The sequence below is a fragment of the Atopococcus tabaci DSM 17538 genome (assembly GCF_000429585.1).
Classification (GTDB): domain Bacteria; phylum Bacillota; class Bacilli; order Lactobacillales; family Carnobacteriaceae_A; genus Atopococcus; species Atopococcus tabaci.
In genome coordinates, this window is record NZ_AUCD01000013.1 from 1 (window position 1) to 41,481 (window position 41,481).

Annotated in this window: 41 protein-coding genes, 2 riboswitches and 3 other annotated features; of the genes, 24 read left to right on the top strand and 17 right to left on the bottom strand. The window is 49.3% G+C overall.

Annotated features, from left to right (window positions below; genetic code table 11):
* Positions 1-300 (top strand): IS30 family transposase (locus G470_RS14015; RefSeq protein ID WP_156907927.1); only part of this gene is annotated, 300 nt, incomplete at its 5' end.
* Here G470_RS14015 and G470_RS12565 read toward each other — a convergent pair.
* Positions 264-1,016 (bottom strand): ABC transporter ATP-binding protein, encoded by a 753-nt coding sequence (locus G470_RS12565; RefSeq protein WP_051258397.1) that lies wholly within the window; start codon positions 1,014-1,016, stop codon positions 264-266. The genes G470_RS14015 and G470_RS12565 overlap by 37 nt on opposite strands.
* 236 nt (positions 1,017-1,252) lie before the next feature.
* Positions 1,253-1,356, top strand: a riboswitch (TPP riboswitch).
* Positions 1,357-1,400: 44 nt separating this feature from the next.
* On the opposite strand from G470_RS12565, the gene G470_RS0103380 reads away from it, so the two are divergent.
* Genes G470_RS0103380 through G470_RS0103395 form a run of 4 tightly spaced genes read left to right on the top strand, consistent with a single transcriptional unit; the run spans position 1,401 to position 4,776 of the window.
* Positions 1,401-2,033: a YkoF family thiamine/hydroxymethylpyrimidine-binding protein gene (locus tag G470_RS0103380; RefSeq protein WP_028273600.1), complete on the top strand. Its 633-nt coding sequence runs from the start codon at positions 1,401-1,403 to the stop codon at positions 2,031-2,033.
* A complete protein-coding gene (locus tag G470_RS0103385) occupies positions 2,026-2,610 on the top strand; it encodes an ECF transporter S component (RefSeq protein ID WP_028273601.1) in 585 nt (194 codons plus the stop codon). Before G470_RS0103380 ends, G470_RS0103385 begins: the two co-directional genes overlap by 8 nt.
* Positions 2,603-4,069 carry an ABC transporter ATP-binding protein gene (locus G470_RS0103390; RefSeq protein ID WP_028273602.1) on the top strand — a complete coding sequence of 489 codons (1,467 nt, stop codon included), beginning with the start codon at positions 2,603-2,605 and terminating at the stop codon, positions 4,067-4,069. Before G470_RS0103385 ends, G470_RS0103390 begins: the two co-directional genes overlap by 8 nt.
* Positions 4,066-4,776: an energy-coupling factor transporter transmembrane component T family protein gene (locus tag G470_RS0103395; protein ID WP_028273603.1), complete on the top strand. Its 711-nt coding sequence runs from the start codon at positions 4,066-4,068 to the stop codon at positions 4,774-4,776. Before G470_RS0103390 ends, G470_RS0103395 begins: the two co-directional genes overlap by 4 nt.
* A gap of 42 nt (positions 4,777-4,818) precedes the next feature.
* Here G470_RS0103395 and G470_RS0103400 read toward each other — a convergent pair whose 3' ends face one another.
* Together G470_RS0103400 and G470_RS0103405 are read right to left on the bottom strand one after the other, a co-directional pair.
* Positions 4,819-5,346: an Rgg family transcriptional regulator gene (locus G470_RS0103400; RefSeq protein ID WP_028273604.1), complete on the bottom strand. Its 528-nt coding sequence runs from the start codon at positions 5,344-5,346 to the stop codon at positions 4,819-4,821.
* 3 nt (positions 5,347-5,349) lie between these two features.
* The gene (locus tag G470_RS0103405) at positions 5,350-5,664 is read right to left on the bottom strand and encodes a helix-turn-helix domain-containing protein (protein ID WP_028273605.1); all 315 of its coding nucleotides are present in this window, start codon (positions 5,662-5,664) and stop codon (positions 5,350-5,352) included.
* A 96-nt stretch (positions 5,665-5,760) separates the two neighbouring features.
* On the opposite strand from G470_RS0103405, the gene G470_RS0103410 reads away from it, so the two are divergent.
* From G470_RS0103410 to G470_RS0103420, 3 genes are all read left to right on the top strand, one after another.
* A complete protein-coding gene (locus tag G470_RS0103410) occupies positions 5,761-5,952 on the top strand; it encodes a hypothetical protein (protein ID WP_028273606.1) in 192 nt (63 codons plus the stop codon).
* Positions 5,953-5,976: 24 nt separating this feature from the next.
* The gene (locus tag G470_RS0103415; RefSeq protein ID WP_028273607.1) at positions 5,977-6,357 is read left to right on the top strand and encodes a hypothetical protein; all 381 of its coding nucleotides are present in this window, start codon (positions 5,977-5,979) and stop codon (positions 6,355-6,357) included.
* 102 nt (positions 6,358-6,459) lie between these two features.
* On the top strand, positions 6,460-7,458 hold the full coding sequence (locus G470_RS0103420; protein ID WP_028273608.1) for an aldo/keto reductase: 999 nt from the start codon (positions 6,460-6,462) through the stop codon (positions 7,456-7,458).
* Between the two features lie 64 nt (positions 7,459-7,522).
* On the opposite strand, the gene G470_RS0103425 is transcribed toward G470_RS0103420, so the two are convergent.
* Positions 7,523-7,918 carry a hypothetical protein gene (locus tag G470_RS0103425; RefSeq protein ID WP_028273609.1) on the bottom strand — a complete coding sequence of 132 codons (396 nt, stop codon included), beginning with the start codon at positions 7,916-7,918 and terminating at the stop codon, positions 7,523-7,525.
* Between the two features lie 138 nt (positions 7,919-8,056).
* Here G470_RS0103425 and G470_RS12570 point away from each other — a divergent pair, with 138 nt between their 5' ends.
* The 5 genes from G470_RS12570 (at position 8,057) to G470_RS12580 (ending at position 13,378) form a co-directional block, all read left to right on the top strand.
* Positions 8,057-8,761, top strand: coding sequence for a B3/B4 domain-containing protein (locus G470_RS12570; RefSeq protein ID WP_051258401.1), 705 nt, complete (start codon positions 8,057-8,059; stop codon positions 8,759-8,761).
* Positions 8,762-8,792: 31 nt separating this feature from the next.
* Positions 8,793-9,632 (top strand): aldo/keto reductase, encoded by an 840-nt coding sequence (locus tag G470_RS0103435; RefSeq protein ID WP_028273610.1) that lies wholly within the window; start codon positions 8,793-8,795, stop codon positions 9,630-9,632.
* Between the two features lie 154 nt (positions 9,633-9,786).
* Positions 9,787-10,227, top strand: coding sequence for a fibronectin type III domain-containing protein (locus G470_RS14650; protein WP_051258398.1), 441 nt, complete (start codon positions 9,787-9,789; stop codon positions 10,225-10,227).
* A 102-nt stretch (positions 10,228-10,329) separates the two neighbouring features.
* The gene (locus G470_RS14020) at positions 10,330-11,409 is read left to right on the top strand and encodes a metallophosphoesterase family protein (RefSeq protein ID WP_205617877.1); all 1,080 of its coding nucleotides are present in this window, start codon (positions 10,330-10,332) and stop codon (positions 11,407-11,409) included.
* Between the two features lie 223 nt (positions 11,410-11,632).
* Positions 11,633-13,378: a purple acid phosphatase family protein gene (locus tag G470_RS12580; protein ID WP_084172063.1), complete on the top strand. Its 1,746-nt coding sequence runs from the start codon at positions 11,633-11,635 to the stop codon at positions 13,376-13,378.
* A 201-nt stretch (positions 13,379-13,579) separates the two neighbouring features.
* Here the strand turns inward: G470_RS12580 and G470_RS0103450 are convergent, their stop codons facing one another.
* Entirely contained in the window at positions 13,580-14,521 is a 942-nt protein-coding gene (locus G470_RS0103450; RefSeq protein ID WP_028273611.1) for an ATP-grasp domain-containing protein, read from the bottom strand.
* Positions 14,522-14,547: 26 nt separating this feature from the next.
* The gene (locus G470_RS0103455; RefSeq protein WP_028273612.1) at positions 14,548-15,786 is read right to left on the bottom strand and encodes a dicarboxylate/amino acid:cation symporter; all 1,239 of its coding nucleotides are present in this window, start codon (positions 15,784-15,786) and stop codon (positions 14,548-14,550) included.
* Positions 15,787-16,200: 414 nt separating this feature from the next.
* Positions 16,201-16,273, top strand: a riboswitch (Fluoride riboswitch).
* 64 nt (positions 16,274-16,337) lie between these two features.
* On the opposite strand from G470_RS0103455, the gene G470_RS0103465 reads away from it, so the two are divergent.
* The 3 genes from G470_RS0103465 to G470_RS0103475 all read left to right on the top strand — a co-directional run bounded on the left by G470_RS0103465 (position 16,338) and on the right by G470_RS0103475 (position 21,307).
* A complete protein-coding gene (locus tag G470_RS0103465; RefSeq protein WP_028273613.1) occupies positions 16,338-17,531 on the top strand; it encodes a cation:proton antiporter domain-containing protein in 1,194 nt (397 codons plus the stop codon).
* Positions 17,532-17,600: 69 nt separating this feature from the next.
* Entirely contained in the window at positions 17,601-21,032 is a 3,432-nt protein-coding gene (locus G470_RS0103470; RefSeq protein WP_028273614.1) for a pyruvate carboxylase, read from the top strand.
* A gap of 89 nt (positions 21,033-21,121) precedes the next feature.
* Positions 21,122-21,307 (top strand): hypothetical protein, encoded by a 186-nt coding sequence (locus tag G470_RS0103475; RefSeq protein ID WP_028273615.1) that lies wholly within the window; start codon positions 21,122-21,124, stop codon positions 21,305-21,307.
* Between the two features lie 6 nt (positions 21,308-21,313).
* Here the strand turns inward: G470_RS0103475 and G470_RS0103480 are convergent, their stop codons facing one another.
* Together G470_RS0103480 and G470_RS0103485 are read right to left on the bottom strand one after the other, a co-directional pair.
* Complete coding sequence (locus G470_RS0103480; protein ID WP_028273616.1) at positions 21,314-22,408, bottom strand: iron-containing alcohol dehydrogenase family protein; 1,095 nt, start codon at positions 22,406-22,408, stop codon at positions 21,314-21,316.
* A gap of 18 nt (positions 22,409-22,426) precedes the next feature.
* Entirely contained in the window at positions 22,427-23,407 is a 981-nt protein-coding gene (locus G470_RS0103485; protein ID WP_028273617.1) for a bile acid:sodium symporter family protein, read from the bottom strand.
* Between the two features lie 463 nt (positions 23,408-23,870).
* Here G470_RS0103485 and G470_RS0103490 point away from each other — a divergent pair, with 463 nt between their 5' ends.
* The 3 genes from G470_RS0103490 to G470_RS0103500 all read left to right on the top strand — a co-directional run bounded on the left by G470_RS0103490 (position 23,871) and on the right by G470_RS0103500 (position 25,483).
* Positions 23,871-24,146 (top strand): toxin-antitoxin system YwqK family antitoxin, encoded by a 276-nt coding sequence (locus tag G470_RS0103490; protein ID WP_028273618.1) that lies wholly within the window; start codon positions 23,871-23,873, stop codon positions 24,144-24,146.
* 16 nt (positions 24,147-24,162) lie between these two features.
* Positions 24,163-25,017, top strand: coding sequence for an aldo/keto reductase (locus tag G470_RS0103495; RefSeq protein ID WP_028273619.1), 855 nt, complete (start codon positions 24,163-24,165; stop codon positions 25,015-25,017).
* A gap of 100 nt (positions 25,018-25,117) precedes the next feature.
* On the top strand, positions 25,118-25,483 hold the full coding sequence (locus G470_RS0103500; RefSeq protein WP_028273620.1) for a YccF domain-containing protein: 366 nt from the start codon (positions 25,118-25,120) through the stop codon (positions 25,481-25,483).
* Positions 25,484-25,647: 164 nt separating this feature from the next.
* On the opposite strand, the gene G470_RS0103505 is transcribed toward G470_RS0103500, so the two are convergent.
* From G470_RS0103505 to G470_RS0103515, 3 genes are read right to left on the bottom strand one after another with little or no spacing between them, the layout of a single operon-like run.
* Positions 25,648-26,493: a MetQ/NlpA family ABC transporter substrate-binding protein gene (locus tag G470_RS0103505; RefSeq protein ID WP_028273621.1), complete on the bottom strand. Its 846-nt coding sequence runs from the start codon at positions 26,491-26,493 to the stop codon at positions 25,648-25,650.
* Positions 26,494-26,515: 22 nt separating this feature from the next.
* Complete coding sequence (locus G470_RS0103510; protein WP_028273622.1) at positions 26,516-27,202, bottom strand: methionine ABC transporter permease; 687 nt, start codon at positions 27,200-27,202, stop codon at positions 26,516-26,518.
* Positions 27,195-27,932: a methionine ABC transporter ATP-binding protein gene (locus tag G470_RS0103515; protein ID WP_028273623.1), complete on the bottom strand. Its 738-nt coding sequence runs from the start codon at positions 27,930-27,932 to the stop codon at positions 27,195-27,197. Before G470_RS0103515 ends, G470_RS0103510 begins: the two co-directional genes overlap by 8 nt.
* 602 nt (positions 27,933-28,534) lie before the next feature.
* Between G470_RS0103515 and G470_RS0103530 the strand changes: the two genes are divergently transcribed.
* The 4 genes from G470_RS0103530 to argH all read left to right on the top strand — a co-directional run bounded on the left by G470_RS0103530 (position 28,535) and on the right by argH (position 33,721).
* Positions 28,535-29,560 carry a PTS sugar transporter subunit IIC gene (locus G470_RS0103530; RefSeq protein ID WP_028273624.1) on the top strand — a complete coding sequence of 342 codons (1,026 nt, stop codon included), beginning with the start codon at positions 28,535-28,537 and terminating at the stop codon, positions 29,558-29,560.
* A 43-nt stretch (positions 29,561-29,603) separates the two neighbouring features.
* The gene (locus G470_RS0103535; RefSeq protein WP_028273625.1) at positions 29,604-30,641 is read left to right on the top strand and encodes a branched-chain amino acid aminotransferase; all 1,038 of its coding nucleotides are present in this window, start codon (positions 29,604-29,606) and stop codon (positions 30,639-30,641) included.
* A 248-nt stretch (positions 30,642-30,889) separates the two neighbouring features.
* Positions 30,890-31,116 (top strand) — a binding site (T-box leader).
* Positions 31,117-31,170: 54 nt separating this feature from the next.
* Positions 31,171-32,418 (top strand): argininosuccinate synthase, encoded by a 1,248-nt coding sequence (locus tag G470_RS12585; RefSeq protein WP_035444989.1) that lies wholly within the window; start codon positions 31,171-31,173, stop codon positions 32,416-32,418.
* Positions 32,375-33,721, top strand: a complete 1,347-nt coding sequence (gene argH / locus G470_RS0103545) for an argininosuccinate lyase (protein WP_028273626.1) — start codon at positions 32,375-32,377, stop codon at positions 33,719-33,721. Before G470_RS12585 ends, argH begins: the two co-directional genes overlap by 44 nt.
* 126 nt (positions 33,722-33,847) lie before the next feature.
* On the opposite strand, the gene G470_RS0103550 is transcribed toward argH, so the two are convergent.
* From G470_RS0103550 to G470_RS0103575, 6 genes are all read right to left on the bottom strand, one after another.
* Positions 33,848-35,503 carry a peptide ABC transporter substrate-binding protein gene (locus tag G470_RS0103550; protein WP_028273627.1) on the bottom strand — a complete coding sequence of 552 codons (1,656 nt, stop codon included), beginning with the start codon at positions 35,501-35,503 and terminating at the stop codon, positions 33,848-33,850.
* 129 nt (positions 35,504-35,632) lie between these two features.
* Entirely contained in the window at positions 35,633-36,826 is a 1,194-nt protein-coding gene (locus tag G470_RS0103555) for an amidohydrolase (protein WP_028273628.1), read from the bottom strand.
* A 54-nt stretch (positions 36,827-36,880) separates the two neighbouring features.
* Complete coding sequence (locus G470_RS0103560) at positions 36,881-37,687, bottom strand: MetQ/NlpA family ABC transporter substrate-binding protein (protein WP_028273629.1); 807 nt, start codon at positions 37,685-37,687, stop codon at positions 36,881-36,883.
* Positions 37,688-37,711: 24 nt separating this feature from the next.
* Positions 37,712-38,536: a MetQ/NlpA family ABC transporter substrate-binding protein gene (locus G470_RS0103565; protein ID WP_028273630.1), complete on the bottom strand. Its 825-nt coding sequence runs from the start codon at positions 38,534-38,536 to the stop codon at positions 37,712-37,714.
* 18 nt (positions 38,537-38,554) lie between these two features.
* Entirely contained in the window at positions 38,555-39,235 is a 681-nt protein-coding gene (locus tag G470_RS0103570; protein WP_028273631.1) for a methionine ABC transporter permease, read from the bottom strand.
* 12 nt (positions 39,236-39,247) lie between these two features.
* On the bottom strand, positions 39,248-40,318 hold the full coding sequence (locus tag G470_RS0103575) for a methionine ABC transporter ATP-binding protein (RefSeq protein WP_028273632.1): 1,071 nt from the start codon (positions 40,316-40,318) through the stop codon (positions 39,248-39,250).
* Positions 40,319-40,383: 65 nt separating this feature from the next.
* Positions 40,384-40,641: a binding site (T-box leader), on the bottom strand.
* Positions 40,642-40,709: 68 nt separating this feature from the next.
* Positions 40,710-40,974, bottom strand: a binding site (T-box leader).
* Between the two features lie 269 nt (positions 40,975-41,243).
* Between G470_RS0103575 and G470_RS0103585 the strand changes: the two genes are divergently transcribed.
* The coding region (locus G470_RS0103585; RefSeq protein ID WP_028273634.1) for a transposase at positions 41,244-41,481 on the top strand (238 nt) is incomplete at its 3' end.

Below are 41,481 nucleotides of genomic sequence, written 5' to 3' on the forward strand. Positions count from 1 at the left end.
ATTTTTGATTGCGGGAAAGAATTTTCAAACTGGAAAAACATCAGCAATCAACAGGATATCGACATTTATTTTGCAGACCCAGGCACGCCCTCTCAAAGAGCTCTAAATGAAAATTCAAATGGGTTACTACGAAAAACCGGTCTACCAAAAGAAATGGATTTCAATTCAGTTACACAAGAGTACATTTCAAGCGTTTCTTCTAGAAGAAACAACATTCCAAGAAAGTCATTAAATTATCGAACACCACTTGAGTGTTTCTTAGATCATGTAGACAATGATATTTTGTCTCGCTTAATTTGACAAATCAAAATTCCATAAAATTTTTGGTTGCCGGATTCGAATTTATCGATTTCTTCTTTTTCGTTGGCAAAACTTTTGACCACGCGGATTCCAGAGATGCTGTCTTCAACGCCGGCATTCAGACGCCCGATTTGACGGCGTTGGTTCAGCTGTGCCTCTGCCATGCGCTTGCGGAAGTGGGTAGAGACGAACAACATAATCGGTAACATAATGAAAATCGTAATGGTCAATGGAAGGTTGATGAAACTCAGTACCAAGAATGAAACAACCAACTGAATCGTAAAAATAAAGTACTCTTCAGGGGCATGGTGGGTAAACTCTGTGATGTCAAACAAATCATTGGTCACCCGGGTCATGACTTCACCGACTTTGTTCTCGTTATAATAAGTGTCATCGAGTGTCATCAGATGCCCAAAAATGTCCCGCCGCATATCCGTTTCTATCATTGCCCCCATGCGGTGGCCGATATTCGTCATGTAATACCTGGCGATGACTTCGATGGATTTCAAGATGATGAATACTCCTGCAAGATACGCAATCACACGAGCAGTCAGATCTCCAGACGCTCCGTAATCGGTCAATTGCTGCAAAATGATCGGCAGGAAGAACATAGCTACAGTCGTTAAGGCTGAAGCGATAAGATCAATGGTCAGAATTTTCCAATATTTCTTAAAATAGGGTGCAATTACCTTAAGTAACGCAGTTGTCGATAACACCAAATCAGCTCCAAAAAATAATGATAACGTAACTCATAATGGTTATTATAGCGAACTAGAGGGACTGTCACAAATGGAATAGGAAACAGGCGGGGATTCTGCTCAACGCTTCCCAGTAGCGGAGGTGTTTTTTGTTTATGCACAAACGATTAAAGAGAAGATGTCACCATAAATTCCAATCGGGGTTGTAACAGTTTCCAAAAGCTGTTATAGTCAAGATGTACAAAAAATTAAATACGGAAGATCCTGGGAGTCTCGAATTGGAGGCTGAGAGTGATGTATATCAGACCAGTAACCTGATCAGCGTAATGGCTGCGTAGGGAGATCGACTTTATATACTGAGGCTCTTTCCTATGGATTTTTTTCGTAAGGAGGGGTTTTTTTATGGAAAAAAACTATGTCAGCTACGGAAATTGTTCAGTTGGAAAGCCTGGTTCCACGATGGGAATCACAGGCGCACGTTTCAATCTTTCACCGATGAGTGATGATTTCGAAAATATCATCCTCGGGGCAATCAAACAAGTCGACCTGTCCAAAGTATGGGCAGAAACCGACCATATTTCCACGGTTTACCGCGGGAAAGAGGAAGCGGTGTTCGATGCGTTGAAAGCAGCGTATGTCTACGCGTACACAGAAGGCGTACATATGTCTTTGGAAGCCACGATTTCAAAAGGCTGCCCTGGAGACAGCGACAGCGACTACACGTTGGCATTCGACAATCCGCGAGTTAACCGAGCAGAGACAAGCCAGATTGACTTCCCGGTCATCGGAAAATACGCGTTGTATCCGATGGGGTCAGACGATTACATGGCGACCATCGCAGAAGTGGTCAATGAAGGAATCGACCGCGAAGTGGTGACCGGTTCGGGGCATTACGGCACCAATTTGGGCGGTTCGGTGCAGGACGTGTTTGACTACTTGGAATATGTCTCGAACACCGTCGGAAAAACCGTCAGCCATTACGTCATTCAGTTCACGCTTCACTGCAACGTTCCGGAGACCGATATCCATGAATAGAGAAAAATTGACCTTACGCGATTATTTGTTGATGGCGCTGATTTCTGTGGTGTTTGGTGTGTTTTATCTCTTGGCGGTGTATGCCGGAACGGCGTTGTCGACGCTGTTGACGCCTTTTGGTTTGGGTGTGTTGGGGTACGAACCGTTTTATGGCGTATGGTTTATGGCGGCCATCATCACCACCTACTTGATCCGCAAACCGGTCGTCGGCATCATTACCGAAGTGATCGCCGCGTTGATTGAAGTGATGCTCGGGAACATGTTCGGCGTTATTGTGATGCTGAGTGCGTTCATTCAAGGGTTGGGGGTCGAGTTGCCGTTTGCGTTCACGAAGTACGAAAAATACTCCTACAAAGTAACGATGACGGCGGCTGTATCGGCAACGGTGGTCACCTTCTTGTGGACCGGATTCCGGAGCAACTACCTGGCCATGGACTGGCGCATTGTGGCGGCCATTTTCGTCATCCGTCTGTTGAGTTCGCTGTTCTTCACGGGTTACTTGTCCAAACGCATTTGCGACAAACTGGACGAAGCGGGTATTTTAACCTATTTGAACCCGGGTGGAGCAAATGAGTGACCGTGGCTTGTCGGTTTCCGGTTTGACGTTTCAAATTGGGGGCCGGACACTGTTTGAAGAAATTGATTTTGACATCGCACCCGGTGAGATGGTGCTGCTGTGCGGCCAGAGTGGAAATGGAAAGAGTTCGCTGGCTAACGTGCTGAACGGGTATTTCCCAGAAAACGGCGGGAACGTGCAGGTCCGACACATCAAGTTGGGCGGGAAAGAGCTGCAACACCTTTCTGTGCAGGAACGCTCCTGGTATGTGCGGACGATTTTTCAACATGCGCGGTTGTCTTTCAGCATGAAAACGCTGCGGGAAGAGATGGTGTTCTGTTTGGAAAACGCGCAGGTTGCACCCGATGAGATGGACGCACAGATTGAAGAAAAAGCGCGCCATTTTCAGCTCACCTATCTACTGGACCGTCCGTTCGATGAATTGTCCGGCGGGGAACTCCAACGCGCAGCATTTGTGTGTGCGGATTTGGTAGATGCGCCGCTGTACATTTTAGACGAACCGTTTGCCAATCTCGATGAAGAAACCAGTCGTATCTATATGGATTATATAAAGAAACTGCTGCAGAGAGGGAAAGCGATGGTGGTGATCGATCACCGGTTGGACCGCTGGGAATGGGCGGAGCGTTGGCTGCTGTTGGACAAACAGGGGTGTCTGCACGACTTGTCGTTGTTCTCTCCAGAGAAAAAGAAAGAGCTGCTGCAGGCAGAAGGCGTACTCGTGGAGACACCTTCCGTGGAGAGACGCCGGAACAACGAATCGCAAGAAACCGTGTTGGAGCTGGAAGGGGTTCACATTGCCCACACAGACGTGAAGAAGCGGTCATTTTTCAGAAAAAAGCGGGAAACGATGCCGCTGCTGGACGACGTGTCGTTTTCTTTGAAGAAAGGAACGCTTGCGGCGTTGATCGGTCCGAGCGGGAAAGGAAAGACGACGCTGTTCAAATCCATTTTGAACGCCATGCCGTATCAGGGGACCATCCGCATCGGCGGGGAGGACATCCGGAATTTGAAGCCGGCCGACCTCTATTCCAAAGTAGGCATTGTCTTTCAAGACCCGTCCCTCCAGTTTGTGCAAACAAAGGTGTTGGATGAGATGGTCTTGAGTGTGAGGGCGTGGAAAAGCGCAGAAGAGGGACGGGAAGAAGCGGCGGCACGCGAGTTGCTGCTGGAACATCAATTTGAAGAGCAGTTGACCAAATCTCCTTGGTTGCTGAGCCAGGGACAGCAAAGACGGCTGGCGGTGTTGTGCATGACCGTTGGAAAGCAGCGACTCTTACTGGTGGATGAGCCGACATACGGGCAAGATGCGCAGAACGCCAAAAACATTATGGCCAAACTAAAGGAGCTGTGCCAAGCAGGCATCACGTGTTTGTTTACGAGTCATGACGAAGGATTGGTGGAGGCGTATGCGGATGAGATATACCAACTTAAAGACAGAAAGGTCAGGAAACAGCGATGATTGATGCCATTAACCCTACCGCTAAAACCATCGGCCTGTTGGTTGGATCTATTTTATTGGGAGTGACCTTTCAGTGGCAGACCAACGTGTTGCTTGCTCTAATTGGCTTCTTGTTTCTGCTCACATCCAATAGAACCAGTCTGAATCAGTTGGCCCGGTTTTTACTGCCGATTCTTCTGATTTCAGCCAGCTATTTCTTTACCGGCTGGCTGTTCCATTCCGAAGAAAATCTGTTGAGTATGGCGGTGGACACCATGACCGCTGCGGAAAATCCGGCACTGCTGAACGGCGTGACGTTAAGCACGAGGCTGTTGGCGTTTGCGATGTTGGGATTGAGTTTCAGTTTGACGACCGACTCGAACGAACTCGTCTACAGTTTCATCCAACAAGCGAAGATGCCGATGAAGATGGGGTACGCCATCTTGACGGCGTTGAATTTGACGTCACTGATTTCTCAAGAATACAAAAAATCTAAGCTGGCGCTCCAAGTCCGGAATTTGCCGGTCAGACCGTTCGATACCAAACCGTTGTTCACGATGATGGTCCGAATGGTCCGGTGGTCCGATCGGTTGTCGTTGGCGATGGAATCCAAAGGGTTCAGCGAACAACGGACGATGAAACAACAGATGAAAGTGCGTCCTCAAGATATCGTCTTCATGATTGGTTTTCCGTTAGCGATTGTAGGGTTGAACCTATTGTTCAGCTGAAACGGTAAAGGCACTTCCTCAGCGGGGAAGTGCCTTTTGTGGTTACTGGATGGATGCGGAATATTGTTGGATCTCTTTTTGAATTTCTTTTTTCAAGTCGTCGTTCTGCATGACATCGAGCAAAAACTCCCCTTTTTCATACCACGCGGCGGCCCCTTCTCTCCCGAGCAAATCGAGCAGCAGCCCTTTGCGCGAATAACAGAGAGCCAGGTGAAGGTAAAGATTCTTCTGGATGCATGCGTCCATCAACCGCTCGACTTCTGCCAATGCGGTTTCATAGCGTTTGTGTTGAATCAGTAGCAACACCAAGTTCATCTGCATGTTCGCGGATAAATTGTTGATACCGCGGAGGTTCTTGTATTTTTTCAATTGCTTTAAGGCCAGCGACACGATGGAAACGGCGGTGTCGATTGGAAAAAGATATAAGATGTTATTGAGCAGTTGAATATCGTATAAGTACCATGTGTCGTGTTTTTCCAGACGCTGCCAAATCGGTTCGACCTTTTGCTTGGCTGTTTCATAGTCGTTTTGGTCGGCGATAAGGATTAACGCATCGTAAATGGCAGCCAATTCCTATTCTCGAGTCGTCATCGTTGACTGGGAGACCAATTCTTTTTTATATTGGACAAGTCGTTCTTTGTCATTGTACTTCAACCGGCTCAACCGCAGCAGATGATTGGTGGATTGTTGGGAATAGTGGTTATGTACATATAAAAACTCCTCGACGGACATGCCGAGCTTTTCGAGCAGGGCAATCATTTTAGAAAAAGGGACGTCGATTTCGCCTTTTTCCATCTTTGAGTAATTTGATTGAGTCATGATGCCTGCGGAAAGTTGCGATTGAGTCAATGACAAGCTGGTGCGGATCATTTTCAATGTTTCTCCCATATGTGGCAACGGGACAGCCTCCTTTTAGTCAGATATAACTATTATACAGAATTTTTCTTTCTGCGTGGTAGTCTGATAAGGAAGGAGGAGTGGAAAATGAAAAAAATTACGCTTGTATGGTCCGCTGCTTTGGGTTTGTCGGGGATGTTGGTTATGGAAAAAGAAGTAAATGTGGAAAACGAATGGAACAACCTTTACATAGGTGTTGAGGAAAACAAACAAGAACACACGGTGCAGCCGCTGGGCGTTTGGCTGCCGGGTGACTTGGAAGATGAGGTCCTGCCGTAAGAAGTATGAGGGAAGTGAGGCAAAATGGGCGATATGCGTGCGCTATTGAATAAATACCGAGACCGTCTGTTGGTGAGGGAAACCAGAAAAAATCCGCTGGAAATCCTTCAAAAAATGGTGGACGTTCAAGAAGTTTCGTTTGTTCAGTCGGAACACCGCTGCTACGAAGTGATTGAAAACCAAAAGAGCCGTCCATACTATGCAGCGGTTGAACAGCTTTCTGATGGGAACAAATGGGTTGTTTACTGCATGGTGGATGAATCGGATGAACTGGTTGCAACGAACTGCGACTTGTTGTTGAAGGATTATAAATTATTGACGAGCGTCACACAAAGAGACATCGATGAAAATACCGCCCATTTGCTTGATTACCTTTCTATTTTCGAAGCCTACGAAAAAAGGTAGTCAGGCTTTTTTTGTATCAAAAAGCTTTCGATGGATTTTTTTAAAGGACATAGTATAAAATGAATAGTGTTGAAAACGCTTTTTGAAGAAGGAGGATCACACATGGACTATGTACGTCTGGGAAGAAGCGGGTTGGAAGTGTCGCGTCTTTGTTTGGGAGCTATGAGCTTTGGGGATCCGGAAAAGTGGATTCATTCGTGGGTGCTGCCGGAAGAAGAGAGCCGGGCCATCATCAAGCGGGCGTTGGATTTGGGCATCAACTTTTTTGACACAGCGAATGTATACAGTCTGGGTGCAAGTGAAGAAATTTTAGGTAGTGCCTTGAACGATTTGGCGGTTCGGGATGAGATTGTGGTGGCGACCAAAGTGCATGGCCGGATGTTTGACGGACCGAACGGCAGCGGGTTGTCGCGGAAACACATTCTAGCGCAAGTCGATCAAAGCCTGGAGCGATTGGGTATGGAGTACATCGACTTGTTGATCATCCACCGTTGGGATTACGATACGCCAATTGAAGAAACGATGGAAGCGTTACACGATGTGGTGAAGTCCGGGAAAGTGCGCTACATAGGGGCGAGTGCGATGTACGCGTGGCAGTTCCAAAAAGCGCAGTACACCGCAAAAATGAACGGATGGACCCCCTTCATTTCGATGCAGAACCATTACAATTTGTTGTACCGGGAAGAAGAGCGTGAGATGAATCCATTGTGCGAAGACTTGGGCGTGGCACTCACACCATACAGTCCGTTGGCATCTGGACGCCTGAGCCGTGAGTGGGCGGCAACCACCAAGCGGTCCCAAAGCGACAACATTGCCAAACAAAAATACGGCCACACCGAGGACATCGATAAAGTGATCGTTGACCGCGTAGGCGAATTGGCGGAGAAAAAAGGCGTTACCCGCACACAGATCGCGCTTGCTTGGCTGCTCGCACAAAAAGCGGTGGCGGCACCGGTGATTGGAGCGACCAAAATGGTGTACTTGGATGATGCAGTCGACGCCTTGGACGTCGTCTTGACGGAAGAGGAATTGGTGTATTTGGAAGAAACCTACCAACCGCATCCTGTGGTCGGACCGAAGCCGTATCCAAAAAAAGATTAAATAAAACAGCCGCCTTCCAGCATAGAGAAGGGCGGCTGTTATAAAATATATATTTTTGCGATGTTTACTCTTTTTTCCATACTCCAAGGGACTCATTTAGTAATGGAACGATTAGGATAGCGCCGATTATGGTAAGTGCCAAGAGGTTTATTCCATATGGCATCTTGAAAAGAGCGAAAACTAGCAGCAACAAGAAGTACACAAGGTCAAATACAAGGACTCTTATTCTCTTCTTGCGGGGGACATGTTTGTTTTTTGGAGTGAGAAGTGCTAGTCCTGTAGAAAAAGTGAGCCCCCATTGCCAGAACGTCGCATCTTCTGATGGAAGATAATACCCGAAAAAGCCCACGATTGAAATAATCACCAGTATGTATCCGAAAACGGACAGGCGGACAGTTTTATCGGATGGTGCTATATTTTCTCTCATTGTCTTGATCCTTTCATATGAATAATCAGTCATGTTCCTCTTATGTGTAAAGTGTACTAAACAGTTTAAGTATTTTAAAGAGCCCCTTATTTATGCAGAGCGTTTGCCTTCTTTAAGTTCAATGTTTTATAGGCAAAAATTAAAAGAAACGGAGTGATTTCATTGAAAAAAATGACTGTGGAACAAACCTTTTGGGACCTTTTTCCGGATGGACAAATCAACGTTTTGATCGTCAAAAGCATCGACAACCGTGTGCAGGAAGAAGACAACGAGTATTTTTCCGGGCTTCTGACACAAGGAAAAGAAGCAGCCAAAGAGTTTTTGACGGAAGAACCGTTCAGCCAAAACGAAGTGATCGAAGAATGGCGGGAAGCGTTTCGGAAATTCAAAACGAAAAAAGGTGCGCGTTCCTCCATTGAAGCATTGTTGAAGCGGGCGCACCAAGACCGGGAATTTTCCCCCATCAATCCATTGGTGGACCTCTACAACAGCGTGTCTTTGACGTGTGCAGTGCCGTGCGGGGGCGAAGACATCCAGTCCATCCAAGGCGGGTTGCGTCTAGGGAAAGCTGAAGGAGGCGAGACGTTCCGGCCGCTCGGAGCCGAAGAAGATGCACCGGCTCTTCCGGAAGAAATTTGCTACCTGGATGATGCGGGATCGGTGTGCCGGTGTTTGAACTGGCGGGAAGCCCAGCGCACGATGTTGACGGAAGAAACAACAGATGCGGTATTGGTCATGGAATCCATCAATAAAGAGCAGGCCAAGCGGGCGGATGAAGCGATGGAAGAGCTGAAAAAGCGGGTGGACGAGTACTTCCACACCGACAGCCAAAAAAGCGTTTTGGTACCATCCGCGCCTTCTTGTGCGTTAGGATAAAAGGACAACGAATTTAAGGAGGAAGACATCTATGGACGCATTTCTGTTGAACGACGGACATACGCTGCCGGCGATTGGGTTCGGTACGGTGGGTGTGCAGGGAGCCAAAGGTGTGATTGACCTCACCACGGCCATCGACAAAGGTTACCGGTTGATCGATACATCCACCAACTACAACAATGAAGGAATGGTGGGGGAAGCCATCCGCCACAGCTCGGTGCCGCGGGAAGAACTCATCATCAGCTCCAAACTCCCGGGACTGGCGCATGATTACGACAAAGCGTTCAAACTCATCCAAGAACAGCTGTACCGGATCGGAATTGACTATTTCGATAAATACTTAATCCACTGGCCAAACCCGAAAGTCGGCAAATACGACCAGGCATGGCAGGCATTAGTGGACGCGCAGAAACTCGGGCTGATCAAAACCATCGGGGTGTCCAACTTCTTGGAAGAACACTTGGACCGCATCATCGACAAGACAGGCGTCACGCCGGCGACCAACCAAATCGAGCGGCACCCGTATTTCAACAACAACGAACTGGTCCAGGTAAACAATGACCGCGGCATCTTGACGGAAGCGTGGAGCCCGTTTGGCCGGAACATCGTGGACATTTTGGCGGACAACACGCTCAAAAAAATTGCAGAGAAATACGATAAAACACCGGGACAGGTGGTGTTGCGTTGGAACTTGCAAAACAATGTCCTGCCGATTGTGAAAGCTTCTTCGCCAAAACACCAACAGGAGAACGTGGATGTGTTTGATTTTGAATTGACCGAAGAAGACATCCAAGCCATCGATGCGATGGACAAAGGAGAAGACGGCCGTGTGGAAGGCCAGCATCCGAACGAATACGAAGAGTTTGTTTAAACTCTTTCTACAAATCTAATTGTTCGAGGCACTTTCCTTTTTGGAAGGTGCCTCTTTTGGGTAAAATAAACGAGTAAACTTTCTTTTAAAAATACAGGGAACGGGGAAACTGTTATGCGCCTAAAAAACAAAAGCATTCTTTCCAAGTGCAGCGGTGGCGATTGGTCTGGCGATATTTGGCTGCGAGTCCATCACATTGGAGTCATCGCCTGAAATCGTCGAAGAAAAGCCGGCAGTGGCGGAAGTGAAAGCCGATAATACACCGAACCGGATCATCACCACATTCCACGGAGACAGCCGGACACAGATGGGGTTTAATTGGTATACGACGGATCGTTTTGAAGACGCCAAAGTGTGGGTCAGCACCGAGGAAGATTTGAGCGAACCGTTGGTGTTTGATGCCGAAGCGTCGGAAGTGACCAACCGCTATGCAGAGCGGACGGAAGACGGCTACTTTCTTTTTATGAATGAGGAAGGGTATTATACGGATGAAGGGCAAAAAGGACCGGAGTGGACGAACGGAGAAGAAGTGGGACGGATGGAACTGGTGAACGTCACCGAAGTATCTTATAAAGCAGTGGCGACAAAATTGTAACCGGGGACAACATACTATTATCAGGTAGGAAGCGAGGCAGGCGAAAAAAGCCCGGTTGGTACGTTCACAACCTCTGCGGAAGAAAGCGAACCGTTTACTTTCATCCAGTACACAGATACACAAAATGCCTTTTGGAACGAACATACCCGTAATGAAGCCGCGTTTGGAGCAGACACATTGAAACAGGCGCTGGATACCGCAGATGAAGCAGCTTTTGTCCTGCATACCGGAGATTTGGTGGAAACGGAGGAAGTGGAAGACGAGTGGGTAGATTTGTTTGAAAAGTCCGAGGAGCACTGGCTCCAGCAGCCGTTGGCGGTCGCAGCTGGCAACCACGATGATAACGTGCTGAATCATGGTGACATGCCTGTTTACGGAAAATTCAACGAACACATCAATGTGCCGGTCACCAACGACCACATCAGCGGCGGGTCGTATTATTCGTTTGACTATAACAAGGTGCATGTCGTTGTGGCCAACACCAATGACAACCGAGAATACGGAGCACTGGGCGAACAGCAGTTGGCTTGGATGGAAGAAGACATCCGAAAGGCTCGGGAAAACGGAGCGGAATGGATCGTTCTGGCTTATCACAAACCATTGTTTTCCAAATCGTACCATTCCCTCGGAGACAAAGACGTCCAAGCCGTGAGGGAAGACTTCATGCGGTTGATAGACGACTTGGATGTGGACTTGGCGCTTCAAGGGCATGACCACGTGCTTTCCAGAACCAAGCCGCTCACCTTCACAGAGGAAAACGACTTCAACGCCGAAGTGGAACAGACGGAAGTGGTGTTAGGGGACGACAACGTAGAGTACTACAAAAATCCTGAAGGCACCGTGTTTGTATTGCCGAACACTGCTGGCACCAAAGCGTACGCCGACTACTACGGCCGGTCGCTCGACTTTATCCACGAAGCGCGGTCCGGGTTGGAATGGCTGGATCAACAACAGGTCGACTATTACAACAACTTGTTCGCATTCGGCGGCCAGCCGCAAAAAGACAGTGTCTTCGCCGACTCCTACAGCAACAACCGCGACTCCGCCGTGCAAAGTTTCGCTGTCTATACCGTTGACGGCAACCGGTTGGAAGTGGAAATGTATCAAGTATACGGGGAACTGCTTGAGGGCGAAGAGCGCGTGGTGGAAAAAATACACGAGTTCGGGATTATAAAAGACTAAATGGACAATGTAAGGATGAACAGAACCTTCTTTTAAGAGAGGGTTCTTTTTCCGTTTAAAAAGAAAAATGTAAATGGAGTATTAACCATTTATACTTAAACTTGATAATTTATTCATTATTTTTACTTCATGTTTACTGGATGTCAACTTTTCTTATGTATATTGGACTAGTGGGCGGATGTTCATACATAGTTCCGCGTATATTGTAGTAGGAGGATGTAGAATGCATAAGAGAAAAAAGCGATTCGTAACGTTCACCACAATGGTGGCACTGCTCGGAGTGGGCGTGATTGGATGCCAGGACGTATCTTCGGGATCGTCTTCCGGGTTGATGGACACCAAACCCGAAGTGGCACAAATCGCAGCGGATAATTCCCCGAACCGGATCATCACCACGTTCAACGGGGATACGCAAACACAGATGGGCTTCAATTGGTACACGACAGATTTGTTTGAAGACGCCAAAGTATGGGTCAGCACCGAGGAAGATTTGAGTGATCCGCTGGTGTTTGAAGCGGAAGCGACAGAAGTGACGAGCCATTATGCGGAACGAACCGAAGACGGGTATTACATTTATGCGGATGTTGAATTGAGTGAAGAAGGCGACCCCGTTTTGGATGAAAACGGCGACCCGGTCATCAACGGCTATTACACGGATGAAGAGAAAGAAGGCCCGGAATGGACCAGCGGGGATGCGGTCGGGCACTTGGATTTGGTGGGTGTCACGGAGTATTCCTACAAAGCGTTGGCAACAGATTTGGAGCCGGACACGGAGTACTACTACCAAGTGGGGAGCGAATCCGGTGAAAAGAGCGAAGTGGGAACATTCGAAACGTCCGGCGAGGCTGGAGAAGCCTTTACCTTTATCCAATACACCGACACGCAGAACGCTTACTGGAATGAACACGTACGCAATGAAGCGGCTTTCGCTGCTGACACAATCAACCAGGCATTGGAAACAGCTGATGAAGCAGCGTTTGTGCTGCACACGGGAGATTTGGTCGAAACCGCGGAGGTGGAAGACGAGTGGGTGGACTTATTTGAACAGTCCGAAGACGCGTGGATGCAGCAGCCGTTGGCAGTGGCCGCCGGTAACCATGACGAATACGCGCTGAAGTACGGAGACGATCCGTTGACGGAAAAATTCAACGAGCACCTCAACGTACCGGTCACCAATGAAAAAGTCAGCGGAGGGTCGTATTATTCGTTTGACTACAACGGCGTGCACTTTGTTGTCGCCAACACGAACGACAATAAAGAGTCAGAAGACAACCCGGAAGGCAAGGCATTGGGGGAAGAACAGCTGGCGTGGATCCGGAAAGACATCCAGCAGGCACGGGACAACGGCGCGCAATGGGTCGTGTTGACCTACCACAAGCCGCTCTTTTCCAAATCGTACCACTCGCTTGAAGACGAAGATGTTCAAAAAGTGAGAGAAGCATTCATGCAGACCATCGACGAATTGGATGTTGACTTGGTTCTTCAAGGACACGACCACGTCGTCTCGCGCACGAAACCACTGGTGTTTGTGCCGACTGAAGAAAACTTCTCCAACGCGACCGTCGATCAACCGGAAGTAGTGTTGGGAGAAGACAATGTGGAATACTACAAGAACCCGGAAGGCACCGTGTTTGTGCTGCCGAATACCGGCGGAACAAAAGAATACGACGACTTGTACAGCAAGTCGTTGGAACACTTGCATAAGATGCGGCCGGATTTGAGTTGGCTGACGCAGGAAGACAAAGATTACTACAACAATTTGTTTGCGTTCGGCAGCCAGCCGCAGAAGTCGTCCGTTTTTGCGGAGTCCCATTCCAACAATCGAGACTCTTCGGTGCAAAACTTTGCCGTCTACAATGTAGATGGAAACAAATTGAATGTGGAAATCTACCAAGTGTTCGGCGACTTGTTGGAAGGTGAAGAACGCACGGTGGAAAAAGTCCACGAATTTGGAATCGTGAAAGACTAGGATACAAAGACGCACTTTTTCATGAAAGAAGGTCTCATGGAAAAGTGGGTGCAACAAGTTGGCCCACTCTTTCGTGAATAGGCTTGTCATAAAAAAGTGAGCGCAAAAAGCAGGCTTACTCTTACGTGAACCAGCTTGTCACGTAAAAGTGAGCCCTATACATAAAGAAGAGGCCGGGAATTCACTCCCGGCCTCTCTTTGTTAGGCTTCCTGTTTGACTGCCACTTTTTCCAACTCAGCTTTCAAATACTGCGCCAGTTCAAGCATGGCGTATTTTCCGGCGCGGGCTTCCGCATCCGCGTTGTAGTTTGTGTTTGTGTTGACGTCATACGTGTAGACGTCGCCTTTTTCATCGATGATGAACTCCAATGCCGCCACGTCGACGCGTTGGTCTTTCAAGAACGCTTCGGAACGGGCGATTTGGTCTTCCGGCAGTCGGTCGATGATTTCAAACTTGTTTGCTTCCGGAATTTCTTCGCCGTTCGGACCGAGTTGGCACGCATCCGCCGGGCACAATTCGAAACCGTCACTGGAATCGACTTTCACCGCGTAGAAGTACTTCCCGCCGATAAACTCTGAACGGATGATGTGGCCGTCCACAGATTGGATGTACTGTTGAATCAGACTGATGCCGTCCACGGAGTCTTCAAATTCCGGTCCGTTCACGTAGTCTTCCAATTCTTTCATGGAATAAAGCAGGCGGACGCCCAAACCTTTTCCAGCGCGGTTATGTTTGATGATGAACGGAAATTCGTTCAATTTTTCTGCAGCTTTCAAAATGTTTTCTTTCCCGACCGCCCCAATCGTTTTCGGCGTTTGGATGCCGTGAGCCTGCAGAGCCAAGTATTGCTTGAGCTTGCTGACTTCAAGGTTGATGGCGCCGGTGCCGTTGATGACGCGGGCGCCTTTTTGTTCAAGCCATGTCAACACTTGATCCGTCAGCTCCGGTGCGTACCGGTTGCCGCGGGTGTGGGAAGAGGCGCTCATACGGTTGTAGTACACGCCGTCTGCCGGCAGAGACTGGATGTCCAGAAGCCCATCAGACAAATTCCATTCTTCATAAGGAACATCCAATTCTTCCAACCGGTCGATCAAGTGTTGCGTCCATTCCATGTTTTCGTGCAGGATGTGTACTTTTGTCATATTAACCTTCTCCTTTGAATGTATGATTAAGCTTTTGTGACGGAACGTTGAGCAGTTTTTGAAAAATTGACGCCTTCCGATTTGGCAACGACAGCCGGTGCCAACGCGTTTCCGACGACATTGACAGCGGTCCGTCCGGCATTGGCGAAGAAATCAACCGAAACCAACAAAGCCACGCCTTCAGCCGGCAGACCAAGTTGACCGGCGACGGCCAACAAAACGACCAGAGCACCGGAAGGAACCGCCGCGATGCCTTTTGTGATCACCGTCAAGAATACGACCAAGGTCAAGATTTGTCCCCAGCTCATCGGTGAGCCATACAAATTGGCGACGAACATCACCGACAAGCTGACGTACAGGCAGGCGCCGGTGAGGTTGAACGAATAACCGAGCGGAACAACGAATGAAGCGATGGAAGACGGAACACCAAATTTCTCCAACCGTTCAATCAATGTCGGCATCACGACGCTGGAACTGCCGGTGGTGAACGCCAAAAATGCGGGTCCTTTGATGTGTTTCAACAACTCCATATACGGCACCCCGAACAAGGCGGCAATGATTGGAAAGACCACAACGACGGCTCCGAGGTACAGCCCGAAGAGAAGCAGGACGAACTGCCCGAGTGAAACCAACTGTCCAAGGCCGCCTTCCGCCATGTCGCTGGCCAATACACCGAACACCCCGATTGGCGCAAAAGCGATGGAGTAATCGACGATTTTGTACATCGCTTTAGACCACGAACGCAGCACGTCCACGACTGGTTGGCCGGTATCTCCGATGGCAACCAAGGCAAATCCCAACAACACACCGAAGAAGAGAACCGGCAGCAAGTCGCCGGATGCCATCGCGGATACTATGTTGTTTGGGACGATGCTTAAGAAAAAGTCTTCGAAATTGATATTGGACGCAACGCCTTCGATGGCTCCGATGCCCGCTGTGCCGGCTTGCACCGCTTGGCCTATGCCTGTTAAACGGCCGATGACAAGTCCGGGAAAAATCAGGACGGTCGTCACCAAGAAAAAGAAGAGGAAGCCTTTGACGGCGACACCGCCGAACCGTTTGGCGTCTTTAATGTCTACAATGGCCAATACAACCAACGGGAAAATCAATGGAACAATGACCATTTGAATCAAATTCAAGAACAGCGATCCGAGAATTTCCATTCGGCTTCCAATTGCAGGAAAGAAATAGCCCATCAGAATCCCTGCGAGAGCGCCGATTAAGACCTGCACCAGCAAGCTGGGGCGTTTCAATGCATTTCTCATGTATGATTCCACCTTTTTTGGGAAATAAAAAACGTGCACAAACAGCGAAAAGGCTGTTCATGCACGTTGTAAATTCATCTTTTTTTGGTTCTTTTTACGTGAAAATGGTTACAATACGACCATTTAAAGCACGCAGAAAGAATGTGTCTGAGGAAGAGTCTCAGACGAAAGAGATGAATGTACGCAGCATGAAGAACCCTTTGTTGGACAACAAGGGCAGCAACAACATACTGTCTGTACACACATCTGTTTTTTCATCGGTGACTCCTCCTTTTTTTGAGATTGCTTTCATTTTTCTTTACAGATTGAGGCCTCAAATCCATAAAGTAACGACAGTCTACCACGAAACGAAAACACCGTCAAACATTTTTTGATTCACATACATGTTTTCTTTTTCCAGAGAAAAGGGGTATAATGAACGAAGGGAATGAAGTTCTCCCTTGGCGCGAGCCTAAACCGCTGAAAAGCTGATGACTTCTGGATAAGAACGGAACCCGTCTGTCCAGAAGTCATCGGCTTTTTTATTATTTTATGAGTGAAGGAGCAGGAGGATGCTGACGAGTATTGCGTTGATTTTTTTAACGGGGATGTGTTTAGGGGCTGTGTTCAAGCGGATCGGTCTGCCGAGCTTGGTGGGGATGATACTGACCGGAATTTTGTTGGGGCCGTCTGTTTTGGACGTACTGGATGAATCGCTTTTGGCCGTGTCGACGGATTTGCGTCAGGTGGCATTGGTCATCATTTTGTTTCGGGCAGGTTTGTCTTTAAGTGTAGAAGACTTGAAAAAAATCGGGCTTCCTGCAGTTTTGATGAGCTTTGTGCCCGCGGTGTTGGAGATTATCGGCATCGTGCTGCTGGCGCCTCTTTTGTTCGGCATTTCTGTGGTGGATGCCGCAGTGATGGGAGCGGTGGTTGCGGCGGTCTCCCCGGCAGTGGTGGTGCCGGCGATGCTTCATATTATGGAACAAGGATACGGTCAGAAGCGGCGGGTTCCGCAGCTCGTGCTGGCGGGAGCATCGATGGACGATGTGTTTGTGATTGTCTTGTTCTCTTCTTTTTTGGCACTGTCGTTAGGAGGAGAAATCACTGTTTCCGGATTTCTGGAAGTCCCGGTGGCGATTGTGACGGGCGTTGTCGTCGGCGCTCTTTCCGGTTGGCTGCTGCAAAAGGTTTACCGGTCGTTTCATATGCGCGACACAGCCAAAATCATGATGCTTTTAAGCGTTTCTTTTCTGCTGTTGGAAGCCGAAACGCTGTTCAGCGGGTTCCTTCCGATGTCCGGATTGCTGGCCATCATGGCAATGGGGCTCGCGCTCAACCAATTTTACCCGGAGCTCGCCGCGCGCCTTTCGGGGAAGTACAACAAACTGTGGGCTGCCGCACAAATCTTGTTATTTGTGCTGGTGGGAGCATCGGTTGATGTGGCGTATGCCCTTCAAGCAGGAGAAGCAGTGATTGTGTTGATACTAGGCGCACTGGTGTTCCGTGTGGCCGGTGTTTTGTTGAGCCTGTGGCCGTCTTCATTGAACAAAAAAGAAAAAATGTTTGCGGCCATCAGTTATATGCCGAAAGCCACCGTTCAAGCCGCCATCGGTGCTGTGCCGCTTTCCGAGGGATTGGCGAGCGGCCAACTCATACTGACCGCAGCTGTCGCAGCCATCTTGCTTACCGCACCTTTGGGAAGCTTTTTAATTGAAAAGACTTACAAAAAATTATTGGATTCTCCCAAAGATATAACCGGGTAAATTGTGATATAGTGGGGAGATAAGAGAGAATAAAGAAGAGCTTGTTGAATTGAAGTAAGGAGGAGAAACATGAAAAAAGTTCTCGTTGCAAACCGAGGAGAAATCGCCATCCGGATTTTCCGGGCGCTCACAGAATTGGACATCGCGACAGTCGGGGTCTACGCGCAGGAAGATGCCGGTTCGCTGCACCGATTCAAAGCGGATGAAGCCTACTTGATCGGAGAAGGCAAGAAGCCGATTGAAGCGTACTTAGATATTGAAGGTCTCATTGAAATCGCCAAAGATGCCGGAGCGGATGCCATCCATCCTGGGTACGGATTCTTGTCGGAGAACATCGATTTTGCCCGTCGCTGCCAAGAAGAAGGCATCACGTTCATCGGGCCGGAATTGAAACACCTGGACATATTCGGGGACAAAATAAAAGCTAAAACGGCAGCCAAAGACGCTGGCATTCCATCCATCCCAGGATCGGACGGACCGGTTGATTCAATGGAAGACGTGGTTGCATTCGGCGAAACACACGGTTACCCGATCATGATCAAAGCGGCTCTCGGAGGAGGCGGACGCGGAATGCGTGTGGCCCACGATGAAGCGGAAGCCAAAGAAGGGTTTGAACGTGCCCGCAGTGAAGCCATTTCCGCTTTCGGCAGCGGAGAAGTGTATGTGGAAAAATACATCCAAGACCCGAAACACATCGAAGTGCAAATTCTAGGTGACACCCACGGCAACATCGTTCACTTGTATGAACGGGACTGCTCCGTGCAGCGCCGTCACCAAAAAGTGGTGGAAGTCGCACCGTGTGTCAGCATGTCGGATGATTTCCGCGAACGCATCTGTGGCGCGGCGCTTCAATTGATGGAGCATGTCGGCTATGTGAATGCCGGCACCGTGGAATTCTTGGTGGAAGGGGATCAGTTCTATTTCATCGAGGTTAACCCGCGTGTCCAAGTGGAACACACCATCACGGAAATGATCACAGGAATTGACATCGTGCAGGCACAGATTCAAATCGCGCAAGGCAAGGACCTGCACAAAGACATCGGCATTCCGCAGCAGGCGGACATTCCGTTGATCGGCGCAGCCATCCAGTCCCGGATCACCACAGAAGATCCGTTGAACAACTTCTTCCCGGATACCGGAAAGATCAATACATACCGTTCACCGGGCGGATTCGGCGTGCGTTTGGACGTCGGAAACGGGTTCCAGGGCACCACCGTCACGCCGTTCTTTGACTCCCTACTGGTGAAAGCTTCCGTGCATGCGATGACGTTTGAGCAGGCCATCCGCAAAATGAAACGGGTATTGGTGGAATTCCGGATCCGGGGTGTGAAAACAAACATCCCGTTCTTATCGAATGTGGTGCAGCATCCGCAATTTGTGTCCGGAGAAGCCAAAACAACGTTCATCGATTCCACACCGGAATTGTTCCAGTTTCCAAAAACATTGAACCGCGGAAACAAAACGTTGGCCTATTTAGGAAACATCACAGTCAACGGGTTCCCGGGGATTGAGCGTGGAGAAAAGGACTTTTATGAAAAACCACGTATGCCGGAACACTTGGAATTACCGGCAGAACCGGTCGTTTCAGCGAAGACGATTTTGGATGAACAAGGAGCCGATGCCGTCAGCAAATGGGTGACGGATCAAAAACGGGTCTTGTTGACGGATACCACATTCCGCGACGCGCACCAAAGCTTGTTGGCGACACGTGTCCGGACGCGGGATTTGGCGGAAATCGCACAAGCCACACAACAAGGCATGCCACATCTGTTTTCCAATGAAGTATGGGGCGGTGCGACGTTTGACGTGGCGTACCGTTTCTTGAGCGAAGACCCATGGGAACGACTCCAGAAATTGCGCGAGCTGATGCCGAACACGTTGTTCCAAATGTTGTTCCGCGGCTCAAACGGTGTCGGATACCAAAACTACCCGGACAACGGGCTGGAACGCTTCATCCAAGCGGCCGCCAAAAACGGCGTCGATGTCTTCCGGATTTTCGACAGCTTGAACTGGACAAAACAGCTTGAAAAGAGCATCCAATTTGTCCGTGACACCGGAAAAATCGCGGAAGCGGCAATCTGCTACACCGGAGACATCAATGATCCGGCGCAGACGAAGTATACCGTGCAGTACTACAAAGATATGGCGAAAGAATTGGAACACTTGGGTGCACACATCATCGCCATCAAAGACATGGCCGGCCTCTTGAAGCCGCAAGCTGCGTACCGGTTGGTCAGCGAGTTGAAAGCCACGACCGACTTGCCAATCCATCTGCACACACACGACACAAGCGGCAACGGCATTTTGACCCTCTCAGAAGCCACCCGCGCCGGCGTGGATATTGTGGACGTGGCGCAGAGCGCGATGAGCGGCACCACCAGCCAACCGGCGATGAGCAGTTTGTACTATGCATTGGAAGGAACCGAACGCCAGCCGGAGTTGAACATTTCTAACGTGCACCAGATCAACCATTATTGGGAAGATGCGCGGAAATATTACGACGTCTTCGAAACCGGCGTACAGACCACTTCAACGGAAGTCTACCAGCACCAGATGCCGGGCGGCCAGTACACCAACTTGCAGCAACAGGCAAAAGCGGTGGGATTGGGCGACCGCTGGGACGACGTGAAAGACATGTACGCCCGCGTCAACCAACTGTTCGGCGACATCGTCAAAGTGACGCCGTCTTCCAAAGTGGTCGGCGACATGGCTTTGTTCATGATTCAAAACGAGTTGACGGAAGAAGACATTTACGAACGCGGCGAAAGCCTAGATTTCCCAGAATCCGTTGTCAGCTTCTTCCGGGGTGATTTGGGACAGCCGACCGGCGGGTTCCCGGAAAAACTCCAACAAATCGTCTTGAAAGGCACCGAACCGTTGACCGAACGGCCGGGCAGCCTGCGCGAACCGATTGATTTTGATGCCTTGAGCCAAGAGCTGGCTGAACAAATCAAACGCCAACCGACGGAAGAAGAACTGTTGAGTTATATGATGTATCCGGAAGTCTTCTTGGAATACGTCGAGAAGCACGACCGGTTCGGAGACGTCACGAAACTCGATACACCGTCGTTCTTCCACGGCATGCGCACCGGCGAGCAGATTGAAGTGGTGATTCAAAAAGGGAAAACCTTGATCATCAAATTGAATCAAATCGGCGAAACGGACTCGGAAGGAAACCGCGTCTTGTACTTTGAATTGAACGGACAAGGCCGTCAGATTCAAGTGAAAGACGCCAGCATCACCAGCACGAAAGCCATCCGCAGAAAAGCGGAGCCGACCAACAAAGAACACGTCAGCTCCACGATGCCGGGCTCGGTGTTGGACGTCTTGGTTAAAAAAGGCGACCGCGTCCAGCAGGGCGATCCGGTTGTCATCACGGAAGCCATGAAGATGGAAACCACCATCCGGGCCGCCATGGACGGCGTTGTAGGCCAGATTTATGTCATCAACGGCGACCAGATCGATTCCGGCGATTTGCTGATTGAAATCAAACCGAAATAAGCGGAAAGCTGTCTGCTCGAATGAGAGCAGGCGGCTTTTTTGTTTTATCGTTCCCAAAAGAGAGCAGCTGGGTGGTTTCGCATCGATAAATGAGCTTTATCGATGCGAAAGGCAATGTAAATAAACAGCGCACATCGACAAAAGCAGTGTATCAATCGAAAAAGCGCCAAGACACTCTTTTCAAATCGTACAGTCTGGAAGCAACGGCGCAGGACATCAAAAAAGCTGTCCACCTTTTGAGTGGACAGCTTCTTATTCATGAGGATGACAGTTGATGGCTTTTATCCCTGGATTCCTACGGCGTTTTTTCCCGAAAGGGACTCCACTGCATTCATGGCGTCATACACATTTCTTGCGGTCACCTCTGGAACTGCCAGCTTGAATGTTTCTGAATCAGACGCAGCGAAAGCAGCAATTTTCTCCGCTTTTTCGCGTTTGTTTTCTTTCACTCCGAAATCTTCCAGCCGATGAGGAAATTGGTTCTCTTCGAAGAACGGCAGAAGGCGGTGAACTTCTTCTTCGTCTCCTGAAGCCCATAATTGGACCAGCACACCATAGGCAACTTTGACGCCGTGTTCAAAAGGATGGGTTTCCGGAACGAGAGACATGCCGTTGTGGACAGCGTGCGCCCCGGCCATCCGACCGTATTCTCCCGCGAAGCCGCCGACGGTTCCCGCAATGGCGACCACCGCTTCAGCCACTCGTTGGAAAGCGGGAGAGACCACACGGCGGTCCATGCTGTCCAACGCATCCTTGCTGTCTTCCAAGAGAATCTGCTGGGTGACTTTCGCGGTTTGAAGCCCGACTTTCACCATCGCCGGCAGTTGGCCGTCGACGTGCCGTGTGATGCCTTCTGCTTCGTACCATTTGGCCAGTGTATCCCCGATGCCGCCCATAAAATACTTTTTAGGCGATTCGACCAGCAAATCCAAGTCCATCAAGCAAAGCAGCGCTGCTTTTTCATAGTAATCCACGACTTTGAACGTATGATCGGGATGGTAAACCGCCGAAAGAGGAGTGTAAGCCGCGCACGTTCCCAAGACAGTGGGGATTGTCACGTATTCCACTTGCAGCAGTTCGGCTGTCCCTTTTGCCGTGTCCAGTACCCGGCCGCCGCCGATGCCGACGATACAGTCGGTTCCTTCGACAAGGGAAGACAAACGTTCCATGTCTTCATGAGAAGCTGTTCCGTCATAACGATAGACCGGCAAATTGAGCGATCCTGTGTAATATTTCTGAAAAGCTTCGTAGGATTTTTCTCCTGTGATGATGACTGGATGAGTGAACGAAGCCACTTTCTGGTCCAGGTATTTTAAGGCTCCCGGTTCACATAAGAACTGCCCGGGACCTGGGCGGACCACTTGACTTAAACGCATAATGCATACCTTCTTTCTTTAATAATTAGACGAAGTAGTGGATGCAACGGTCGACATGCCGCTTTTTTTGTTTGAAAGGTCTTTGCGGCTGCAGAAGCTGGCATAGATGGTTCCAAACAATGTGTGGACAATCGTGCCGGCTGCGCCCGCTAAAGCTGTGGCCGGACTGAAGTGGGTCAAGCCCAGGCTTCCTGCCAATCCGGTGTTTTGAACGCCGGTTTCAAGTGCCATGGCCCGGGTGGTAGGGAGATCGATTTTGAATGCTTTACAAACTCCGTAAGCAAGGGCGTATCCGGAAAGGTTGTGTATCCACACAATTAAGAACATGACCATGCCGGTTCCAAGAAGCGTTTCTGAATTGACCGCGACCGTTCCACCTAAAACCAACAATACAGCTGTAGCGGAAAGGGAGGGCAGGGCAGCTTCCACTTTTTTGAGATGGCGCCCGAAGAAGTAATTCAAGACGAGGCCGCTCACAATCGGCAGCATCACGACTTGGATGATGGACCAGAACATGCGCCAAAAGTTGATCTCCAAGTATGCCCCGCCATAAAAGGACAACAACAAAGGCGTCAAGACCGGCGCCAACAACGTTGAGACGGAAGTGGCTGCCACGGACACTGCCACGTTGCCGTTTACTAAGTAGGTCAACACGTTGGAAGAAGTGCCGCCTGGAACCGAACCGACCAAAATGAGACCGAGAGCGACTTCATCCGGCAACCGGAACAGTTTAGCCAATAGAAAGGCGAAAAGCGGCATAAACGTGTATTGCATGAATGTGACCAGTACCACATGGCCGGGTTTTTTGAAAACGGCGGTAAAATCGCCGGCCTTCATCGTCAGTCCCATCGTAAACATGACAATCTGCAAGAACAGCGTTGTGTGACTGCTGGCCCATAGAAAAGTGCGGGGTACAAAAAGCGCTGCGGCTGCTACACCGACCACCACAAAAGCCAAGTATCGGTTATAAAAATGATTGAATGTGTTAAATAAGTTCATAAAAAGTCCTCCTGATAGTTTAGGTGATATTACGGCAGAGCAAAAATCTCACTTTCCATGGCGGTCACTCCTTTCAACATACAAAAAAGCCATCCATTCAATAACTGAATGGATGGCTTCGGTCCCATTCAGCCAATCAAGCACGAATAGGACTTAAACAATCTGTTAAAAATTGCAAACAGAGTTTAAATCCTGGACCTAATAATAATGATGATTGCTTGTGGGCTGAATGAGAGTGTCATAGACGTGGTTCCTTTCTTGTTTGAAGCGATTGGAAAAAGTGTAACATCAGCAAATGAATAAAGTCAACCTGTTTCCTCATATTAATTTCATTTTATATTAATGAAGCCGGCGTTTTTTTGTTTTCGCACTCCCGACAGACGGCCCTCGTTTTCTGTTCCAATTTATTTTTGCTACAATGAGAAGGGAGTTTTACAAAAAAAACGGAAGGAAGGCGACGAGTATGATGGAGAAAGAAACGTACGCGAACGGCCAAAAAGTGTATGAACTACAAGATGGGAAGCTGACTTATTTCTTTAAGGACGGGAAAGTAAAATCGGAAGGTCCTTTTGAAAAGGATCAAATGGAAGGCGAGTGGACATTTTACCGCGCCACGGGTCAATTGTGGCAGGTAGGAAATTTCAAAAATGGCGTCAAACACGGGCGCTGGGTCCGGTACGATAAGGAAGACCAGCTGGAGTACGACGAAGTATTTGAAGAGGGAAAAATCAAAAAATAGGTTGAGGGGGAGAACGATGGATACATACACTTTATCAAACGGCGTGAAAATGCCGGTTTTGGGGTACGGAATGTGGCGCAACAAAAATCCGAAAGAAGCGGTGCAGGGCGTCATCGATGCGATTAGCGTTGGGTTCCGACACATCGACGGGGCAGCGGCTTACCAGAACGAAGAACTGGTGGGACAGGGCATCAAAGAAAGCGGCATCGCCCGTGAAGAGCTGTTCTTGACCAGCAAGCTGAAAAATGACGCACACGGATACGACAACGTCCGCCGAGAAGTCCAAAAAACGTTGGACCAGCTGGGGACGGATTACTTGGATTTGTATCTGATCCATTGGCCGGTGGTGCACGGACACGGCGACGACTGGCAAACAGACAACTTGGAAACGTGGCAGGCGTTTGAAGAGCTGTATGATGAAGGCGTGTTGAAAGCCATCGGGGTCAGCAACTTCTCCGTCGAGCACCTGGAAAACTTGGTGAACCACGCACGCATCAAGCCGATGGTCAACCAGTTGCTGGTTCATCCCGGCGTGCTGCAGACAGAAACCCGCGACTATTGCACCAAACACGGCATCCTCGTCCAGGCGTATTCGCCGCTGAAACCATTAAGTGTGTTGAAAGAAGAGGCACGCGTGCAGAAGATGTTGGAGAAATACGACAAATCCATCGCCCAGCTGTTACTGCGGTTCGATTTGCAGGTCGGCGTCGTTCCGTTGACGAAATCCGTCCACCGCGAACGGATCGAGGAGAACTTCGACATTTTTGATTTTGAAATCGACGACGAAGACATGCAGTACTTGAAAGAGTGGAGCCATCCGGAATTCACCGAACCGGACAACAAAAACGAACGTCCGCCGCAAGTGAGCTGAATCGTTCAAAATCAGTACTGGGACCGATGCCCGAAAGAAAAAGTTCTCCTATAATGAATGTATACTAAGGAACGGAAACATTTAAAGGAGACGACCGATTATGAGAACGGCAGGAAATGTTTTATGGTTTGTGCTGGGCGGGTTCATCAGCTGGTTTACGTGGGGTGTGTTGGGTGTCTTATGGAGCCTGACAATTATCGGCATCCCGATCGGCAGATTGTGTTTCAACTTTGCGAAAATGTCCGCCGCGCCGTTTGGAAAAGACATCCAGTTTGACGACAGCGGATTTTCGCTTTTATTGAATGTGGTGTGGTTGGTGTTGGGCGGTTTCGTGGTTGTCCTGGAAGAACTGACGTTGGGCGCCATCTTTTGTTTGACCATTGTGGGCATTCCATTCGGCCTGCAGCACTTCAAGCACGCCAAGCTGGCACTGTTGCCGTTTGGCGCAACCATTTATCGAGTATAACCGTGTGAAGCTGTCTGACCAGGCAGCTTCTTTTTTGAATGAAGTGGGGAAAAGAATTGCCTCACTCCATCCAAACCTCCTTTCTTTGAATGGAGTGGGCAGAAAAAGGCCGTGCACTCCACGAAAGAAAAAAGACCGCCTTTTTTAAGGCGGTCTTTTGTGCGTTATTCAGCCGGGTTTTCAAAAGCCGGTTCCAAGTGGCCGATTTCGGATAATTCGTCCAGGTAGTCGTAAACTTCTTGTGACGTGAAGGCCTCCAGAAGTGCTTGAATTTCCGGGGAGTCCTGGTTGTCTTCTCGGGCGATGAGCTGCAGGGCAAACGTGAAATCATCGTCGTCTTCCAGGAACAACGCATCTTCGGTCTTCAAACCGATTTTGTCGATGTACGTCGGGTAGTTGAACACCAACGGCACGCCGTCTTCGTAGGCACTGGTCAAGTTCAACAGATCGATGTGGGTGAACGTGAAGCTGTAGGGGTTATCCACAATGTCGTCCACAGTCACTTGAGTTGGGTTCACTTCCGGATCCAAGGTGAGCAGATCATAGTCCGCCATAATCATCAATGCGCGGGCTTCGTTGGTCGCATCACTTGGAATCGCGACTTCAGCGCCTTCTTCGATGTCCTCAATCGAGTCATACACCGGGGAATAGAAACCGACGATTGGATTATAAATGGTTTGGAGAGCAACCAAGTTGCCGTCGCGTTCTTCGTTGAACTGTTCCATGAACGGGGCGTGCTGCGCAAAGTTGGCATCCACTTCGTCGTTCAACAACGCTTCGTTGTATTGGATATTGTCGGACACTTCCACCAATTCCACCGAATACGGTTCTGCGATGACGTCTCCTGCAATTTCCACAATATCGGTCATCGGCGGCAGGTGGGAAGCCACTTTGATGACGGTGTCTTCTTGGGTTGCGGCTTCGTTGCTTGTTTCGCCTTCGTTTCCGCCGGCTCCGCATGCGGCAAGCAACAACGCTGCGCCGCTCAATAATAGTGTTTGTTTCTTCATTTTCATTTCTCCTTCAACGGGTTTATCGTTTGTCTATCTTCCGTGCAAGTTTCAGCCCCAGCCATTGGACCACTTCCACAAATACAATGATGACAATGATGGCTGTGTACATAATATCGTTTTCGTATCGTTGGTAACCGTAACGGATGGCGAAGTCGCCGATTCCGCCGCCTCCCACCACACCCATGACGGTGGAGTAGGAGATAAAGCTGACAAATGCCGTGGTGAAACCGATGAGAAGTGAGCTGCGCGCTTCCACATACAAAAACTTCCAGACAAGCTGAGGGATGGTCGCTCCCATCGACTGCGCCGTTTCAAGCACGCCTTTTGGCACATCGAGTAAAGATTGTTCGACAAAACGGGCATACAGGGCGATAGCGATGACCATCATCGGGAAAGAAGCCGCAATCGGGTCTCCTGTCGCCCGTCCATAGAAATAGCGGATAGCCGGCTGCATCGCGATCACCAGCAGCAAGAAAGGAAATGACCGCACAATGTTGACGAATGCGTTGGACAACGTGTAGAGAAATTTGTTTTCCATTGGCCGTCCGTTCGCTGTCAAAAAAAGAAGGGTCCCTAATGGAAGTCCTAAAAGAATTGCTGCCATCGAGGCGAACCCCAACATGATGCCGGATTCAGTCAAACTCTCTGCCAGACGCGGCGCATATTCAACCACTCGTTCCAGGTATATATTGAGGGTCTCAGGCATCTCGCAACACCTCCAAGGCTCGTTCATGGTAGGTCCGGAATTCTTCATGAACATCTGCACGGGCCACATCGATGACATCGACCAGTTTCCCTTTTTCCATCACCGCTGCACGGGTGCACAGCGCTTTGATAACGTCCAACTCATGGGTCACAATGACAATCGTCATGCCGAAGTTTTCGTGAGCTTTTTTCAATACATCCACGATTTCCGTTGTGGTGCCCAAATCAAGTGCAGAAGTCGGTTCGTCGCACAACAAAATTTTTGGCCGGGTGATGAGTGCGCGGGCGATGCCGACCCGCTGTTTTTGCCCGCCGGAAAGTTCGGAGGGGTAGCTGGTGCGTTTGTCGCTTAAGCCGACAAAATCCAACACGCGGTCCAATTCGATGGATTCTTTGTAAGGGTACAATTCCAACGGCATCCGGATGTTTTCTTCCACCGTTTTGTTGTTCAATAGATTGAATTGTTGGAAAATCATGCCAATCTGTTTTTGGTGCAGCCGCAACGCTTGTTTATCCAATTTGTGGACATTGATGCCGTCCACCACCACTTCACCGCTGTCGGGCGTTTCGAGTGCATTGATAAAACGAAGCAGCGTGGATTTGCCGGCGCCGCTTTCGCCGATCACTCCAAAAAGTTCGTTTTCTTCGATATGCAAATTGATGTCGTCTACAGCTTTAAACGGTCCATTCTGTCCACTGAAGGTCTTTGATACATTTTTTAGATCAATCACCTGAGGACCACTCACTTTCTTTTAACAAAATAAATATTGAAAGGGGATTTTTAAGACTACTCGATTATAGTTTTTCGGAATGTAGGAAGCAATGAAACAAAGAAACTTTCATAATTTGAAAGAGGGTAACAGCGAAAGAGGAGGAGGAAAAACGCCGGAACAACAGCGATGAAACGGTTTCTTAAGTTAAAAACAAAAACGTACATAAATACAATGTTGTTTTTAAAAGGTTTCGAAGCGATTTTCCCCGTTCCGCATAGTGATAGTTAAATTAAAATAAAATTAAAATTAGGGTTGCCTTTTTTAATCAGACCTAGTACAATGAACAGCATACTAAAGAAAAGGGAGGCAGATGAACATGACGCATATGAATACTTGCACTTATACTCAAACTACAAACCGTTCGTCTGCTTCCGTACAAGTCATTTTAATTATTACGTAGCCAGGATTCTTGCCTAATGCGAGAGTCCTATTTCTGATGGAAATCGGGCTCGTAATACCAAGCAAGCCCGTATATCCTTTACCGGATACCGGGCTTGCTTTTTTGTTTTCTTTAGTGGTGTCGTCGCTACTCGGTCAGCAAAAATTAGGGGGAAAAAGAAATGGGAAACAATATGAAGGAATATCTTAAGAGGAATTCGTTGAAGGTCTCTTCCGGTGTCGCTAATGCTGTGTTTGTCACAGTCGGGGTAGGGTACCTATTAGAAATTATTGGCGACATGCTGGGACTGCAGATGTTGGTACTCGTAGGACAAGTTGCAAAAGTTTTGTTGGCGCCTGCTCTTGGAGCGGGGATCGCGGTCATGATGCAAGCCAACACTTTGACGATTTTCAGTGCCATGGCAGCATCGACACTCGGTGGAGGAGCCATCCAAATAGCGGAAGGTGGAATGACCATCATCGGAGGGGAACCGATCGGCGCTTTGCTTGCTGGAACCATCGCCACCTGGGTCGGGAAAAAAGTGACAGGGAAAACCCCGTTTGACATGATGGCCATTCCAGTGTCAGCTTTGGTTGTTGGCGGTGTGGCTGGGGTCGCCTTGTCACAAGTGATGACACCATTGTTGACGACAATCAGTGCAGCGATTTCCAGTGCTGTTTCCGGAAATCCAGTCGTCGGTTCAGCAGTTTTGGCGGTCGTGTTCGGGTTGTTGTTGATGTCTCCAGCTTCATCTGCGGCGCTTTCCGTTGCGTTGGCATTGGATCCGATGTCCAATGGTGCGATGTTGATTGGGACGACCGCTCAATACTTTGCATTTTCCATCCTGTCGATGCGCGAAAACGACTTGGGCGGCTACATCGCACAAGGGCTGTGCACGCCGAAGGTTCAGTTGCCGAACATCATCAAAAATCCGGCAATCTTAATCGGCCCGACACTGGCTTCTGCCATTTGTGGACCGTTGGCGACGGTGGTGTTTGGATTCGAAACCATCCCCGCTATGGGAGGAATGGGCTTTGCAGCGATGGTTGCGCCTCTATATGTTTTCAACAATAATCCGTTGGCTACATTCGGCATTTACTTGTTCTGTGGAGCCGTACTTCCAATCGCGATCACTTATGGAGTGAACAAAGTATTGTACACACGCAAGAAAATTAAAGCCGGCGATATGGCGTTGACAGTCAGCTAATAAATAGAACCAAACAAACTTTTAATGAATGGGAGCAATCAACATGATGAACACAGAAGCCGTCACTCCGGAAACATTGGATTGGGAGAACCTTGGTTTTTCCTATATCAAAACTGATTACCGTTACGTTTCTTATTGGAAAGATGGGGAATGGGACGAGGGCGAATTGACCCGGGACAATCAAGTCCATATCAGCGAAGGGTCCACTGCGCTGCATTACGGCCAGTCCTGCTTTGAAGGAATGAAAGCATACCGTGCCGCAGACGGAAGCATCAATCTGTTCCGTCCGTATGAGAATGCAGAACGAATGAAACGAAGCTGCGAGCGCTTGTTGATGCCGGCGTTTCCAGTTGAACGCTTTGTGGAAGCCGTCAGAGAAACGGTCGAGGCCAACGAACAATGGGTACCGCCTTATGGAACAGGCAGCACATTGTACATCCGTCCGTATATGATCGGTGTCGGCGACAACATCGGTGTGAGAGCTGCACCGGAATACTTGTTTGCGATTTTCGTGACACCGGTGGGCCCTTACTTCAAAGGCGGCTTGACGCCGTCCGACTTTGTGGTGACGCAATATGACCGTGCCGCACCATATGGAACCGGCGCTTCCAAAGTCGGCGGAAACTACGGCGGCAGTTTGCTTCCGGGAACAGAAGCAAAAAAACGCAATTTCAGTGATGCGATTTACCTAGATCCGGCAACCCACACCAAGATTGAAGAAGTGGGGTCGGCCAACTTTTTCGGTATCACGCATGATGACAAATTCATTACGCCGAAGTCGCCGTCCATTCTTCCGAGCATCACGAAGTATTCGTTGATGTATTTGGCGGAACACCGTCTGGGCTTGACGGTCGAAGAAGGCGACGTATACGTGGACCAGTTGGACCGCTTCAAAGAAGCCGGAGCGTGTGGAACCGCAGCTGTCATTTCTCCAATCGGCGGCATTCAGTACGGCGATGATTTCCATGTGTTTTATTCGGAAACCGAAGTCGGACCGGTGACCAAGCGCTTGTATAACGAACTGATCGGGATTCAGTACGGAGACATTGCAGCGCCTGAGAATTGGGTTGTTAAAGTATAAGATTCTGATGGGATACCCCGCCGCGGTATGCGTTCGGGGTATTTTTTGTGTCCACTTGTCCGTAGAGAGCCGGACCATGGACAAGTGAGAGTATTTTGACGTGTGGTTTGTCCGTAAATCAGCCGCTTACGGACAAGTGGCGCCAACATTCACATAAACAAGTTTACGTAATTAAAAATGAGCGAATGAAACTCTTGACTTTTTAACCTCTTTCTAATATACTCCTTTTATACAAAAAACTGTATACTACAACATCCATGATGAAGAGAGTAGATTGGAATTGTTTCTCAAAGCGAGTCGGGGAAGGTGGGAGCCCGGCAGGAACTTTCGATTGAAACGCACTTCATCGATGAAAGAGTGAACGAACAGTAGCTTTTTCCGCAGATCAGGCGTTAACAGAATGAGGTGGATATGCCTGTGCGCATGTCAACTAGAGTGGTACCGCGGATGATAGTCAAATCAACCCGTCTCTTGTATAAACATACAAGGGGTGGGTTTTTCTGTGTCTCAAAAATAAGGAGGATGCACCATGAAGAAAGAAAAAATCGTATTGGCTTATTCAGGTGGATTGGATACATCGATTGTGATTCCTTGGCTCAAGGAGAATTATGACAGTGAAATCATTGCAGTATGCGTGGACGTCGGACAGCAGGAAGATTGGGAGGCTGTAGAGAAAAAAGCATTGGCTTCCGGAGCCGGAAAATTTTATTGCCCGCATGTGGCGGATGAATTTGCCTCCGATTTTATTTACCCGGCTGTCTCAGCCCATGCCAAGTACCAAGGCACCTACTTGCTTGGAACTGCGCTGGCCCGCCCTTTGATTGCCAAAAAACTGGTGGAAATCGCCCACCAAGAAGGCGCATCCGCCATCTGTCACGGCTGCACCGGAAAAGGGAACGACCAAGTCCGTTTTGAAATGGGCATCGCGGCGTTTGACGCAGAAATGAAAGTGATTGCCCCGTGGCGTGAATGGGACATCAAATCCCGTGAAGATGCGTTGGAGTACGCAGCGGAAAAAGGGGTGCCGGTCACATCCACCAAAGAAAAGATTTATTCAGAAGATGAAAACTTGATGCATGTCAGTCACGAAGGTGGCGACATCGAAAGCCCCGGCAACGCGGTGAACTATGAGACGTTCTTGCAGCTGATCAACCCGTTGGAAAACACACTCGACAAAGCGGAAACCGTGAGCGTCACATTCCAGAACGGGCGTGCAACGGCGGTCAATGACATCCCGTTGGAGCCGGCTGAGGTGGTGGAGATGCTAAACCGGATTGGAGGGGTGCACGGCGTGGGCATGCTGGATTGGATTGAAGACCGCACCATCGGAATGAAATCCCGCGGTGTATATGAAAATCCGGGCGCAGCCATTTTGATGGCGGCCCACGAACGGCTGGAAAGTTTGACGTTGACGAAAGAGACCATTAAGTTGAAGCATACGCTGTCGATGGAATTTGCTGACTTGGTGTACAGCGGCCAATGGTATTCACAGGCGGTGCAGTCGATTCTCCGCTTTGTGGAACACACTCAGCAATATGTCAACGGTGAGGTTCAATTGAAACTCTACAAAGGCAATCTGCTTCCGCAGAGCGTCACGAGCCCGAATGCGCTGTTCGACGAGGACGTATCCGGCTTCGGGGAAGACGACTTGTTCGACCATCATGATGCGGAAGGGTACATCAATGTGGCCACATTGGCGACGAAAATCCAACAAAAGAAAGGGATGTTCCAACATGGGCACACTGTGGGGCGGCCGGTTCCAGGCTACAACATCTGAATTGATGCAGGAATTCAATGAATCCTTTTCGCTTGATAAGCGCATTTGGTACGAAGACATCACCGCCAGCATCGCACACGTCACCATGTTGGGCGACTGCGGCATTTTAAGTAAAAAGGAAAGCAGACTCCTGCAAAACGAACTCGCGGGGTTGCGCGCGGAGATTGCAGAAAACCCTGATATGTTGAGCGGAGAGTATGAGGATATCCATAGTTTCGTTGAAAGCAAGATGATTGAGCGCTGCGGGGACGTGGGGAAGAAAATGCACGCCGCCCGGAGCCGAAACGATCAAGTGGCCGTAGACATGAAACTGTATGTAAAAGAAAGTTTGCATGTGTTAAATGCACGGATCGAGGAGATGATTCAAACGTTTCAGGAAAAAGGGCAGACCATAGAGGCCTTGATGCCGGCGTATACGCATCTGCAGCGCGCCCAGATTGTCCCGTTCTCGTACGTATTGGATGCCTATGTCGCCATGTTTGAACGTGACACTCAACGAATCAAGGACGCCATCGACAGAATGGATGAAAGTCCGTTGGGCGCTGGAGCGCTGGCCGGGACCACTTATGCTATTGACCGCGAACAAACCGCCCGGATGTTGGGATTCAAAGGTGTCCAGCGCAACACACTGGACGCGGTCAGCAGCCGGGACTTCATTCTTGACGCTCTTCATTGTTTCGCCGGTTTGATGACGAATATGAGCCGGTTTGCGGAAGACTTCATCATCTATTCCAGTTATGAATTCAATTTTGTGGAGCTGTCGGATGGGTTTGCGACCGGCAGCAGCATGATGCCGCAAAAGAAAAACCCTGATTCCTTGGAACTGATTCGCGGGAAAGCGGCGAAAGTCATCGGGTTGTTGAATGCGATGTACGTGACGATGAAAGGTCTGCCGCTCAGTTACAACAAAGACATGCAGGAAGACAAAGCGATTTACTTTGAAGGACTGGATACGACAACCGCCTGCGTGCAAATTTTAACCAGGGTGGTCGGCGAGCTGAAAGTGAACGAAGAACACCTCGCACAGACCATCCAAAAAGGCTATTTGAACGCCACGGAACTCGCGGATTATTTGGTGCGTAAAGGGATGTCCTTCCGGGAGGCGCACGGTGTGGTAGGGGAAATGGTCTTGTATGCGATTGAAGAAGGAGTGCAGCTTCATGAGTTGGAGTTTGAGGAGATGAGAAAGTTTTCTGATGGGATCTCCGAAGATGTGTACGACTCGCTGAATCCGGAGATGATTTTGCAACAAGGCACCAAAAAAGAGATGCTGCTGAAAACAAACAAGCCGCTTTTCCAGTAAATGGAAAGCGGCTTGTTTTTCTGTGGTCCACTTTTACGTGAAACTTGTTTGACGAAAGAGTGAGTGTTTCCGCGCTCACTGTTCCATGAAGGCAGTCTTCACGAAAAAGTAGACGGTATTTTACTCTTATTCAGTGACATACGCACTTCTGAAGTGGAAGTAGTCACCGTATAAGTGGTATTCAATTCCTTCGACTTGTGGATTCACCAAGAAATTGGAGGCACTTTGATACAAAGGAACTTGAGCGGCATCTTCTTCCAAAAGAATGCGTTCGGCTTCTTTGTAGTTTTCGAACTGTTGATCAATATCGTTCGCTAACACCGTTTTGGCGTCTTTGACTAGACGATCAAAATCGTCGTTCGCGTAGCTGCCGTAGTTGTAAGCAGAATCGCTTTCATACAAGTTGAAGTAGTAGCCAAGGTTGCTGTCTCCGGCGATCCATCCGGAAATGGACATCTCGTAATTGGAATCGGTCCGAGACTGGTTGACGTTGTTTTTCGGCTGCTTGTTGATGGTGACTGTCACTCCGTCCAACGTTTCTTGGATTTGACTTTGGACGTATTCTCCGACGCGGCTGCTGGTGGTGTCTTCGGCAACAAGGAGAGAAAGTTCCACTGAATCGCCCAATTCTTCTTGAGCCAACGCCCATTCTTCCTGGGCTTTTTCTACGTTGTGGACCGCGTAATCGCCGCTGTATTTTCTGAAGTCTTCATTCGTTTCCGGGTTTTGATAAAGGTTATTCGGAATCAAACCATTCAGCGCAACGGCACCGTCGTTCAACACCACGTCGACTAGATTTTCTTTGTCAATGGCATAGGCAATGGCTCGGCGCAAATGCACATTTGCCAAAGGAGTGCCGGGTTCTTTGTTGAAATCGATGAACTGGTTGGCGATGTCGCTGTTGGAGACGAACCCTTCATCGTTTTTGAATTGTGCAACATACTGTCCGCTGATACGCGCGAGGTCCAATTGCCCCGACTGGTACAAATTGATGCCGGTTTGTTCTTCTTTGATGGTGGTGAAATCAATTTTCGTCAGATGGACATCTTCTGCAGCGTAGTAATGCTCGTTCTTCTCCAGTGTCCATGTTTCTCCGCCCTGCTCCCAGTTGCTCAAAGTGAACGGTCCGCTGTAAAGGCCGGTGTCATCGGAAGTGGCGTATTCTTCTCCTAAATCCTCCACGTACGCTTCGTTTTTAGGCGCCAGCCAAACGATGGAAACCAGAGTCAAGAAGGAGGGAAGAGGGTTGACCAGTTCCACTTGGAATTCCTTGTCGGATAAAGCTGTGACAGCCAGTTCCGATGGCTCCAGCTGACCGGTACGAGCTTCATACCCATTAACCACGCTGTCCAACAGGTAGGCGTTCGGTGCGGCAGATTCCGGATCGACCAATTCCGTCCAGGCGTATACAAAGTCATGGGCAGTGACTGGGTCACCGTTGCTCCATGCGGCATCTTCTTTCAATGTGAATGTATAGACGCGTCCGTCTTCGCTGACGTCCACTTTTTCAGCGAGACCGGGAACCGGCTGGCTGTTTTCATCCAAACGGAAAAGACCTTCATAGAGGTGCTGGATCACTGTAAACGTGTTTTTATCCGTCGTATAAGTAGTGTCAATCGTTGTGATACTTGCCGGCAGACTGGCGGTGATTTCCTGTTTTTCGGCTAATCCATTGTTGTCGCTGTCACCCGTGTTCTGCTCCGATGAACTGACTTGTCCGCAGGCGCTTAAAAAGAGAGCGGAGGCGAGGGAGAAAAAGAGGGTTTTTTTGAATTTGTTCATGCGTATTCTCCTGACTGTAAAGTAGTTTAAATAAAAACCATGCAGGTAGCTTGGGGGTGCCGCCTGCATGGTCTTCCAATTTCAATGTCTGCTCTCCCATCAGAAACGCAAAAGCAGACAGATACAAGCTTACTCGTTCAAATAATCCAATGCGTACCGGACATGAAGTTCCGTTGCGTGGGCCAGACCGCCTTCGTCGATGTCGAAGTTCTCGTGGTGGTGGCCGTACCAAGTGTCTGGATTGTTCAAGTTGCGGGTGCCGACACGGGCGTACACACCCGGCGCTTCCGCCAAGAAATCAGCGAAATCGTCTGCGCCCATGCTTTTCGGATTGGTTGTCCGCACATTGTCTTCACCGACAATTTCGGCGGCCACTTTAGCGGCGCGGGCAGCAGGCTCTGCCTCATTGATCAGCGGTGCGGCGGCATCATAGTTTTCAAACTCCACCGTGCAGCGGTGAGAGTTCGCCACATCCCGGGCAATGCGTTCCACGGCTTCCAGGACGAATCGGCGGGTTTCATGGCTGAACGTGCGCACCGTTCCTTCCAACACGGCATGGTTGGCCACAATGTTGTAGCGGGTGCCGGCGTTCAGTTTGCCGATTGCCACCACCACGTTATCCAGCGGGCTGACTTCACGGCCGACGATGCTTTGCAGTTCCACCGTAATGGCAGCTGCTGCAAGCAGGGCATCCACCCCTTCATGCGGACGGCCGACGTGCGCGCTTTTTCCATGGACTTGGATGGTGAAGATGTCACATGAAGCGTTGGTTGCGCCCGGAACCGATAAGATTTGTCCGACCGGTACACTGGAATCCAGATGCAGTCCGAAAACTTGGTCGACGCCTTGGACAAATCCGCCTTGGACAAATTGACGGGCTCCGGCGCCGATTTCTTCGGCTTGCTGGAACGCCAACTTGATGGTGCCGGCAAACTCGTTCTCACGAGCTTTCAAAATTTTGGCTGCTCCCAAGAGAGCGGCTGTATGTCCGTCGTGTCCGCAGGCGTGGTGAAGACCGGCGTACTTGGATTTGTACGGCTTGTCTTTGGCATCTTCCAGCTCCAACGCATCAATGTCAGCACGCAGCAGGATGGTTTTTCCCGGACCTTTTTTGCCTTTGATGGTTCCGATGGCGCCTGTTTCTCCAACCGATTCGTATGGAATGTTGAGTTGCTCCAGTTCTTGTTTGATGCGTTTGATCGTTTCGTATTCTTTCAAGCTTGGTTCCGGGTGCTGGTGGAAGTGACGGCGGAGCTCGATGACTTTTTTGGCACCGGCGGCAACTTCTTCTCGAATCGATACGTTGGTTTGTACGTTAGTCATTGGACAAAATCCTTTCTATATTAAAATAAGTGGGCGGCGGACAGGTGGTTCTGTTTACTTCCAGGCAGGGATGGAAGCCCCTTTGGATGTTTCTTTGATGACTTCAATGGTGTCATCGGCTTGATACGCTTCGACGATGGTTTGGTATGTTTCGTTGTCCGCATCTTCCGCACGGGCAGCGATGATGTTGATGTACGGGTCAGAGTTGCCGTCAACCGGCTCCAAGAAAATTGCATCTTCTGTCGGGATAAAGCCAGCATCCACCGCCATCCCTGAGTTGATCAAGGAAGCGTCCACGTCCTGCAGCGCACGGGCTGTTTGGGAAGCATCCAATTCTTGAATATCCAAGTTCAATGGGTTGGACGTGATGTCATTGACAGTAGGAGTGACGCCCGCTTCCGGGTCGACTTCGATCAAACCGGCAGTCTGCAGCAGAAGAAGGGCGCGGCCTCCGTTGGTGACGTCATTTGGAATCGCAACCGATGCATTTTCCTGAAGTTCTTCTACGGAAGAAAGTTTGTCGGAATAGATGCCTAAAGGTGCGATATTCGTGTCGGCGATGGAGACAATGTCTGTTCCGTGGTCTGCGTTATAAGATTCCAAGAACAACTTGTGTTGGAAGGAGTTCAAATCGATTTCTCCGTCTGCCAACGCTTTATTCGGTTGGGCGTAGTCGGTGAATTTGACGAGTTCAACATCGATGCCTTCTTCTTTTTCCACTTTTTCGATCACAAAATCCCACACATCGGTGTCTTCGCCGACCACTCCGATTTTCACCGTGTCGCTTTCAGCGGAAGCCCCGCAAGCTGCCAACAAAGAAACAGAAGCAGTCAATCCCAATGTAAGTACCAATTTTTTCAATGATTTCATGTTTGTCATTCTCCTTTAATTTTTATTATCCCAAACTGGAATGGACGATCCTTTGGATGATTCTTCGATGACTTTTTTCGTACCGTCTGTCTGGTATGCCTCGACGATTTGGTTGTACAATTCATTGTCTTTGTCTTCTTCGCGGACAACGATGGCGTTGACGTATGGAGCGGAGTCGTCGTTGACCGGTTCCAGGAAGATGGCGTCTTCAGTCGGGATGAAACCGGCGTCCACTGCCATGCCGCTGTTGACGACGGATGCGGTCACATCGTCCAATGCACGTGCCGTTTGCGAGGAATCAAGCGGTTCAATCTTTAAGTTCAATGGATTGGATGTGATGTCGGCAGTGGTTGGTTTGTATCCTTTCGACGGATCCACTTCAATCAATCCGGCTGTTTGAAGCAGGCGCAGTGCCCGGCCTTCGTTGGAAGCATCGTTTGGAACAGCGATGGTGTCGCCTTCTTTGATTTCACTGACGTCGCCGATTTTATTGGAATAAATCCCTAAAGGCGCAATCACCGTATCTCCAATTGGCGTCAAGTTGTTGCCGGTGTCTTCATTGAAGTCTTCCATGAAAATTTTCGTTTGGAAGGAGTTCATGTCGATTTCACCGTCCGCTAACGCCCGGTTCGGGGTCGCATAATCCGTAAACTTCACCAATTCAATCTTGATGCCGTCAGAAGCCAGCTGATCTTTCACATATTCCCACGGCTCATTGATTTCGCCGACTACGCCGATTTTGACGGCTTCCGCTTCTTCAGAGGAAGCCGATCCGCATGCGGTCAGAACAAACAACGATGCTGCAGCAACAAACCCTAAGATTGATTTTTTAAGTTTCATAGTAAACCCGCTCCTTTTTTAATGACTCGTTTTTTTGACTAAGTAATTTCCGATTGTTTGACTGATGAAGACAATCACCAAGATGGCGCCGGTGGCCACAAGGGTGACATCGGTCTGGAATCGATTGTATCCTCTGGCGATGGCCAGGTTGCCCAGTCCGCCGCCTCCGATGGCACCGGCCATGGCGGTCAGCCCGATCAAGTTGATGATGGTGACGGAAGAGACGCGGATGATGGACGGCAGCCCTTCTTTCAAGTACACGCGGAAGATGATTTCCAGTGGAGAAGATCCCATCGCTTCAGCGGCTTCAATGACGCCGTGGTCCACTTCCAGCAGGGCGTTTTGAATCTGCCGGGAATAGAAGGGAACCGTTCCGACCACCAACGGCACAATTGCGGCGGATGTTCCGATGGACGTTCCGACAATCAAGCGGGTGATGGGCGCAATCAAGGCCAGCATGATGATGAACGGAACCGAACGGAAGACGTTGACCGCATTGTCCAAGACATCATAGAGTTTCGGCTGTTCCAAGATGCCGCCCGGTCCGGTGACGACAAGGACCACTCCTAACAGGATGCCGAGGACTCCTGCGATGCCGGCAGTGACCGCAACCATGTACAACGTTTCAAAAACACTGGCGATGACTTCATCTTGGATTTCCCACACATTCGGGAGATAGGTTTGTAAAAACTGATTCATTTCCATTCCTCCTTAGACAACTTTCTCTTTGTTGAATGCGACCACTTTTTGGTTGTGGTCCAGCAGTTTGACGGTGACGTCATTTGATTCCAAGTAAGCGATGGCTTTTTCACGCTGCGCCGGTTCGCCGGACAAGACGACAATCAAGTTGCCGATGGGTGTTTCCTGCAAAATTTCCACGTTCCCGTACAAGATGTTGGTGACCACACCGAATTGGGCATACAAGGTGGCGATCAACGGGCTGCTTGTGCTCTCGCCGACATATGTGATGTTGGCGAGCACATCGTTTTTCGAAAGCTGAAGCAGGGTAGGGTGCTTCGCCAGTTTGTCCAATGCTTGGTCGATGTGGGTGGCGGTGTTGATGAATTCTTTGGTCAACTGGTTTTTCGGAGCGGTGAAGATGGAGACCAAATCGCCTTTTTCCACCACTTCTCCGTTTTCCATGACCGCCACTTTGTTGCAGATTTCTTTGACGACTTGCATTTCGTGTGTGATGATGACAATCGTCAAATTCAGTTTCTTGTTCAAATCTTTCAACAGTTCCAAAATCGAGTTCGTTGTTTTCGGATCCAAAGCGCTCGTGGCTTCGTCACAGAGCAGCACTTCCGGGTCGTTCGCCAAGGCACGCGCGATGGCAACACGTTGCTTTTGCCCGCCGGAAAGTTGGGAAGGGAAGGTGTTCTTTTTGTCCGCCAATCCAACCAGTTCCAACAACTCATCGACTTTTTGGTTGATTTCTTGTTTGGTTAAGCCTGATTTCCGGAGCGGGTAGGCCACATTTCCGGCCACTGTCCGGGAGCGCATCAAGTTGAAATGCTGGAAAATCATTCCGATTTTTTTACGGGAAGCCCGCAATTCTTTCGGCGGCAGATCGACCAGCCGTTGTCCGTGGACGATGACTTCTCCGGAAGTGGGGCGCTGCAAGAGGTTGATGGTCCGGACCAACGTACTCTTCCCGGCTCCGCTGTACCCGACGATTCCGTAAATGTCGCCTTGGTCCACTACAAGAGACACGTCTTTCACTGCCTGTACTGTCTGTGTTTTGTTTTGAAATGTCACGTCGATGTTTTTTAACTCAATCATGAAAATCCTCCTTTTTTGATACAAAAAAATGCGCTCGTCCAAATGACCGGAAATTGCTTCCGGTTCAAAAGGACGAACGCTTACAGTCCGTGTTACCACCTTTTTTCGAGCAGGCTTCACAGCCGGCTCCTCAGCGAGTACGAGGGGAGAACCCTGATACTCTGGCGCTGTAATGGGCGCACCCATGATAGCCTTATGCACATTGCACTCGGTATCCTGCTCAGAGGCCATTTTCCACTCACTCAAGCAAACCTGTTCTCACCAACCCAGGCTCTCTGTTGTTGCTGTCTTGTAGAGTGTACTTTTCTCTTCATCGCTTTTGGTATATGAAATTGTTGATTGTAAGAACAAAAAAGCCCTCGAAAAGATGCCTCTATAGGAGAGGAATCTTTTCAAGGGCGAAGGAATATCGGTTTCGCGGTACCACCTTGATTTGCAACGCCATCGCTGGCTGTTGCCTCTATCAGTACACGAGTATGGAACCCGTAGACTGTGCCACTATAACGGGTGGACCCCGTAGCAGACTCATCGCTTGAAAGCTGACTCGTATGCTCCACTCCAAGACCATCTTCGGCTCTTTCCATCTTGCCTGTTCCCACCAACCCAGGCTCTCTTTGAAGACTTTCAGAACGTACTCTTCTTTTCACAGTGTTTCCTTAACGTTTCTTAATGTTGATTAACTTGTGGTTAACTATACACAACATATTTTTGGAAGTCAACCGTTTTTATAAAAAAAGTTTGAATAACAAATTTGAATTTGGCCAAATAAATAGAGAGGCCGGCCGTGATTTGGGCGAAAACGGGAAAGATGGGCCATAACCTTGTGTATATTGGAAAAAATTTTGAGGTAGTCTAAATACTGGACACAGCTTTACAACCACTTTTTTAGTACAATGAGCTCAACAACTAAAAGGATGTGTGCGGGATGGGGAAACGATACGATGTGGAGTACAAAGAATACGTGTGCCGGTTGGTGGTGGAAGAAAAACGAAAAATGAGCGTGGTCTCCCGTGAACTGGAAATTCCCTACGACACCCTGGTTCGCTGGGTACGAATCTATAAAAAAACCGATCAATGGCGTAAAATCCACCGTAAGAACGAACCGCCTGTGAAAGAAAAGCCCAGCTACCGCACCCCGTCCGATTACGAGAAAGAACTGAAAC

Bases quoted from the DNA above. Each gene is read 5' to 3' on its own strand.
- G470_RS0103380 (WP_028273600.1), top strand. From the start codon at position 1,401: ATGGAAAAAAACTATGTCAGCTACGGAAATTGTTCAGTTGGAAAGCCT.
- G470_RS0103385 (WP_028273601.1), top strand. From the start codon at position 2,026: ATGAATAGAGAAAAATTGACCTTACGCGATTATTTGTTGATGGCGCTG.
- G470_RS0103390 (WP_028273602.1), top strand. From the start codon at position 2,603: ATGAGTGACCGTGGCTTGTCGGTTTCCGGTTTGACGTTTCAAATTGGG.
- G470_RS0103395 (WP_028273603.1), top strand. From the start codon at position 4,066: ATGATTGATGCCATTAACCCTACCGCTAAAACCATCGGCCTGTTGGTT.
- G470_RS0103405 (WP_028273605.1), bottom strand. From the start codon at position 5,664: ATGGGAGAAACATTGAAAATGATCCGCACCAGCTTGTCATTGACTCAA.
- G470_RS0103410 (WP_028273606.1), top strand. From the start codon at position 5,761: ATGAAAAAAATTACGCTTGTATGGTCCGCTGCTTTGGGTTTGTCGGGG.
- G470_RS0103415 (WP_028273607.1), top strand. From the start codon at position 5,977: ATGGGCGATATGCGTGCGCTATTGAATAAATACCGAGACCGTCTGTTG.
- G470_RS0103420 (WP_028273608.1), top strand. From the start codon at position 6,460: ATGGACTATGTACGTCTGGGAAGAAGCGGGTTGGAAGTGTCGCGTCTT.
- G470_RS0103425 (WP_028273609.1), bottom strand. From the start codon at position 7,918: ATGACTGATTATTCATATGAAAGGATCAAGACAATGAGAGAAAATATA.
- G470_RS12570 (WP_051258401.1), top strand. From the start codon at position 8,057: ATGACTGTGGAACAAACCTTTTGGGACCTTTTTCCGGATGGACAAATC.
- G470_RS0103435 (WP_028273610.1), top strand. From the start codon at position 8,793: ATGGACGCATTTCTGTTGAACGACGGACATACGCTGCCGGCGATTGGG.
- G470_RS12580 (WP_084172063.1), top strand. From the start codon at position 11,633: ATGCATAAGAGAAAAAAGCGATTCGTAACGTTCACCACAATGGTGGCA.
- G470_RS0103450 (WP_028273611.1), bottom strand. From the start codon at position 14,521: ATGACAAAAGTACACATCCTGCACGAAAACATGGAATGGACGCAACAC.
- G470_RS0103455 (WP_028273612.1), bottom strand. From the start codon at position 15,786: ATGAGAAATGCATTGAAACGCCCCAGCTTGCTGGTGCAGGTCTTAATC.
- G470_RS0103465 (WP_028273613.1), top strand. From the start codon at position 16,338: ATGCTGACGAGTATTGCGTTGATTTTTTTAACGGGGATGTGTTTAGGG.
- G470_RS0103470 (WP_028273614.1), top strand. From the start codon at position 17,601: ATGAAAAAAGTTCTCGTTGCAAACCGAGGAGAAATCGCCATCCGGATT.
- G470_RS0103475 (WP_028273615.1), top strand. From the start codon at position 21,122: ATGAGCTTTATCGATGCGAAAGGCAATGTAAATAAACAGCGCACATCG.
- G470_RS0103480 (WP_028273616.1), bottom strand. From the start codon at position 22,408: ATGCGTTTAAGTCAAGTGGTCCGCCCAGGTCCCGGGCAGTTCTTATGT.
- G470_RS0103485 (WP_028273617.1), bottom strand. From the start codon at position 23,407: ATGAACTTATTTAACACATTCAATCATTTTTATAACCGATACTTGGCT.
- G470_RS0103490 (WP_028273618.1), top strand. From the start codon at position 23,871: ATGATGGAGAAAGAAACGTACGCGAACGGCCAAAAAGTGTATGAACTA.
- G470_RS0103495 (WP_028273619.1), top strand. From the start codon at position 24,163: ATGGATACATACACTTTATCAAACGGCGTGAAAATGCCGGTTTTGGGG.
- G470_RS0103500 (WP_028273620.1), top strand. From the start codon at position 25,118: ATGAGAACGGCAGGAAATGTTTTATGGTTTGTGCTGGGCGGGTTCATC.
- G470_RS0103505 (WP_028273621.1), bottom strand. From the start codon at position 26,493: ATGAAGAAACAAACACTATTATTGAGCGGCGCAGCGTTGTTGCTTGCC.
- G470_RS0103510 (WP_028273622.1), bottom strand. From the start codon at position 27,202: ATGCCTGAGACCCTCAATATATACCTGGAACGAGTGGTTGAATATGCG.
- G470_RS0103530 (WP_028273624.1), top strand. From the start codon at position 28,535: ATGGGAAACAATATGAAGGAATATCTTAAGAGGAATTCGTTGAAGGTC.
- G470_RS0103535 (WP_028273625.1), top strand. From the start codon at position 29,604: ATGATGAACACAGAAGCCGTCACTCCGGAAACATTGGATTGGGAGAAC.
- G470_RS12585 (WP_035444989.1), top strand. From the start codon at position 31,171: ATGAAGAAAGAAAAAATCGTATTGGCTTATTCAGGTGGATTGGATACA.
- argH (WP_028273626.1), top strand. From the start codon at position 32,375: ATGGGCACACTGTGGGGCGGCCGGTTCCAGGCTACAACATCTGAATTG.
- G470_RS0103550 (WP_028273627.1), bottom strand. From the start codon at position 35,503: ATGAACAAATTCAAAAAAACCCTCTTTTTCTCCCTCGCCTCCGCTCTC.
- G470_RS0103555 (WP_028273628.1), bottom strand. From the start codon at position 36,826: ATGACTAACGTACAAACCAACGTATCGATTCGAGAAGAAGTTGCCGCC.
- G470_RS0103565 (WP_028273630.1), bottom strand. From the start codon at position 38,536: ATGAAACTTAAAAAATCAATCTTAGGGTTTGTTGCTGCAGCATCGTTG.
- G470_RS0103570 (WP_028273631.1), bottom strand. From the start codon at position 39,235: ATGAATCAGTTTTTACAAACCTATCTCCCGAATGTGTGGGAAATCCAA.
- G470_RS0103575 (WP_028273632.1), bottom strand. From the start codon at position 40,318: ATGATTGAGTTAAAAAACATCGACGTGACATTTCAAAACAAAACACAG.